This is a genomic window from Oryzomicrobium terrae, from assembly GCF_008274805.1.
Taxonomy (GTDB): domain Bacteria; phylum Pseudomonadota; class Gammaproteobacteria; order Burkholderiales; family Rhodocyclaceae; genus Oryzomicrobium; species Oryzomicrobium terrae.
Map to the genome: position 1 here is coordinate 339,017 of NZ_CP022579.1, position 56,485 is coordinate 395,501.

Genomic DNA, 56,485 nt, shown 5'->3' on the forward strand with positions numbered 1-56,485 from the left:
CCAAGAACATCCTGATGATCGGCCCCACCGGCGTGGGCAAGACCGAGATCGCCCGGCGCCTGGCCCGGCTGGCCAACGCACCGTTCATCAAGGTCGAGGCCACCAAGTTCACCGAGGTCGGCTACGTCGGCCGGGACGTGGATACCATCATCCGCGACCTGGTCGAGACCGCCATCAAGAACGGGCGTGAAGCGGCCATGAAGCAGGTGCGGGTGCGCGCCGAGGACGCCGCCGAGGAGCGGGTGCTCGACGCCTTGCTGCCGCCGGCCCGGGGGGTTGGTGGCGCTGGCTTCCTCTCCGGCGAAGCCGAGGCGGCCGCGCCCCAGGATTCGGCCACCCGGCAGAAATTCCGCAAGATGCTGCGCGAGGGCAGCCTGGACGACAAGGACATCGAGATCGAGGTAGCCCTGCCCGGCATGCAGGCGGAAATCTTCGCTCCGCCGGGGATGGAGGAGCTGACCAACCAGATCCAGGGCATGTTCCAGAACCTGGGCGGCGGCAAGAAGAAGGCCCGCAAGCTGAAGATTCCCGAGGCCCTCAAGCTGCTCACCGACGAGGAGGCGGCCAAGCTGGTCAACGACGAGGAGGTGAAGCTCGACGCCCTCAAGAACGTGGAGCAGAACGGCATCGTCTTTCTCGACGAGATCGACAAGATCGCCTCCCGGGCCGAGGCCCAGGGCGCCGACGTGTCGCGCCAGGGCGTGCAGCGCGACCTGCTGCCCCTGGTGGAGGGCACCACCGTCTCCACCAAGTACGGCATGGTCAAGACCGACCACATCCTGTTCATCGCCTCCGGCGCTTTCCACCTCGCCAAGCCGTCGGACCTGATCCCGGAACTGCAGGGCCGCCTGCCCATCCGGGTCGAGCTGAGCTCCCTGACCGTGGCCGACTTCGAGTGCATCCTGACCCAGACCGACGCCTGCCTGACCCGCCAGTACCAGGCCCTGCTCGCCACCGAGGGGGTGGAACTGGAATTCACTCCGGACGGCATCAAGCGCATGGCCGAGATCGCCTGCCAGGTGAACGAGAAGACTGAGAACATCGGCGCCCGCCGCCTGCACACGGTGATGGAGCGGCTGCTCGAGGACGTCAGCTTCGACGCCGGCAAGCCGGGCCTGACCAAGGTGGTGATCGACGCCGCCTTCGTCGAGGAGCGCTTGGGCAACCTGGCCGGCAACGAGGACCTGTCGCGCTACGTGCTGTAAGGCGGAACGGCCGGGGGCTTCTACGGCCGTTGGCCTAAAGCCTAGTATCCACGCCACTCTCCAGGCATGTGCCCCGGAGAGTGGCGTTTTTACTTGGTCTTGGCGATTGGTGCCTGAAGATCGGCTACTGGCGCGGGGTTTCAGCCGATGGGCTGAAACGTCCACCGCGATTCCTTAGCACGCTACCATTCGTCCCTGGCCCCGCCGGAACGCCGGTCGTCCGGAATAGCGGTGCGGCGCCGACAACAACGATAAAACGGAGACATCCCCCCATGCTGATGCGCATCGTCGCCATCGTCTTTCCCGTGTTCGCGGTGATCGCCGCCGGCTGGTGGTACGGCCGGCGCAAGAAGCCGGACATGACCTTCGCCAACCACCTCAACATGGACGTGTTCGTCCCGGCCCTGGTGTTCGCCGCCATGGCCGACAAGTCCTTCGACCTGGTGGCCAACTGGGGCCTGGCGGTGGGCGCCCTGGTGGGGGTGGCCGGCTCCGGGGCGGCGGCGCTGCTGATCGCCCGGGCCTCCGGCGTGGCGCCCAAGACCCTGGTGCCCACCTGGATGTTCAACAACTGCGGCAACCTGGGCCTGCCCCTGGCGGTGCTGGCCTTCGGCGACCAGGCCCTGGCCCCGGCGGTGGTGCTGTTCCTGGTTTCCAACCTGCTGCACTTTTCCTTCGGCGCCTGGTACCTGGACCACCACACCCGCCTCGCCACCCTGTGGAAGATCCCCACGGTGATCGCCAGCGTGGCCGGGGTGGCGGTCAGCCTGACCCACTTTCCGGTATGGGCGCCCCTCAAGATCGCCATCAAGATGCTCGGCGACGTGTCGATCCCGCTGCTGCTGTTCTCCCTCGGCGTGCGCCTGGCCAGCTCCAGCCTGTCGTCGATCCCCTTGGGCGTGGCCAGCGCCATGGGCCGGCCCCTGGTGGGCCTGGCCCTGGCCTTCGCCACCATCTGGGCCCTGGGGCTGGAAGGCCAGCAGCGGGCATTGCTGATCATGTTCGGCGCCCTGCCGCCGGCGGTGCTCAACTACGTGTTCGCCGAGCGCTATCACCAGGAGCCGGACAAGGTGGCCTCGATGGTGATGATCGGCAACCTGGCGGCCCTGGGCTTCATCCCCCTGGCCCTGACCCTGGCCTTGCCGGGTACGAGTTTCTAGGCGGGGCAGGAAAGGTACCCGGCGGCATCGTGCCCATCGGACCATGGCGTGTGCCGAGTGCGGTGCTCCGTCTCGCCCGGGGCGTGGGGCTCCGCTTCGGCTGGATTGTTGCGGAGTGCTTGTCCTGCGCCGGGAGTCGCCGCTGGCCGTCCGGCCCACCGCCTCAGCGGAAGCGGTCGATCTGGCGCCGGTCGCGCTTGGTGGGGCGGCCTTTCAGCCCCTCGCCGGGGGCCGGCGCGAGGCGGCGCAGTTCCGCCGCTGTCTGCCGTTTGGCCCGGGATTCCGGGCTTTCCTCATACAACGCCCGGGCGTCCGGCGCCGGCCGGCGCAGGGGATTCACCGCCCGCACCGTGACCGTGTAGCGCTGCTCCCCAGCCAGGATCTCCAACGCGTCGCCGGCCTTCACCTCCCGGGCGGCCTTGGCCGGTCCGCCGTTCCAGCGCACCTTGCCGCCGTCGATGGCGGTGGCGGCGGCGCTGCGGGTCTTGAAGAAGCGGGCCGCCCACAGCCACTTGTCGAGGCGCAGGCGCCCGGCCGGATCGGCCCCGGGCACCTGCTCCAGGGGCGTCACCGGCGGCTCGCCGTCGTGCTCTGCGGCGGCGGGATCGGTCATCGCTGCCTGTTCGCTCATTTGGCTAGCAGGGCCTTCAACTCGTCCTTCTCGGCGGCCAGCACCCGCTGCACCGCCGGGCGGGCCAGCATGCGCTGATGCCAGGCGGCCAGGCGCGGAAAGGCGGCCAGGTCGAGCTTCCAGCGCTGGGGCCAGTGCCAGAAGGGCAGGAAGTAGGCGTCCACCAGGGAGTAGTGGTCGCCGAGCAGCCAGGGGTTGTCGCCCAGGCGCTGCTCGGCCACGGCCAGGCCGGCCAGGTAGCGCGCGCTGCCGGCGGCCTTGATGTCGGCCTCCCGGGCCGGGTCGGCGAGGAACTTGGCCGGCTTCCACACCGGGCCGGAGGCGGCGTGCAGGCTGTAGCCGATGAAGCTCATCCATTCCGCTGCCCGGGCGCGGGCCAGCGGCAAGGTGGGCAGCAGGTCGGCGCCGGGATGGGTGTCGGCCAGCCAGGTGAGGATGGCGGCGGCTTCGCTCAGCAGCTGGCCGTCGGGCAGCACCAGGGCGGGAATCTGGCCGGCCGGATTGATGGCCTGGAACTCGGCGGATTGGGCTTCGCCGCGGATCAGATCCACGGCCACGCGGCGATGGGCCAGGCCCAGCTCTTCCAAGGCGACGAACACGGCCTGGGAGCAGGCGCCGGGGAAGTGGTAGAAGGTCAGCATCGGGTGGGGTCTCCGGTCGTTGTTGTAGGCAAAGACCGGAGTCTAGCAGCGCCGCGGGTGGGAAGGCCTGGCGCGGCGGTTTGCCCGCCTACTCGCGCACCGGGCGTTTGGCCAGTTTGCGCTGCAGGGTGCGGCGGTGCATTTTCAGGGCTCGGGCGGTAGCCGAGATGTTGCCGTCGTGGTCGGCCAGCACCTTCTGGATGTGCTCCCACTCCAGCCGGTCCACCGACAGGGGGTTGTCGGCCACCGGGATCGAGGCGTCGCCGTCGTTGCGCGCCAGGGCCGCCACCACGTCGTCGGCGTTGGCGGGCTTGGCCAGGTAGTGGGTGGCGCCGAGCTTGATCGCTTCCACCGCCGTGGCGATGCTGGCGTAGCCGGTGAGCACCACGATGCGGGTATCGGCCCCCAGGGCGTGGAGCTTTTCCACCAGGATCAGGCCGGAATCGCCGGGCAGCTTGAGGTCTACCACCGCATACTCCGGCGCCTCCTGGGCGGCCAGGGCATAGCCCGCTTCCGCATCCTCGGCACAGTTCACGGCAAAGCCACGCCGTTCCAGGGCGCGGCCCAGGGTGCGGCGGAACACCTCGTCGTCGTCCACCAGCAACAGAGTCGGGGCGTCGGGGGGGAGGGGGGCGGTGGTCATGGCTGGGTAGGGCTTCCGGTAGCGGGGGAAAGGCGGGCCAGGGGCAGTTCGATCCGGGTCAGGGTGCCTGGGCCGTCGTGGCGCGGTGTCAGGCTGACCTGGCCGCCGAGCCGTTCGACGGCGGCGTTGGCCAGGAAGTAGCCGATACCCAGGCCATCGCGCTTGCTCGAGGTCACCGGTTCGCCGAGGCCTTGGCGCTGCGCCGCACCGGGGCCGGGGCCCCGGTCGGCGATGACGATGCGCAGCTGCCCGGCGTCGAGCCGGCAGGACAGGTGCGGCGGCTCGGCACCGTCCGGGGTGGCATCGGCGGCGTTGTCGAGCAGGTTGAGCAGGGCGTGTTCCAGGGCCCGCTCCGGCGCCACCAAGACGGTAGCGGCGGCTGTGTTCGCCAGGTCGCAGGCCAGTCGGGCCCGGGGGCGGATCACCAGCCATTCGTCGGCCAGGGCGGCGAGCCAGTCCCGCACCGGCAACGGGGCGCGGGCCGGTTCGGCGGCGGCGGCGATTTCCTTGAGGATAGCCTTGCAGCGGCCCACCTGGCCTTCGAGCAGGCCCAGCTCCTCCTGGAGTTCGGCGTCGTCGGGCCGCTCGCGGCGCAGCTCGTGCAACGACACCGCCAGGGTGGATAGGGGGGTGCCCAGCTTGTGGGCGCTGCCGGCGGCCAGGGTGGCGATGCCGATCAGGTGCTCGTGGCGCAGCACCTGTTCCCGGGCCTCGGCCAGGGCCCGCTCCCGCTCGCGCAAGGCCCGGGCCAGACGGGTGACGAAGATGCCGATCACCGTGGCGCTGGCGACGAAGTTGAACCACATGCCCACCACATGCAGGCCGAAGCCGCTGTGCATGTGCTCGCTGCCGCCGGCCGGGGCGAACAGGGCATCCAGGGCCGACAGATCGAGGCGTGGCGCCGGCAGGGGCAGGTAGGCCACCATCAACAGCGAGTAGGCCCCCAGGGTCAGGGCGGCCATGGCCGCCACGTAGGGTGCGGACAGGGTTGCCGCCACCAGGGTGAGGGGCACCAGCAACATCGAGACGAAGGGGTTGGCGGAACCGCCGGCACAGTAGAGCAGCACCGCCAGTATCGCCACGTCGACGCTCAGTTGGCCCAGCACCAGGCCTTCGCCGATGTTGGCGCTGCCCGCGGCCTGGGCGCTCAGCTGGCGGCGCAGTACCAGGTTGGCCAGGGGTAGCAGGCCGATGGCCGTGAGCATGGCCGGCAAGGGCAGGGCCATGCCCAGCCCCAGGGTGGCGGCGAGCAGTACCGCCAGCTGGCTGGCGACTTCGAAGCGGCGTAGAGCGACCAGGCGGTGCAGCAGGGCGGCCGGCGTGCCGAGGGGAGCGGTGGATGGTGGAGCTAAGGGCACGGCGGCGGATGAAGGACCGGATGGAAGAGGAGAGCCTGATTTTAGCCGGGGATCTCCTGGCCCTGGGTGCCAGGGGCTGCGACATTCGGTCGCGTGGGGACGCGCCCGTGCCTCCCAATGAAAAACCGGCGCGACCCCTGTTGGGGCGGCGCCGGTTGTTTTTGCCCGAAAGCCGCTTACTTGGGCAGCAGGGCTTCGCCGGCGTAGAGCTCGGCTACGGTCTCGCGGCGGCGCACCAGGTGGACCAGGGCGCCGTCCACCATCACCTCGGCGGCCCGGGGGCGGGTGTTGTAGTTGGAGCTCATGGCCATGCCGTAGGCGCCGGCCGATTGCAGCGCCAGGCGATCCCCCGGGGCCAGGGCCAGTTGCCGGTCGTGGCCGAGGAAGTCTCCGGTCTCGCACACCGGGCCGACGATCTCGTAGGTGCGCGCCGGGGCGTCGCTGCGCTCGACCACCGGCACGATCTCGTGCCAGGCGTCGTAGAGGGCCGGGCGGGCCAGGTCGTTCATGGCCGCATCGACGATGGCGAAGCTCTTGGCGGCGTTGGGCTTGAGGAATTCCACGGTGGTCAGCAGCAGGCCGGCGTTGCCCACCAGGCGGCGGCCCGGCTCCATCACCACCGACAGGCCGCGGCCGGCCAGCTTGTCGAGCAGCGGGTTCAGGTAGTCGCGCACCTTGGGTTCCGCATCGTCGGCCTGGTAGCGGATGCCCAGGCCGCCGCCGATGTCCACGTGATGCAGGGCGATGCCTCGGGCGGCAAGCCGGTCCACCAGGCCGAGGATCTTGTCCAGGGCTTCGACGAAGGGCGAGGGATCGAGAATCTGGGAGCCTATGTGGCAGTCGATGCCGGTCACCGCGATGTGCGGCAGGGTGGCGGCCCGGGCGTAGAGGGCTTCGGCCTCGTCGAAGGCCACGCCGAACTTGTTTTCCTTGAGGCCGGTGGAAATGTAGGGGTGGGTCTTGGGGTCCACGTCCGGATTGACCCGCAGGCTGATCGGGGCGCGCTTGCCCAGCTCGCCGGCCACCGCGTTGAGGCGGTCCAACTCGGGGGCAGATTCGACGTTGAAGCAGCGGATGCCGGCCTCCAGGGCCTGGCGCATCTCGGCGGCTGTCTTGCCCACGCCGGAGAACACCACCTTGGCCGGGTCGCCGCCGGCAGCCAGCACCCGGGCCAGTTCGCCGCCGGAGACGATGTCGAAGCCGGCGCCCAGGCGGGCGAAGACGTTGAGGATGGCCAGGTTGGAGTTGGCCTTGACTGCGTAGCAGACCAGGGCGCCTTGGCCGGCAGGGTGGGCGGCCAGGGCGTCGGCGTATTCCCGGTAGGCTCGGGTCAGGGCGGCGCGGGAATAGACGTAGCAGGGGGTGCCGTACTGATCGGCCAGGGTGTCGAGGGCGACGCCTTCGAGGTGCAGGCGGCCGTCGATACGGGTGAGTTCGGGAGCGAGCAGGGTCATGGCTGGGAGGCAGGGGAAGCGGTGTTGGCGGGGGTGCCGGTTGCGGAGGGGGGGGTAGGGGCCGTGCTACCATCCGGCGTCGTGGCGCTGGCCGGGGCGTCCGGACGCGCCGCCGGTTTGGCGGCGGGGACGGGGCCGCCCGGCGGTACGATGCCGACGCCCACCACCGGAACGATCGGCGTATGGGCTGGCGTCAGGCCTTGCCCCGGCGGTAGCGTGAGCGGCCCCTTGGTGCCGCAACCCGTCAGGGCGAGTCCGAGCAGGGACAGCGCAAGGATCCCATTGGGACGCGGCCGTGAATTTTTGATCATGGGAATGGACGTAAGGGAGTGGCGGTGGGGGCAGGTGACGGACGGTCCGCGGCGGAGCCGGGACAAGTGTGCTCCTCCGCCTCCAAGCGCACCCGATGCGCCCGAAAAATCGACAAGGATGGTAGCACAGCATGAATGATGCCGAATTCAACGCCCTGGCCGACGCCACCCTGGCGCGCCTTGAGGCCGCCCTGGAAGCCGCAGCGGATGCCGGGGCCGAGTTGGACTATGAACTGGCCCCGGGCGGCGTCCTGGAGATCGAGTTCGACGATGGCACCAAAATGGTGGTGAACCGCCATAGCGTCGCCCGGGAAATCTGGGTGGCGGCCAAGGCCGGGGGATTCCATTTTCGCGCCGAGGACGGGGTTTGGAAGGACACCCGGGACGGTGTCGAACTGTTCGATCGGCTCGAAGCCCTGATGTCGGCTCAGGCCGGCCAGTCGATCAGCCTGCGCTGAAGCACTGATGCATCGTCCCGTCGACAGCGGGCAACGCTGCCGACGGGACTGTGAGTGAGCGCCGTGAGGCGGCGCAGCGCTCAATCCACCGGTTTCGTGCCGTCATCCTTGGGCTCGGGCGGAATCTGGGCCGGGACATTCTCATTGTAGAAGAACTCCTTCACCGTGCCGCCCTTGCGTTCGTTGACCACTTCGACTGCTGTGAGTCCTTCCGGCGCCGGCAGGGTTTCTTCCGGCGTGTCGCGCAGGGCCCGGGACATATAGGCGATCCACACCGGCAGGGCGGCGGCGCCGCCGGTTTCGCCGATGCGCTTGGGTTGGTCGTAGCCGATCCAGGTGCAGGCAGCGGTCGTCACTTGGTAGCCGCAGAACCAGGCATCCACATAATCGTTGGTGGTGCCGGTCTTGCCCGCCAGATCGCGCCGCTTGAGCTGGACGCTGGCCTTGGCGGCGGTACCGTAGATGGTCACGTCGCGCAGCATCGAATCCATCAGGTAGGCATTGCGTGCGTCGATGGCGCGGATGTTCTCGTCGCCGGCCTGCACCGGCTGGGCCTGGGCCAGCAACTGGCCGCGCTCATCGCGGATTTCCTTCACCACGTAGGGCTGGATGCGGTAGCCGCCGTTGGCGAAGATCGAGTAGGCCGAGACCATCTGCCAGGGGGTGACCGAGCCGGCGCCCAGGGCCATGGTCAGGTAGGGCGGGTGCTTGTCGCCATCGAAGCCGAAGCGGGTGATGTAATCCTGGGCGTAGTGGGTGCCGATGGCCTGGAGGATGCGGATCGACACCAGGTTCTTCGACTTGGCCAGAGCGGTGCGCATGCGCATCGGACCTTCGTACTTGCCGTCGTAGTTCTTCGGTTCCCAGGCGGTACTGCCGGTCTGGGAGGCCGGTATGGTGAGGGGCTCGTCGTTGATCACCGAGGCCGGGGTGAAGCCTTTCTCCAGCGCCGCCGAGTAGATGAACGGCTTGAAGCTGGAGCCGGGCTGGCGCCAGGCCTGGGTGACGTGGTTGTACTTGTTGCGGTTGAAATCGAAGCCGCCGATCAGCGCCTGGATGGCGCCATCCTTGGGCGAGACGGCGACGAAGGCGGTTTCCACCTCGGGCAGCTGGGCGATCTGCCAACCGCCCTTGTCGGCCTTGGACAGGCGCACCAGGGCACCGCGGCGCAGGCGCTTGGTGGGCGGGGCCTTGTCGTCGAGCATGCGCGCGGCAAACCTGATGGCATCGCCGCTTAGCGTGAGGATTTCCCCGCCGCGCTTGTAGACCTTGATCTGCTTGGTGTCGGCAGCCAGCACCACGGCCGCAGCCAGGTCGTCGGTATCCGGGTGATCGGCGAGGAATTCGTCGAAGGCCTCGTCGTTGTCGCCCTTGACGTCCTTCATGTCCATGAAGGCTTCGGCACCTCGGTAACCGTGGCGCCGGTCGTAATCGAGCACGCCACGGCGGGTGGCCGTGTAGGCGGCTTCCTGGTCGGCGGTGTTGAGGGTGGTGATGACCTTGTAGCCCCGGGTGTAAACGTCATCGGGGAAGCGCTCGGCCACCATCTGCCGGGCCATTTCGCTTACGTACTCGGCGTGCACGGCGAAGGCGTTGGCGTCGCGCTTGACCACCAGGGGCTGTTCCAGGGCTTCCTGCTGTTGCTTGTCGGTGATGAAGCCAAGCTCGTGCATGCGGCGCAGCACGTATTGCTGGCGCAGACGGGCCCGCTTCGGGTTGGCCACCGGGTTGTAGGCGGAAGGCGCCTTGGGCAGGCCCGCCAGCATGGCGGCCTCGGCCACGGTCAAGTCCTTGAGCTGCTTGCCGTAGTAGATCTGGGCGGCGGAGGCGAAGCCGTAGGCGCGCTGCCCCAGGTAGATCTGGTTGATGTACAGCTCGAGAATTTGATCCTTGCTCAGGCTGTGCTCGATCTTGAACGAGAGCAGGGCCTCGTAGAGCTTGCGCGTCAGGGTCTTTTCCGACGACAGGTAGAAGTTGCGTGCCACCTGCATCGTGATGGTCGAGGCGCCCTGGCGCTTGCCGCCGGAGGTTAGGTTGGCGAGAGCGGCACGGGCGATGCCCAGGGTGTCGATCCCGCCGTGCTGGTAGAAGCGCTCGTCCTCGGCGGACAGGATGGCCTGCTTCATGACGGGGGGCACGTCCTGGATGCGCACCACGGCACGCCGCTCTTCGCCGAATTCGCCGATCAGTTGGCCGTCGGCACTGTAGACGCGCAGCGGAATCTTTGGCCGGTAGTCGGTCAGCGCTTCCAGGGATGGCAGGTTGGGGTAGGCCATGGCGACCACGATGCCGACCAGGGCGGCGCCGACGACCAGCAAGCTGACGATGATGAGAAGGGGGTAAAGAATCCAGCGCGAGACGTTTGGCACGGTGAGGGGCTTCCAGTAAGGTCGGGCAATTATACGGAGCCTATCCCAACTCCCAAAAATCGCTTTACACCTCTATGGCTTGTTGCTAGCATTTAACGTAGATTATTTGTATCTGCTGCAACCTACTAATTTTTAAAGAAATTTTTTGAAATAGTTTCCTTGGAAACATTTCAGGGGGAATCGGTTTGCGGCTCGACCTTTCTCTATTCAGCCCCAAGGCTCAGCCCTTGATCGGTCTGGACATCAGCTCCTCCGCCGTGAAGATGGTGGAGCTCTCCGCCTTGGGCAAAGGGGACTTCCGCGTAGAACGCTATGCCATTGAACCGCTGCCGAAGGATGTGGTGGCGGATGGGAATATCGTTAACCTGGAAGCTGTTTCGGATACCGTCAAAAAGACCTGGCGGCGCCTCAATACGTCTGCGCGTAACGTAGCCATGGCGCTACCGGCTGCAGCCGTGATCACCAAAAAGATCATCGTGCCGGCGGGGCAGCGGGAAGAAGAGTTGGAGGTCTTGGTCGAGTCCGAGGCCAATCAATACATCCCGTTCGCCCTCGACGAGGTGAATCTCGACTTTCAGGTGATCGGCGAAGCGCCTTCGTCGCCGGACGAGGTTGAGGTGCTGATTGCCGCCTCGCGCAAGGAGAAGGTCGAAGACCGGGTGGCGGTGGCCGAAAGTGCCGGTCTGAAGCCGGTGGTGATGGATGTGGAGTCCTACGCCACCCTGGCGGCATTTTCCTTTGTCGAACACCAGCTGCCCGATGCCGGGCACAACCAAATCATTGCCTTGGTCGATGTCGGGGCCAATGTCACGAACCTGACGGTGCTGCGCAACGGTCAGCCGGTCTATACACGCGAGCAGGCGTTCGGTGGCAGCCAGTTGAGTCTGGATATTTCCCGTCACTACGGAATGCCTCTCGATGAAGCGGAAGCGGCCAAGCGTGCCGGTACGCTGCCTGACGATTACGAGAGTGAATTGCTACGTCCTTTCGTGGAAAACCTGGCGCTGGAAGTGTCTCGGGCGTTGCAGTTCTTCTTTACCTCGACCCAGTACAGCCAGGTTCACCAGATCATCCTGGCCGGGGGCTGTGCGGTGATTCCCGGAGTGGATGAAACGGTGGCGGCGCGGACCCAGGTCAGCACCCAGGTGGCCAATCCCTTTGCCGGGATGCCCGTCTCGGACAAGGTGCGGGCCAAGAACCTGGCCAACGATGCTCCGGCCTTGTTGGTGGCCTGCGGGCTGGCGATGCGGAGGTTTGACGCATGATCCGGATCAACCTACTCCCGCACCGCGAAGCCAAGCGCAAGGCCCGTCGGCAGCAGTTCTACAGCCTGCTGGGATTGTCGGCGGCGTTGGCAGCAGTGATTGTCGGTCTGGTGTATTCGGTGATTGCCGGCTACATCGCCGCTCAGGAAGAGGATAACGACTACCTCAAGAAGGAAATCGCGGTGCTCGACAAGCAGATCGAGCAGATCAAGCGGCTCAAGGAGCAGACCCAAGCGTTGCTGGCGCGCAAACAGGTGATCGAATCCCTGCAGTTGGACCGGGCAGAGCCGGTTCTGCTGCTGTCGGAACTGACCAAGCAAGTCCCGGACGGCATTTATCTGAAGTTGATGAAGCAGGAAGGACAGCGCGTCACCTTGGGCGGTTACGCTCAGTCCAATGCCCGGGTTTCCACCTTGATGCGCAACCTTGAGGCGTCGCCGTGGCTTGAGCGGCCGACGCTGATCGAGATCAAGGCGGCCGATGTGAACAAGCGACGCCTGGCCGAGTTCAGCATGATCGTCTTCATCACCCGACCCGACCCTAACGACCCGGCAGCAGGAAAACCGGCCGTGCCGAAGGACAAGCCATGAAAGCGCCCGCCCTTCCGCCCATCAACATGCAGGAGATTGCGGGGCAGTTCCGCAATCTCAATCCCAATGATCCGGGTGCGTGGCCACTGGCTCCGCGCATCGCCCTGCTGGTTGGCGTCTTCATCGCCCTACTGGTCGCTGGCTGGTGGTTTCTCTGGTCCGACCAGCTGACTGAACTCGATGGCAAGCGTGAGGAGTTGGAAAAACTCAAGACCCAGTTCATCGACAAGAAGAAGCAGGCGGTCAATCTCGATCTTTACACCCAGCAACTGGCGGAGATCGACCGTTCCTTCGGCACCTTGCTCAAGCAGTTGCCTAACAAGGCCGAGGTCGAGTCGCTTTTGGTTGAAGTCAACCAGGCGGGCTTGGGGCGGGGGCTGCAATTCGATCTCTTCAAGCCGGGCAGCGAGACGGTCAAGGATTTCTACGCAGAACTGCCCATTCAGCTGAAAATTGTCGGCAATTACCATGATTTCGGTGCTTTCGCCGCAGATATCGCCAAGTTGCCGCGTATCGTTACCCTGAGCAACATGTCGATTACCCCCCAGCCGAAGGACGGAAGCCTTGTTCTCGATACAACGGCCCGCACCTATCGCTATCTGGATGACAGCGAAGTGGCGTCGCAACGCCGTGCCGGGCAGGGGGGCAAGAAATGAGTGAAGCAATGATTCGTTTCGGTGCTGCTCCGTTGCTTCTGGCCGCGCTTTTGGCAGTAGCAGGTTGTGCCAACGACCACGAAGATTTGAAGGCGTGGATGGTGGAGAACAGCCAGAATCTGAAAGGGCGCATCCCCCCATTGCCTGCGGTCAAACCCTATGAGCCTGCGCAATACGATCCGGCGTCTCTGCCGGACCCGTTCCGGGTGGCAAAGCTTGAGCCCGAAGGGCGCAAGGGGGGAGGGCCAAGCAAGTTCGCCCCCGATTTCGAGGCGCGCGAGGCACGAAATAATGAACTCGAGCGCTATCCGCTGGAATCGTTGCGCCTGATTGGCTATTTGAAGATCGGCAAGACGCCCTATGGGGTCGTGCAAGCAGACCAGAAAATCAAGCAGGTCAAGATTGGTGACTATATCGGCCAGGATTTTGGCATTGTCACCGATATCAAGGAGAGTGAGCTTGCAGTGCGCGAGCTCGTCCAGGACTCCGCGGGGGACTGGGTGGAGCGTACCAATACGCTGATGCTGCAAGAATCAACGGAGGGGAAGAAATGATCCGCAAGTGGCTGAGCGCAATCGCTGCCGCTGTTGCCGTCCTGGCGATGTCGAGTGGTTCCGGGGGGGCGGCAGAGGAAAAGGCGGGGCAAAACCGTATCGAGGCGTTGAATGTCACCCAGCAGGGGGGTGAGATTCTGATGAAATTGACTTTTCGCGACCCCCTCGCCAGTCCGCCGGTCGGCTTCTCCATTGCGAATCCGGCGCGGATCGCGCTGGATTTTTCCGGAGTGGTGAATGGGTTGGGGCGCAATTCCCAGGTGCTCAATGAAGGCGATTTGTTGAGCGCCAACCTGGTTGAAACGCCGGCCAAGACCCGTCTGGTCCTGAATCTGGGTCGGAACATGACGTATCAGACCCGGGTGGATGGCAATAACCTCCTGGTTAGCCTGCAGGCCGTGCAGACGGGGGCGGGCGCCGTGACCCAGACCCGTTTTGCCGAGCCGCGTGCTGCCCAGGTGCGTCATGCCGTGCGTGATATCAATTTCCGCCGTGGTAAGGACGGTGAGGGGCGGGTTGTCGTCGATCTGTCTGATCCCGATGTGGGGATCGATATCCGCCAACAGGGGGCGGTGCTGTTGGTGGATATCCAAAAAGCCACCCTGCCTGACTCGCTGAAAACCCGCTTCGATGTCACCGATTTCGCCACGCCGATTACCAATGTCGCTGCCGTTCAGAAAGGCGACAACGTTCAGCTGACGATCACGCCCCGCGGGCTTTGGGAGCATAACGCCTATCAGGCGGAGAACCAGTTCGTTGTCGAGGTCAAGCAGATCGTTGAGAACCCGAACAAGCTGACCCAGGGCTCAAAGCTCGGTTATCAAGGCCCCAAGGTTTCCATCAGCTATCACAACGGCGATGTTCGGCAATTGCTGCGGGTGATGGCGGAGGAGTTGGGTCTCAATGCCGTGATCAGCGAGACGGTTGCTGGGAATACGACCCTGGTGCTCAAGGATGTCCCGGCCGATCAGGTCCTGGATATCATTTTCCAGCAGAAGGGGCTGGATATGCGGCGCAACGGGAACGTTATCCTGATCGCGCCGCGAGATGAGATTGCGACCCGGGAAAAGCTGGAGCTTGAGTCGAAGCAGCAAATCGGTGACTTGGAGGCGGTACGCCAGGAGAGCTATCAGCTCAACTATGCCAAGGCGCCGGACGTGGTCAAACTGCTGAACGATCATCTGTCGAAGAAGGGTAAAACTTCGTTCGATCCCCGAACCAACATCCTGTTTGTCAGCGATACACCGTCGCGCCAAGAGGATGTGCGCAAGTTGATTTCCACGGTGGACAAGCCGGTGCGCCAAGTGATGATTGAGGCCAAGATCGTCGAAGCTGAGGATACATTCCAGCGCAATCTGGGCATTCGGTTGGGTGTTGGCGGAGCTTTAGGCGGGAAAACAACGTCAACTGGCCGTTCGCAGCTTTATGTCGGTGGGACTGCCCAATCGGCGGCTTCTTTCTCGGGGCTGTCAACGGATATCGCGAAGATTCCGACCGATTTCAATATTAATCTTCCTGCGGGCAATATCGGTGGAGCTCAGTCTGGGGCGCTGTCCTTCGTTCTGTACAACTCAGGTGCAACCCGTTTCCTGGATTTGGAAGTGTCGGCGCTTGAGGCGGATGGCCGCGGTAAGGTCATCTCCAGTCCGCGGGTAGTCACTGCCGACCAAGTGGAGGCGCTGATCGAGCAAGGGGTGGAAATCCCCTATCAGCAGGCGACCAGTTCGGGGGCTACGGCGGTGAGTTTCCGCAAGGCCAACCTGTCGTTGAAGGTCAAGCCGCAAATTACGCCGGATGGAAAAATCACCCTATCGGTGGACGTCAATAAAGACACCCCGAATACCCAGCTAACCACCGGTACGGGTGTGGCGATCGACACCAAACACGTCAAGACCGAAGTGTTGGTGGAGAATGGAGGGACGGTGGTGATTGGCGGCATCTATCAGCAGACGCTGCGTGATACCCGCAACCAGATTCCGTTCTTGGGCGACTTGCCGATCATCGGCTTCCTGTTCCGTCAGACGACGAAAGTCGACAACAAAACCGAGTTGCTGGTCTTCATCACGCCCAAGGTAATCAGCGAATCGCTGAACCTGCGCTAACCGCCTACGGTGGCCAAACGCCCCGGACCGGCTTTGCCGCTCCGGGGCGTTTTTCATTCCTGCTAGAATCCCGGCCGTGAAGCCATTTCCTGAAAATATCTACTTGGTCGGCCTGATGGGGGCTGGCAAGACAACGGTGGGCCGCCTGCTTGCCCGACGCCTGCACAAGCGCTTTATCGATTCGGATCACGAGATAGAGGCGCGTACGGGCGTGGCCATTCCCGTGATTTTTGAAATCGAGGGGGAGGATGGCTTCCGCCGTCGTGAGTCCCAGACCATTGCCGATCTCACCCAGGAACGCTCTGTGGTCATGGCCACCGGCGGGGGGGTGGTGCTTAATCCCGAGAACCGGGCCTGTCTGCGACGTGGTGGTTTCGTCGTTTATCTGGCGGTATCCCCCGAATTGCTGTTCGAACGGACCCGGCACGACCGCAATCGACCGCTCTTGCAGGTGGCCGATCCCTTGGCGCGGCTAAAAGAACTACACGCCCAGCGCGATCCGCTATACCGCGAGGTTGCTGACTTGGTGGTCGAAAATCCGGGATCGAGTGCCCAGGCGGTTGCCCAGTATCTGCTGCGTGAGTTTTCGCGTAATTCTCCCGAACAAGAGGACTTTTCATGCAATCCCTGCGCGTAGCCCTCGGTGACCGTGCCTACGACATCCACATCGGGACCGGGCTGTTGAACGATGTCAACCTGATCCTGCCGTTTCTGAAGAAGGCTGGGGTGGCAATTGTTACCAATGAAACCGTCGCCCCGCTTTATTTGGAGCGTTTGGCTGGGGGGCTGCGCAACGCCGGTGTGGCGGTTACGGAAATTGTGCTGCCCGACGGTGAGGCCTATAAGGACTGGTCAACGCTGAACCGGGTGTTCGACGTGCTGCTGGAGCGGCACGCCGAGCGCTCTACCACCCTGATCGCTCTGGGCGGAGGGGTCATTGGTGATCTAACGGGCTTTGCCGCCGCGTGCTACCAGCGTGGTGTTCCCTTCATCCAGGTGCCGACCACGTTGCTTTCCCAGGTGGATTCCTCGGTGGGGGGCAAGACGGCGATCAATCATCCGCGCGGCAAGAACATGATCGGTGCTTTCTACCAGCCACGGCTGGTGTTGGCCGATCTCGATACCCTGGATACTCTGCCCGACCGGGAGTTGGCTGCGGGATTGGCCGAAGTGATCAAGTACGGCCTGATTCGTGATGCGGAGTTCCTGGCTTGGCTTGAAGCCAACATGACGCTGTTGCTAGCGCGGGATAAGACGGCACTGGCGTATGCGGTGCACCGTTCCTGCGAGCACAAGGCGGAGGTGGTTGCGGCTGACGAAAAGGAGGCTGGCGAACGGGCGCTGCTTAACCTGGGCCATACCTTCGGTCACGCTATCGAAACTGGTCTAGGCTATGGCGCCTGGTTGCATGGCGAAGCGGTTGCGGTTGGAACATTGATGGCCGCCGAGTTGTCGGCCCGGCTGGGCTGGTTGGATCGGGCTGCCGTTGAGCGGGTTGAAGCGCTGTTTCGGATTGCCGGATTGCCAGTGCGGGGGCCGGATTTGGGGGGCGACCGTTACCTGGAGTTGATGAGTCACGACAAGAAGGTGCAGGACGGGCGGCTGCGGTTGGTGTTGCTGGCCCAGTTGGGGCGGGCGGTACTGACCGACCAGGCGGCCGAGGCCGATATCCGGGCAGCCATTGCTGCTCGGGTGGGGTAAGCCAAACCCTGATAGCGCCTGGGTTTGCACTGGGTTCGATCGAATCAAAAAGAGCGATAAATTGCTGCGCCGCAACGCCTTGATCCACTAGGCTGAACGGCGTATAGTTTGCGGTTCGTCTGTAAAAACGACTGACCACTTTTCGTCGGGAAAGCGAGTTACAAAAGCCGGGAGCGTCTGAGCCCGGCTTTTTTGCCGCCCCTGATTTGCTGTCAACCTGCTCGCTCTCTCATACATTAGGGAGTGTTGGCGAGATGTTTGATGAAGGAAAAAGCGTGATGCAATCGGCTGTCCCTGCCGCGCAGGGTTTGTACGATCCGGTCAACGAGAAGGACGCCTGCGGCGTCGGCTTCGTGGCCCACATCAAGAACCAGAAGAGCCACGCGATCGTCGAGCAGGGTCTGCAGATCCTGAAGAACCTCGATCATCGCGGTGCCACTGGTTACGACCCGCTGCTGGGTGACGGCGCGGGCATCCTGATCCAGATGCCGGACGCTTTCCTGCGGGAAGAGGCCGGCAAGCAGGGTATTGCTCTTCCGCAAGCAGGCGATTACGCTTGCGGCATCGTTTTCCTCCCTCAGTCCGCCAATGGTCGCGCGGCCTGTGAGTCGGTGATGGCCCGGGTGATCTTTGAAGAAGGTCAGACCCTGCTCGGCTGGCGTGACGTGCCCCGCGACAATCGCGGTCTGGCGGAAGCCGCCCGTGCCATTGAGCCGGTGATGCGCCAGGCGTTCATCGCCAAGTCCGCCGACCTGGGCGACCAGGACGCTTTCGAGCGCAAGCTGTTCGTCATCCGCAAGCGGGTCGAGCACGAAGTACGCAAGCTCAAGCTGGACGACGGCAAGCAGTTCTACATCCCGTCCCTGTCCTCTCGCACCATCAACTACAAGGGCATGCTGCTGGCGCATCAGGTGGGCGAGTACTACCTGGATCTGCAGGATTCCCGCGTCGTTTCTGCCCTGGCCCTGGTGCACCAGCGCTTCTCCACCAATACCTTCCCGACTTGGGATCTGGCCCACCCCTTCCGCATGATTGCCCACAACGGTGAAATCAACACCGTGCGCGGCAATGTGAACTGGATGAAGGCCCGCCAGAAGGCCATGTCCTCCCAGTGGCTGAAGGAAGACCTGGACAAGCTGTGGCCGCTGATCGTGGACGGCCAGTCCGACTCCGCCTGTTTCGACAACGCCCTGGAACTGCTGGTGATGGGCGGTTACAGCCTGTCCCACGCCATGATGATGCTGATCCCCGAAGCCTGGGCCGGCAATCCCCTCATGGACGAAGAGCGTCGCGCCTTCTACGAATACCACGCCGCTCTGATGGAACCGTGGGACGGCCCCGCCGCCGTGGCCTTCACCGACGGTCGCCAGATCGGCGCCACCCTGGACCGCAACGGCCTGCGCCCGGCGCGTTACCTGGTGACCGACGACGGCCTGGTGATGATGGCCTCGGAAATGGGCGTGCTCACCTTCCCCCAGGAGTCGATCGCCAAGAAGTGGCGCCTGCAGCCGGGCAAGATGTTCCTCATCGATTTGGAGCAGGGCCGCATCATCGACGACGCCGAGGTGAAGCAGTCCCTGTCCTCGGCCAAGCCCTACCGCCAGTGGATCGAACAGTCCCGCTACTTCCTCGCCGACCTGCCCAAGGCCGATGCGCCGGCGCCCTCCGCCGTGCCTCTGCTCGACCTGCAGCAGGCCTTCGGCATGACCCAGGAAGACGTGAAGTTCATCCTGCAGCCGATGGCCGCCGCTGGCGAAGAAGCCACCGGTTCGATGGGTAACGACAGCCCGCTGACCGTGTTGTCGGGCAAGGACAAGCCGCTCTATCACTATTTCAAGCAGCTGTTCGCGCAGGTGACGAACCCGCCGATCGACCCGATCCGCGAAGAAATCGTCATGTCCCTGACCAGCTTCATCGGTCCCAAGCCGAACCTGCTCGGTGTCGACGAAACCAATCCGCCGTTGCGCCTCGAAGTGCACCAGCCGGTGCTGACCAACGACGACCTGGCCAAGCTGCGCGCCATCGACAAGGCGACCGACGGCCGCTACAAGTCCCTGGTGCTGGATATCACCTTTGCCGCTGCCGAAGGCGACCTGGGGTGCGACAAGGCCCTTCAGGCAGTCTGCGCCGCCGCCGAGCAGAGCGTGGCCAACGGCTACAACGTGCTGATCCTGTCCGATCGCAGCGTTTCTGCCGAACGGGCTGCCATTCCGGCTCTGCTCGCCTGTGCCGCCGTGCATCACCACCTGGTCAAGGCCGGCCTGCGCACTTCCACCGGCCTGGTGGTGGATACCGGCTCCGCCCGCGAAACCCACCACTTCGCCCTGTTGGCCGGCTACGGTGCCGAGGCCGTGTGCCCCTGGCTGACCATGGATACCCTGGCCGAGATCGCCAAGGGCCTGCCGGGCGATGTATCTGCCTACGACGCCCAGAAGCGCTTCATCAAGGCGGTCAACAAGGGGCTGAACAAGGTCATGTCCAAGATGGGCATCTCGACCTACCAGTCCTATTGCGGCGCCCAGATCTTCGAAGCCATTGGCCTGGCCTCCGACTTCGTCAAGCGCTACTTCCCCGGCACCGCCACCCAGGTGGAAGGGATCGGCCTCAAGGAAGTGGCCGAGGAGGCCCTGCGCGTGCACCGTGCTGCCTTCAGCAATGACCCGGTCCTGGCCGGCATGCTGGAAACCGGTGGCGAGTACGCCTACCGCATCCGTGGCGAAGAGCACATGTGGACGCCGGACGCCATCGCCAAGCTGCAGCATTCCACCCGCTCCGGCAAGTTCGATACCTACAAGGAATACGCCAAGATCATCAATGACCAGACCAAGCGGCACCTGACGCTGCGCGGTCTGTTCAAGATCAAGCAGGCCGGCGCTCCGGTGCCCCTGGAGGAAGTCGAATCCGCCAAGGACATCGTCAAGCGTTTTGCCACCGGCGCCATGTCCCTGGGCTCCATCTCCACCGAGGCCCACTCGACCCTGGCCATCGCCATGAACCGTATCGGCGGCAAGTCCAATACCGGTGAAGGTGGCGAGGATGCCAACCGCTTCAAGCCGGTCAAGGCCGGTCAGATGCTGTCCGAGATCGTCGGTGCCGGCCGTATTGCCCGGGATCTGGAGCTGCAGGAAGGCGACTCCCTGCGTTCGGCGATCAAGCAGGTCGCTTCCGGCCGGTTCGGTGTCACTGCTGAATACCTGGCCAACTCCGACCAGATCCAGATCAAGATGGCCCAGGGCGCCAAGCCCGGCGAAGGTGGCCAGCTGCCCGGCCACAAGGTCTCCGAGTACATCGGTGCCCTGCGTCACTCCGTGCCCGGCGTCGGCCTGATTTCGCCCCCGCCCCACCACGACATCTACTCGATCGAGGATCTGGCCCAGCTGATCCACGACCTGAAGAACGTCAAACCGTCGTCCAGCATCTCCGTGAAGCTGGTGTCGGAGGTGGGCGTGGGTACCGTGGCCGCCGGCGTCTCCAAGGCCAAGGCCGATCACCTGGTGATCGCCGGCCATGACGGTGGTACCGGTGCGTCTCCCCTGTCTTCCATCAAGCACGCCGGCACCCCCTGGGAACTCGGCCTGGCCGAAACCCAGCAGACCTTGGTGCTGAACCGCCTGCGCGGCCGCATCCGTGTCCAGGTGGACGGCCAGATGAAGACCGGCCGGGACGTGCTGATCGGTGCCCTGCTTGGTGCCGACGAGTTCGGCTTCGCCACCGCGCCGCTGGTGGTGGAAGGCTGCATCATGATGCGCAAGTGTCACCTCAACACTTGCCCGGTGGGCGTGGCCACCCAGGATCCGGTTCTGCGCGCCAAGTTCTCCGGCCAGCCCGAGCACGTGGTGAACTACTTCTTCTTCGTCGCCGAAGAGTTGCGCGAACTGATGGCCTGGATGGGGGTGCGCACCCTCGACGAGATCATCGGTCGTGCCGACCTGCTCGACATGAAGGAAGGTATCGAGCACTGGAAGGCTAAGGGTCTCGACTTCAGCAAGATCTTCCACATGCCGCCGGTGGGCGACGACGTGGCCCGCCTACATGCCGAGTCCCAGGACCACGGCCTGGCCAAGGCTCTCGACCACAGCCTGATCGAGCAGGCCAAGCCGGCCCTGGAAAAGGGCGAGAAGGTGGTGATCGAGTCCAAGATCATCAACGTCAACCGCTCCGCCGGCGCCATGCTGTCCGGTGAAGTGGCGAAGCGTTACGGCCATGCCGGCCTGCCCGACAACACCATCACCGTGAAACTGACCGGCACTGCCGGCCAGAGCTTCGGTGCCTTCCTTGCCCACGGTGTCACCTTCGAACTGACCGGTGAAGGCAACGACTACGTCGGCAAGGGCCTCTCCGGCGGCCGCATCATCATCAAGGCCCCGGCTGCGTTCCGCGGTAACACCGCCGAGAACATCATCGTCGGTAACACCGTTCTGTACGGCGCCATCGACGGCGAAGTGTTCTTCAACGGCGTCGGCGGCGAGCGCTTCTGCGTGCGCAACTCCGGCGCCACCGCAGTGGTGGAGGGGGTGGGCGACCACGGTTGCGAATACATGACCGGCGGTACCGTGGTGGTGCTCGGCCAGACCGGCCGCAACTTCGCCGCGGGCATGTCCGGCGGCGTTGCCTACGTCCTCGATCTGGAAGGTGACTTCGAGTCCCGCTGCAACCTGGCCCAGGTGGCCCTGGAGCCGGTACCCGAGGAAGAAGCCGCGGCCGATGCACTGGGCGAATTCGGCCCAGGGGGCGACCTGTCCGGTCACGGCAAGGTGGACATCCGCCACCTGGCCATGGCCGACGAGGCCCTGCTCAAGTCCCTGATCGAAAAGCACGCCGCAGCCACGGGCTCGAGCCGCGCCAAGGAGATCCTGGCCAGCTGGAGCGAGTACCGCTGCAAGTTCGTCAAAGTCATGCCCACCGAGTACGCCAAGGCCCTGGCGAAGCTCAAGGCGCAACGTCAGAATCAACTGGAGGCCGCGTAAATGGGTAAGCCGACTGGATTCATGGAGTTTGAGCGTCTCTCCGAGGCTTATCAGCCCGTCGAAGCGCGCCTCAAGCACTACAAGGAGTTTGTCGCCCGCCTGGACGACAAGGATGCGGCCACCCAGGGTGCCCGTTGCATGGACTGCGGTATTCCGTTCTGCAACAACGGTTGCCCGGTGAACAACATCATTCCCGACTGGAATGACCTGGTGTACCGCAACAAGTGGGAAGAGGCCATCGCTGTCCTGCACTCCACCAACAACTTCCCGGAGTTTACCGGCCGCATCTGCCCTGCGCCCTGCGAGGCAGCGTGCACCTTGGGGATCAATAACGACCCCGTGGGCATCAAGTCGATCGAGCACGCCATCATCGACAAGGCCTGGGAAAATGGCTGGGTCAAGCCTCTGGCCGCCGCTGTGAAGACCGGCAAGAAGGTGGCGGTGGTCGGCTCCGGCCCTGCCGGCCTGGCTGCTGCCCAGCAACTGGCCCGCGCCGGTCATGCCGTGACCGTGTTCGAGAAGAACGACCGGGTTGGCGGCCTGCTGCGCTACGGTATCCCCGATTTCAAGCTAGAAAAGAGCACCATCGACCGCCGCGTCGCCCAGCTTGAGGCCGAGGGCGTCACCTTCAAGACCAAGGTCTACGTCGGCAAGGACACGTCCGAGGTGCCCGCCGGCATCGTCAATGATGCCGCTGAAGTGGTGACTCCAGCCCAGCTCGCCAAGGATTTCGACGCCGTGCTGTTGGCCGGTGGTTCCGAAGTGCCCCGCGACCTGCCGGTACCGGGCCGGGAACTGAAGGGCGTGCATTTCGCCCTGGAGTTCCTGATCCCGCAGAACAAGGAAGTGGCCGGCGACGGCGCCAACCCCATCTCCGCCAAGGGCAAGCACGTGGTGGTGATCGGCGGTGGCGATACCGGTTCCGACTGCGTCGGTACCTCCAACCGCCATGGCGCCCTGTCGGTGACCCAGTTCGAACTGATGCCGCAACCGCCGCAGCAGGAGAACAAGGCCCTGACCTGGCCCTACTGGCCGATCAAGCTGCGGACCTCCTCCTCCCACGAGGAAGGCTGCTCCCGCGACTTCGCCGTGGCTACCAAGGAGTTCGTCTCCGACGGTAACGGCAACGTCAAGGCGCTCAAGGCGGTTCGCCTGGAGTGGAAGGACGGCAAGATGAGCGAAGTGCCGGGCTCCGAGTTCGAACTCAAGGCCGACCTGGTGCTGTTCGCCATGGGCTTCACCAACCCGGTGGCCGGCATGCTTGATGCCTTCGGCGTGCAGAAGGACGCCCGGGGCAATGCCCAGGCCAGCACCGACGGTGTCGGTTGCTACGCCACCAATGTGGCCAAGGTGTTCGCCGCTGGCGATGTGCGCCGTGGCCAGTCCCTGGTGGTGTGGGCCATTCGCGAAGGCCGTCAGGCCGCCCGTGAGGTGGACCAGTTCCTCATGGGGAGCACCACCCTGCCGCGCTGAGCGACCCCGCCCGGCTTGCGACCCCGCCACGGCCATCGGTCCTGGCGGGGTTTTTCATGGGGCGGACTGTGGCATAGTTATGCGCTGATCGTAAAAACTGCGCGACACAACAGCGCAAGGTGCCGGCTCGGGCAGAAGGCGGGCGTGGCCCGGGAATCTTTCAGGGGGATACATGGAACTGCAAACCTCGCTACAGGTGGCCCAGCCCACCGGGCTGAGCGACCCGCATCTGCTGGTCATCCTGCTCATCATCGTGGTTACGGGCATTCTCGGGGGGCTGGCCAACAGCTTTCTCGCCGACCGGGCCCAGGGTGCGGCGCCTGAACGCGGCAAATACGCCTTGCTCGGTGTGGTGGCCGCCCTCACTGTCCCCCTGTTCCTCAACATGATCTCGTCCAATCTGCTCGAATCGGCCCGGGCGAAAACCCTGGACCTGTTCGTCTTCGCCGGCTTTTCCGTGCTGTACGTGGTGGCGACTCGCCGCCTGGTGGAGAACGTGACCCAGCGGTTACTGACCCAGCTCGAACAAGTGCGCGGCGATGTGGGGGAGCTGCGCGACCGGGCCAGCCGTGCAGCGGAAGCGCCGGCGGGGGCTGAGGCCGCCGAGAGCGACGCTGCCAACTTGGCTTACCAGGATGTCGAGTTGCTGCGCGCGATCAGCGAAGAAAACTTCGTCTACGGCAACCTGGCCGGCCTGGCAGAAAAGACCAGCCTTTCCCGGGAACTGGTCAGCACCCGGCTGGCGGCGCTGAAAGCCCAGGGCCTGATCGAGGCGCGTATCAACGACAAGAGCGTCCTGCACTGGTACATCTCGGCGCGGGGCCGGCAGTTGCTCGAAGAAATTCTGGGTGGCCAGGACGAGCGCAAGTCGGCGTGATTCCGCGGCATACCGTCCGGCGTGCCGTCTTTCCTGGCGCCCCGGACAGCTCTGGGGGAAAATACGCCCCATACGATTCCTCCTACATCCGCCATTCCCGGCGTGCCCCAGTTTTGCATCAGGGCGGCGCCGGGTTGTTTTTTTGAGAGCAGACGTCCGTGTCTTCCGCCCATTCGCCCGTGGCATCCCTGCCTGAATTGAATGTCGTCGTCCTGGCTGCCGGTCAGGGCAAGCGCATGCATTCCAATCTGCCCAAGGTATTGCATCCCCTGGCCGGCAAAGCGCTGGCCGCCCGGGTGCTCGATACGGCCCGGGCCCTGTCGCCCCGTGCGATCACCGTGGTCCATGGCCACGGCGGCGAAGTGGTGCAGTCAGCCCTGAACGCGCCGGATCTGGCCTGGGCGTTGCAGTCACCGCAATTGGGCACCGGCCATGCCGTCGCCCAGGCCGTGCCCAGCCTGTCGGCAGCGCCGGTGACCCTGGTGCTCTACGGAGACGTCCCCCTGATCCAGCGTGAAACCCTGCAGCGCCTAGTGCATGCTGCGGGTAGCGGGCTGGCGATCCTCACCGTGCATCTGGCCGATCCCACCGGTTACGGCCGCATTCTGCGCGACGGCACCGGCCGAGTGACCCGCATTGTCGAGGAAAAGGACGCCAGTGCGGCGGAAAAGGCCGTGACCGAGGTCAATACCGGCATCCTGGCCCTACCTACGGCCAAGCTAGGCGACTGGCTGGGGCGCCTGTCCAACGACAACGCCCAGGGCGAGTACTACCTGACCGATGTGATCAGCCTGGCGGTGGCCGAAGGCGTGGCGGTGAATACGGCCCACCCGGCTGCCGAATGGGAGGTGCTCGGCGTCAATAGCAAGGTTCAACTGGCCGAGCTGGAGCGTTCCTGGCAGCGGCACCTGGCCCAGGGCCTGCTTGAAGCCGGGGTGCGCCTCGCCGATCCGGCCCGCCTCGACATTCGCGGCGAACTGCGCTGCGGCCGGGATGTGGCCATCGATGTCGGCGCCGTGTTCGAAGGTAAGGTGGTGCTTGAGGAAGCAGTGGATATCGGTCCCTACTGTGTGCTCAAGAACGTTACCGTCCAGGCGGGGGCGCGCATCGCCGCCTTCTGCCACCTGGAGGACTGCGTGGTCGGGCCCGATGCCATCGTGGGGCCCTACGCCCGGCTGCGCCCGGGTACCCGGCTCGGGCCGGAGTCCCATGTCGGCAACTTCGTCGAGGTCAAGAACAGCGTTATCGGCGCCGGCTCCAAGGCCAACCACCTGGCCTATGTGGGCGATGCCGACGTGGGCGAGCGGGTCAATATCGGCGCCGGCACCATCACCTGCAACTACGACGGTGCCAACAAGCACCGCACAGTGATCGAGGACGATGCCTTCATCGGCTCCGATACCCAACTGGTCGCCCCGGTACGGGTCGGCAAGGGCGCAACCCTGGGGGCCGGTACGACCCTGACCCGGGACGCTCCGGCGGGGCAACTGACGGTTTCCCGGGCTAGGCAAACCTCCCTGGCCAACTGGACCCGCCCAGTCCAGGCCGGCAAAAAGGGCTGAGCTCCGCCCCTCCTGATTCATTTTTTGCTGCGAAAGTCATCCTTCCCATGGATATCTGGTTCACCCTGTTCGTCCTGTTCGTCGCCGTGTCGGTGGCTTCCGGACTGGTGTTGGTGCTGGTCGGCTACACCGACAGCCTGGTCACCTCCTTCGCCTACGGTTGGAAGTGGCGTCTCTTTATTCTGGCTCCCCTGCTCTTGGCGATTGCCGCCATGGTCTATGGCTGGCGCGAGGGGGCGGCCGTCTTCATCGTTTCCCTGGCCGGCGCCGTAACGTTCTGCCTGAAGCGCTGGAACGAGAACACCAAGCCGGGCAAGCAACTGTTGTTTGGGCTGGCCCTGGCCGCCTTGGGCGTCGGACTGTTGTACGGTTCGGGGCCGTCCTTTGCCAAACGCGTCATCGACGAAGCCGCCCAGGGCAACCTGCCCGCCGGCATGGTCGAGCCCGCTTCCACCGGCTCGGCCCCTGCGCCGGCCGCTGCCAAGTAAGCAGGAGAATTCCCCATGTGTGGCATCGTCGCCGCTGCGGCCACTGGTCGCAACATCGTTCCCGTCCTTCTCGAAGGGCTGCGCAAACTCGAATACCGGGGCTACGACTCCGCCGGTTTGGCCGTGATCAAGGGCGGCCGCCTCGAACGGCTCCGCGCCGTCGGCCGGGTGGCCGAACTGGCCGCCCTGGCGGCTCCGGCCGGAACCGAACCCCTCGGTGCTGAAACCGGCATCGCCCACACCCGCTGGGCCACCCACGGCGTTCCCTGCGAGCGCAATGCTCACCCGCATATTTCCGGTGGGCTGGCGGTGGTGCACAACGGCATCATCGAGAATTTCGAAGCGCTCAAGGCTGAACTGCAGGGCCAGGGCTACGTGTTCACCTCGGACACCGATACCGAGGTGATCGCCCACTTGGTACAGCGCGAGCTCAAGGGTAGCGCCGATCTGCTCGACGCCGTCTGCGCTGCCGTACGCCAGCTGAAGGGCGCCTACGCCATCGCCGTGGTGCGCGAGGAAGACCCGCAGCGGGTGATCGTCGCCCGGGAAGGTTCGCCGCTGCTGCTCGGCCTGGCCGACGACGGCAATTACGCCGCCTCCGATGCCTCGGCCCTGCTCCAGGTGACCCGGCGCATGGTGTATCTGGAAAACGGCGACGTGGCCGAACTGACCCCCGGCGGCCACCGCGTTCTGCGTGCCGACGGCACTCCCGTGGAGCGGACGTCGGTACTGTCCCAGCTGTCCGCCGATGCTGTCGAACTGGGCCGCTTCCGCCACTACATGCAGAAGGAAATCTTCGAGCAGCCCGACGCCCTGGCCAACACCCTGGAACTGGTGGGCGCTGCCAAGTCCGTTCAACCCGGCCTGTTCGGTGCCGAGGCCGAGACGGTGCTGCGCGACATCGACAGCGTGCTGATCCTGGCCTGCGGTACCAGCTACCACTCGGGCCTGGCCGCCCGTTACTGGCTGGAAGAAGTGGCCGGTGTGCCGTGCACCGTCGAGATCGCCAGCGAATACCGCTACCGTACCTCGGTGCCCAATCCGCGCCAGTTGGTGGTAGCCATCTCCCAGTCCGGCGAGACCGCCGATACCCTGGCCGCCCTCAAGCATGCCAAGGGCCTGGGTCAGCCCCACACCCTGGCCCTGTGCAACGTGCCCGAATCGGCCATCGTGCGCGAATGTGCGCTGCGCTTCATCACCCGGGCCGGTCCGGAAATCGGCGTGGCCTCCACCAAGGCCTTCACTACCCAGCTCGCCGCCCTGTATCTGCTCACCCTGGCCGTGGCCAAGCTGAAGGGCCGCCTCTCGGCGGAAGACGAGGCCCGGGAAATCGACGCCCTGCGCCACCTGCCCGCCGCCGTGTCCGCCGTGCTCGAGCAGGAGCCGGCCATCCAGGCTTGGGCCGAGCACTTCGCCGACAAGCGCCATGCCCTGTTCCTCGGCCGCGGTATTCACTACCCGATCGCCCTGGAAGGCGCCTTGAAGCTCAAGGAAATCTCCTACATTCACGCCGAAGCCTATCCAGCCGGCGAACTCAAGCACGGCCCTCTGGCCCTGGTGGATCGGGAGATGCCGGTGATCGCCGTGGCTCCCAACGATGCCCTGCTGGAAAAGCTGAAGAGCAATCTCCAGGAAGTGCGCGCCCGGGGGGGGGAACTGTATGTGTTCGCCGATGCCAAGGTGGATCTGGGTACCGGCGACGCCGACGGTGTGCACCTGATCCAGCTGCCCGAGCACTACGGCAAGCTGTCGCCGGTGCTGCACGTGGTGCCGCTGCAATTGCTCGCCTACCACGCCGCTCTGGTCAAGGGCACCGATGTGGACAAGCCGCGTAACTTGGCCAAATCTGTGACGGTGGAATAACCCGCCGCCCGGCGTGATCGTGGCCCCAATGACAAAAGCCCAGCTCCGCTGGGCTTTTGTCATTGGGGTGGGGCAAGCGCGTACGAGCCTTGGCCGCCCCTAGTGCCCTGTAGCGACTCAGGACGTTGCCAGGCGTTCCACCAGGGCTGCCAGGCGGCGGATGGCCTGATCCAACTCGCGGGACCAGGGCGAGCCGCAACTCAGTCGCAGGTAGTGGTCGAAGCGCCCCGAGTTGGCGAACATCACCCCGGGGGAAACCCGGATGCAGTCCTCCAGGGCGGCGTCGAACACCCGCTCGGACGAGAGTTTGCCGGGCAGCTCGATCCACAGCCCGAAGCCTCCGGGCGGGACGTTGAGACGGGTGCCGGCGGGGAAGTAGGCGGCCACCGCCTCGCCCATCCGCTCGCGTTGCTCGCGCAACTGGGCGCGCAATCGACGGAGGTGACGCTCGAAACCGCCGGAGGTCATGAATTCGGCCACCGCCAACTGCGACAAGGCCTCGTTGGGGCGTGACTGGGCGTACTTGAGCATCTCCACCCGGGGCCGCCACTTGCCCGGGGCGATCCAGCCCAGGCGCATGCCCGGGGCCAGGGTCTTGTGCAGGGAGGCGCAGTGGATGACGTTGCCGCTGGTATCGAACGCCTTCAGCGCCGGTAGTGGCGTGTCGTCGTTGCCCAGGGCAGCGTAGGTGTCGTCCTCGATCAGGGCGATGCTCCGGGCCTCGGCCCAGGCCGCCAGCCGCGCCTTGTGGGCGTCGGGCATGATCGCCCCGAGGGGGTTCTGCAGGTTGGGGACTACCACCACCGCCTTGATGTTGGCGTAGGCGTCCGCCGCCAGGTCCAGGGCCTCCAGGGAAATGCCGGTCTGGGGGCTGGTGGGGATTTCCAGGGCGCGTAGCCCCAGGTTCTCCAGGATCTGCAGCAGGCCGTAGAAGGTCGGCGATTCCACCGCCACTACGTCGCCGGGCTGGGCCACAGCGCGCAGCGCCAGGTTGAGGGCCTCGACGCAGCCGTGGGTGACGATGATGTCGTCGGCCCCCAGGGTCATGCGTGCTGCCAGGGCCTGCTGGGCCAGGGCGGCGCGAAAGGCCGGCGTACCGTTGAAAGGCACCGGGCGGCCGAACAGCTCGGGCTGGTGGCGCAGCACCCGCATCGCCGCCTGTTGCAAGGCAGCCGCCGGGTAAAGGGATGGCGCGCCGCAGGCCACCGCCAGATTGAGGGCGTCAGGCCGGGCTTGGCCCCGGGCGAGGATCGCCGAGACGCGCTGGTGGATGCCGATGTATTGGGCCGGGTCGGGCAGGCTGGGATGGGGCTCTTCCACCGGCGCCAGGGTGGCGCGCCGCGGCGGGCGGACGAAGTAGCCGGAGCGGGGACGGGCCTCCAGCAGCCCCTGGCTTTCCAGGTGGCGGCAGGTCTGCAGGGCGGTGGACAGACTCACCCCGTGGCGCGCCATGAGGGCGCGCACCGAGGGCATGCGGTCACCGGGGGCCAGGGCCCCGGCGGCGATGGCCTGTCGGTAATGCGTGGCCAGCTGGCGGTAGAGAGGGGCGGCGTCCATGGACCGGATTATGGCCCGGGGCGGCGGGGCGATACAGAACAGATCGACGCTGTTTGTTGCGTAACAGCAGCGAGCAATCCCCCCTGTTGCGCTTCATTCTCCCCAGGCGTGTGCCTGTTGGCCCGGGGCCGGGGTGACTACGCTGGAGCCTTCTGTTTATCGGAGGTTCTGCCATGCCTGCCCGTCCCGCTCTTACCCTGGTTGCCCGCTCCCGGCCCCCGGCAGCATCGGAGGAGGGGGCGCTGCAGACCCTTCCACCGGCAGCACCGGTTCCAGTCATCCAGCGGCTTGCCGCCGGCCAGTCGCTGCGCTTCTACGCCGAGGCGGGCACCGTCCTGCACGTCCAGTCCGGCCGGGGGGCCTGGATCGGGGCGCCGCAATGGCAGGCCGAACAGTACTGCCGGGTGCGCCACTCGCTCAGCCCGGGAATGGTGCGGGTGGTGAGCTATGCCGGCTGGCAGACGCTAGCCGCCGATGCGGGAGGGCGCCTGGTCGTGAGCGTGCGCCTTGCCGAAGCGGTCAGCCTGACCCGCCAAGGCTCCGTGGGGCTGGCCCGCCTGGGTGCCTGGCTGCGGCGTTGCCTGGGGCGCCACGATCCGGCTGTGGTGCCCGTGCCGCCCCAAGGCATCACGCCCCGCTAGGCGGGGCAGGTGGAACGTGGCGCTGGGGCCGCTCAGCCGTGCCCGGCGGCTTCCGCCAGGCCTGCGGCCAGCTGCTCCACTGCTGCCGGCAGGATCGCCGTGTCGGTGTTGCCGTAGCCAAGCACCAGACCGTTGCCACCGGGCGGTACGCTGCCCGGCAGGCAATAGGCGCTTACCGGGCGTGGATCGAGGCTACGCCGGCGCAACGCCGCTACCGCCGTCCGGTCGGCCAGGTGGGGCGGCAGGGCCAGGGTCAGGTGCAACCCAGCGGCGCCACCGGTGACCGCGGCGGGGATGCTGGCCACCGCCGGCAGGCGCTCGCCGAGAAGGCGGCGCAAAGCCTCCTGGCGCGCCGCATAGAGGCGGCGCATGCGTTGCAGGTGGGCGGCGAAGCGGCCCTTGGCGATGAAGGTGGCCAGGGCCTGTTGTTCCACCCCCTGGCCGGGGCGCAGCAGGTCGGTGACGGCCCGGGCCAGATCGGGGGCGATGGCCTCGGGGGCCACCACGTAGGCCAGGCGTAGGCCGGGCAGAAGGGTCTTGCTGAAGGTGCCCAGGTAGATCACCGGCGCGTCGGCAGTGAGCCCTTGCAGGGCCGGCAGGGGGCGGCTCTCGTAGCGGAACTCGGCGTCGTAGTCGTCTTCGAGCAGCCAGGTGCCGTGGCGGCGTGCCTGGGTGAGCAGGTCGAGGCGTCGCTCCAGGCTCAGCACCGTGCCCAGGGGGTACTGGTGGGCCGGGGTAAGGTAGATCAGGCGGGGCGGCGCTTCGGCCCAGTCGGCCGCCGTCGGGGCCAGCCCCTGGCCGTCCACGGCAATGCCGCGTACGTTCAGGCCGGCCCAGGCAAAGGCGCTGCGGGCGCCGGGGTAGCCCGGGTTCTCCAGCCAGGCGGTGGCGCCGGCCTCGGCCAGCAGCCAGGCGCACACGGCGATGGCCCCCTGGATACCCGGGGTGACGATCACCTGCCGGGGCGTGCAACGCACCCCGCGGGATACCGCCAGGTGGTGGGCGATGGCCTCGCGCAGCAAGGGATCGCCGCCGGGGGGGCTGTAGTGCAACTGGCTCGGGGTGGCCTCGCGCCAGGCCGCATCCAGGCAGGTGCGCCAGGCGGCGAAGGGAAAACGGCCCAGGTCCGGCACCCCGGGGGAGAACGGCCGGGGCGGCCCTTCCTGGCCGTGGCGCCGGGCGTTGATCCGGGCGGCCCGGGGTGCCAGGCCGGGCAGCGGCGCAGGGGGACCGGCGGGCGCGCTATCGGGGGCGTCGGGCACGGACGGTTCGGCACGGGGGGCATCGCCCAGGGGCAGGGCGGCGACCCGGGTGGCGCGCCGGTCGGCGACCAAGTAGCCCTCGGTGAGCAACTGTTCATAGGCGTGGATCACCGTGTTGCGCGCCACCACCAGCTCCGCCGCCAGGGTGCGGGAGGCGGGCAGATGGGTGCCGGCGGGCAGGCGGCCGTCGAGTACCGCCTGGCGCAGGGCGGCGTAGAGCCCCTGGCGGCGCGGGGTGCCGGGGGCGGTGGCGGGACGCAGCAGGTCGAGCAGATGGGCGTAGTCCATGATTCTGGTTCTATTAATATAGCCTCATATGGTTCTCGATATGGTGCCACGGGGCCGGTAGGCTCGGGGCTCTTGTTCTACTTTTTCTTCTGGAGCACCGCCATGTCCGATCCGCTTGAATCCTCCGCCGCCGCGACCGGCACGCCGCCTTCCGCCCGTACCAAGGTGCGCCGCCACCCGGAACGGGCCGCCTACGATCGGGCGGCGGTAGTGGCCATCGTCGATGCGGCCCTGCTTTGCCACGTGGCCTTCGTTCTCGACGGTGTGCCCCATTGCATTCCCACCGCCTGCTGGCGCGAGGGCGACCACCTGTACATCCACAGTGTCCGGGCCTCGCGGCTGGTGGCGGCGCTGACCGGCGGCACCGCCTGTGTCACCGTCAGCCTGGTGGATGGCCTGGTGCTCGCCCGCTCGGCCCTGCGCCACTCGATGAACTACCGCTCGGTGGTGCTCTACGGCACTTTCGAGGACGTCACCGATCCCGCCGCCAAGGCTGCCTCCATGGCCACCTTTCTCGACCACGTGGTGCCCGGGCGGGCAGCCCTGGTGCGGCCGCCGGATGCCAAGGAGCTGGCCGGCACCGCCTTGCTGCGGGTGTCCCTGGCCGAAGCCTCGGCCAAGGTCCGTTCCGGTCCGCCCAAGGATTTGTTGGGCGACCTGGCGTGGCCGGTGTGGGCCGGGGTGGTGCCCCTTGCCCTGGAGAGCGGCGCCCCACTGCCCGAGCCCGGCTGCGCCGCCCTGCCGTTGCCGCCGGTGCCTGCTCGTTACGCCTGAGGCATGACGGAGCGCAAGGAAAGACGGGCATCTTCACGGTATCCACTTGGAGATGCCCGTGTTTAAAGGCGTTTAGAAGGCCATGCCTGGAGATGCCCGACTGGCGCGGGGTTTGCGCGACCGCCTTGGCGATATTCCTGTTTTGGCTGGCGTGCCGGGAACGGCGACGCCAGATCGGCGCAACTTCCTGGCGTCGATGCGGGTCTGATCCCAGGCAACCCTCAATCCTGCCGGGAGGTGCTTCATGAACAAGGTCATCTGGGTGCTGTGGCCGTCCTTTGTTGCTGCGGTGATCGCCGAATTCGTCTTCTTCTGGGTGATCAACCCGCAGCAGCTGTACTTCCTCGGCGAGCCGGTGGAAATGTCGTCCTACGCCACCTACTCGGTCGGTTTCCTGCTGTTCTGGCTGGTCTGCGCCGGCTCCAGCCTGCTCACCTGGTTCATGCTGCCGCAGCGGCCCCAGGCGGATCACCATCACGAACCGGACGGGCGCACCGCGCCGCACCACGGCTCAGGCCTGACCTCGGCGCACTGACCGTTCCGCGCCGTCCGCGGCTGCCTGGATGGAGCCCGACGGTTGCCGGGGCGGAGCAAGTTGACGTTGACGTCAACGTTAGCTAAGGTGCCACCACTCCCCGGCCTCGATCGGACCCGTCGGGCCGGCCCCGCCCGCCTTGCGGCGCCCGGGCCGGCCCAGCCTTCCTGCCCTGCTTGCTTTCCGGAACCTCGCCCATGACCGACCTTTCCGTTGCCCACAAGCTCGTCCCCTACAAGCCCCGCCACAAGGTGCGCTTCGTCACCGCCGCCGCCCTGTTCGACGGCCACGACGCCTCGATCAACATCATGCGCCGCATCCTGCAATCCACCGGCGCCGAGGTGATCCACCTGGGGCACAACCGGTCCGTGGGCGACATTGTCAACGCCGCGTTGCAGGAAGACGTGCAGGGCATCGCCATTACCTCCTACCAGGGCGGCCACGTCGAGTACTTCAAGTACATGATCGACCTGCTGCGCCAGCACGGCGGCGAGAACATCAAGGTGTTCGGCGGCGGTGGCGGGGTGATTGTGCCCTCCGAAATCGCCGAGCTGCACGACTACGGCGTGACCCGCATCTATTCCCCCGGCGACGGCCAGTCCCTGGGCCTGCAAGGCATGATCAACGAGGTGGTGGAAACCTCCGACTACGACCTGACCACCGCCGCGCCCCAGGGCGTCGAGGCCGTGCTCGCCGGGCTGCGCTCCGGCGACCGGCGCACCCTGGCCAAGGTCATCACCGCCCTGGAGAACGGCGCCTACGGCGACGACGTCAAGACTGCCCTGCGTGAGGCTGCCGCCCAGACCGCCACGCCGACCCTGGGTATCACCGGCACCGGCGGCGCCGGTAAATCGTCGCTCACCGACGAGCTGGTGCGCCGCTTCCGCCTCGACCAGGACGACCGGCTCAAGCTCGGCATCGTCTCCATCGACCCGTCGCGCAAGCGCACCGGCGGCGCCCTGCTGGGCGACCGCATCCGCATGAACGCCATCGAGGGTGCCAACATCTACATGCGCTCCCTGGCCACCCGGGATACCGGCAGCGAGATTTCCGCCGCCCTGCCCGAGGTGATCGCCGCCTGCAAGGTGTCCGGCTTCGACCTGCTCATCGTCGAGACCTCGGGCATCGGCCAGGGCGACGCGGCCATCGTCCCCCACGTGGACGCCTCCCTGTACGTGATGACCCCCGAGTTCGGTGCCGCCAGCCAGCTGGAGAAGATCGACATGCTCGACTTCGCCGACTTCGTGGCCATCAACAAGTTCGACCGCAAGGGCGCCGAGGATGCCCTGCGCGACGTGCGCAAGCAGTACCAGCGCAACCGGGAGCGCTTCGCCGAGCCCACCGACGCCATGCCCGTGTTCGGCACCATGGCCGCCCACTTCAACGACGACGGCGTCACCGCCCTCTACCAGGCGCTCATCGAGCGCCTGGCCGAACTGGGCCTGACCCTCCAGCCGGGCAAGCTGCCCAAGGCGGCGGCCAAGCAGTCCTCCTACCAGCAGGCCATCGTGCCGCCCAAGCGGGTGCGCTACCTGGCCGAGATTTCCGAGGCGGTGCGCGGCTACCACGCCCACACCGACGAGCAGGTCAAACTGGCCCGGGAACGCCAGTCCCTGCGCATCTCCCGCGACCTGCTCAAGGGCTGCGACAAGCCGGTGGACGACGTGGACGAGGTGCTGACCTGGAAGGACGGCCAGCTCGATCCCAAGGCCAAGAAGCTGCTGGAGCAGTGGCCCGAGATGCAACAGGCCTATTCCGGCGACGAATACGTGGTGAAGATTCGCGACAAGGAAATCCGCACCAAGCTGGTGTCCGAGTCCCTGTCCGGCACCAAGATCAAGAAGGTGGTGCTGCCCAAGTTCGGCGACGACGGCGAGGTGCTGCGCTTCCTGATGCGCGAGAACGTGCCCGGCTCCTTCCCCTACACCGCCGGCGTGTTCGCCTTCAAGCGCGAGGGCGAGGACCCGACCCGCATGTTCGCCGGCGAGGGCGACGCCTTCCGCACCAACCGCCGCTTCAAGCGCGTCTCCGAGGGCATGCCGGCCCACCGCCTGTCCACCGCCTTCGACTCGGTCACCCTGTACGGCTGCGACCCGGACGAGCGTCCCGACATCTACGGCAAGATCGGCAACTCCGGCGTGTCGATCGCCACCCTGGACGACATGAAGGTGCTCTACGACGGCTTCGACCTGTGCGCGCCGACCACCTCGGTGTCGATGACCATCAACGGCCCGGCGCCGATCATCCTGGCGATGTTCTTCAACACCGCCATCGCCCAGCAGCTCGACAAGTTCAAGGCCGACAACGGCCGCGCCCCCACCGAAGACGAGGCCGAGAAGGTTCGCGAGTGGGTGCTGTCCTCGGTGCGCGGTACCGTCCAGGCCGACATCCTCAAGGAAGACCAGGGCCAGAACACCTGTATCTTCTCCACCGAGTTCGCCCTGAAGATGATGGGCGACATCCAGGAGTTCTTCGTGCACAACAAGGTGCAGAACTTCTACTCGGTGTCGATCTCCGGCTACCACATCGCCGAAGCCGGGGCGAACCCCATCTCCCAGCTGGCCTTCACCCTGGCCAACGGCTTCACCTACGTGGAGTCCTATCTGGCCCGGGGCATGCACATCGACGACTTCGCGCCCAACCTGTCCTTCTTCTTCTCCAACGGCATGGACCCGGAATACTCGGTGATCGGCCGGGTGGCCCGCCGCATCTGGGCCGTGGCCATGAAGAACAAGTACGGCGCCAACGAGCGCAGCCAGAAGCTGAAGTACCACATCCAGACCTCGGGCCGTTCCCTGCACGCCCAGGAGATGGACTTCAACGACATCCGCACCACGCTGCAGGCGCTGATCGCCATCTACGACAACTGCAACAGCTTGCACACCAACGCCTACGACGAGGCCATCACCACCCCGACCGAGGAGTCCGTGCGCCGCGCCATGGCCATCCAGCTCATCATCAACCGGGAATGGGGCGTGGCCAAGAACGAGAACCCCAATCAGGGCGCCTTCATCATGGACGAGCTGACCGACCTGGTGGAAGAGGCGGTGCTCAAGGAGTTCGAGGCCATCGCCGCCCGCGGCGGGGTGCTCGGCGCCATGGAAACCGGCTACCAGCGCGGCAAGATCCAGGAGGAGTCGCTGCACTACGAGCACAAAAAGCACGACGGCTCCCTGCCCATCATCGGGGTGAACACCTTCCTCAACCCGAAGGGTTCCGCCCAGGTGGAAATCGAGCTGGCCCGTTCCACCGAGGAGGAGAAGCAGTCCCAGATCCAGCGCCTGCGCGACTTCCAGTCCCGCCATCGGGCCGAATCTGGCCCGATGCTGGAGCGCCTGCAGCAAACCGCCATCGCCAACGGCAACCTGTTCGAGGTGCTGATGGATGCGGTCCAGGTTTGTTCCCTGGGGCAGATCACCACCGCCCTCTACGACGTGGGCGGCCAGTACCGGCGCAACATGTAAGCCGGTTTCCGGCGTGTCGGTGACGATCCGGAAACGGCATAACCCTTAGTAGTGTCCCTCGGCAGTAGCTTCGGCCACGGCGGCGTCAGCCCCCGTGGCCGTTTCTTTTATGCGGCGTCTGGGTGGGGCCTGGTTGCAGGTGTTGGGTTGGCCCGACAGGGAAAAGCGTGCAAAAACAACGCATAGGCCACAGGCATTGGTTTTGCGTCGGGCCTGCCCGACGGTTTGTGCGGCGAACGTCGGCGAACGAGTGGCGAAGAAGGTGCTAATCGGCTGAAAATCAACGGCTTGGCCGAGGTGGCATGGGGTTTGCCAATGTGGGGGCTGGCGTTGCGGCACGGGCCGCGACGGTTCTTCCGTCCATCCCCTCATCCAAGGATCTTCCATGCTCAACAAGCAAAGCTTTTTCGGTAAACGTGATGACGCTCCGGCGCCCCGCAACGATGCCCTGGCCCCCCGGGATACCCGCCTGGAGAACCGGGGGACGACGCCTCCCGGGCTGGCGCCGTTGGGTGCCCCGACCCGCACGCCGGCTGGTCCGGCCACCGCCAGTGTGCAGGTAAACGCGGCGGATGCGGGCAAGGCCGCCGCCAAGCCGGCCATGGCCGACGCGGTGGGCGGCAACCGCCTGATCGTCGGTCCCGACGTGAAGCTGAAGGGGGCGGAAATTCTCGACTGCGACACCCTGGTGGTGGAAGGGCGGGTCGAGGCCACCATGGATAGCCGGGTCATGCACATCGCCGAAAAGGGCGTGTTCAGCGGCAAGGTGAGCATCGACGTGGCCGAGGTGTACGGTACCTTCGAGGGGGAGCTGACCGCCCGCCAGCAACTGGTGATCCACGAAACCGGCCGGGTCAGCGGCACCATCCGTTACGGCAAGATCCTGATCGACGAGGGCGGCGAATTGTCCGGCGACATCAAGTCCCTGGATGCGGATATTCCGGCGCTGACCCGAGTCGTGTCGGCCGCGTCCTTCACCGCCTCCACCGCCTCGTCCGCCCCGGCCGGCAGCCCGGCCAAGGTGGGCGCCGATGCGTGAAGGCCGGTCTGCCCCCGTCGCCCGGCCTGGGCGGCGGTTGGCTCAGTGCAGGGTCTGGCCGGCGGCGCCGGCCTCCCCGGCGGCGGCGCGGCTGGCCTCCTGCCAGCCCAGCACGGCCTGGGTGGCCTGGGCCATGATCTGCTCCCACTGGGGTTTCGGCAGTTCCCGGCCGAGTGCGCCAAACAGTGCCTGGGTAGTCTCCAGGCCCAGTCCATCGCTGGCCAGCTGGTGGGCCAGGCAGCGGATCTGGATGTGGGCCAGGGCGTCGGCCACCAAGCGCCAGCCGACCTCGGGCATGGTCCGGGTCAAGGCCACCATCATGCCGCCCAGCTGGCTGAGGATGGCAAACGCCTCATCCCGTTCCTCGCTGGCGATCATGGCGTGCCAGATGGCCAGGTGCAGGTCGCGGCGCAGCCCGACCTTGAAGTCGATGCCGTCGCCTTCGTTGTCCTGCAAGGCGGAAAACGCCGCCTGACAGCGCCCTTCGGCCCCGGGCGACAGGGCGTCGCGCAGCAGGCCGACCAACTCGGTCAGCCCGGCCATGGCCGAGGGGCCAAAGATCTGGGCATAGGCCAGGCCCCACTGGTCGAGGCCGGCGAGCAGCAGGGCGCGGCGCAGGATGCCGGCCTCGCCCTCGCTGCCGCCGTCGGCGGCGCCGATCCATTCTTCGATACGGGCGGCGATTTCCTTGGCCCCGGCGCGCCGGTCGGCCTCGCTGCCTTCCAGCGACAGGCGGAACAGGCGGGCGAAGGCGTCCTGGACGAGGCGGGCGGCGTAGGTTTGCAGCTCCCGGGAGGCCAGGGGGGCGAAGGTGTCGGCGGGCAGGGTCATGGCGCAATCACAAAAGACGGGCGGCACCCACGGCGCCGCGAGGGCAGGATTGTGCCCAATGCGCCGGGGGAGGGCAAAGGGCACGGCCGGGGTGTGCCTGGCGATGGTGCGCGGTGGCAGTGCCCGAGGGGCCGTCGGGCCGTGGCGTGGCGGCGTCGGTGGCTTGCCCGTCCCTTCGATGCATCCTGGGGGGCTACCCGGAACGCCGCGCCAGTGCTTGATCTTGGCGATGCCACTCTGGAAAGGCGCGCCATTCCTCGAGCTTGGCGATGCCACCGCGGAGAAGCCCGTCCGGCCTAGGGTTCCGCCTGGTGGTGTTGGGGGCGCGGTATCGGTGCGCGCACCGCGCGGGGCCGCCCGGGGCGTGCCGGGGTGAATCCCCCGCCGCTTTCCTCCATAATCCCCGCCTTTCACGCATCAACCGGAAATCCGCAATGGCCCAATACGTGATGTCGATGCTCCGCGTGAGCAAGGTCGTGCCGCCCAAGCGGCAAATCATCAAGGACATTTCCCTGTCCTTCTTCCCTGGCGCCAAGATCGGCCTGCTCGGCCTCAACGGCGCCGGCAAATCCACGGTGCTGCGCATCATGGCCGGCGTGGACAAGGAATACGAGGGCGAGGTGCAGCACTTGGCCGGCGTGCGCATCGGCTACCTGCCCCAGGAGCCCCAGCTCGACCCGACCAAGACGGTCAAGGAAGAAGTCGAATCCGGCCTGGGCGAGCTGCTCGAAGCGCGCCAGAAGCTCGAAGAGATCTACGCCGCCTACGCCGAGCCCGACGCCGACTTCGACAAGCTGGCCGAGGAGCAGGCCCGCTACGAGGCGATCATCGCCACCGCCGGCAGCGACGTGGAAAACCAGATGGAAATCGCCGCCGACGCCCTGCGCCTGCCGCCCTGGGATGCCACCATCGGGCACCTGTCCGGCGGCGAGAAGCGTCGCGTCGCCCTGTGCAAGCTGCTGCTGTCCAAGCCGGACATGCTGCTGCTCGACGAACCGACCAACCACCTGGACGCCGAGTCGGTGGAATGGCTGGAACAGTTCCTCACCCGCTTCCCCGGCACCGTGGTGGCGGTGACCCACGACCGCTACTTCCTCGACAACGCCGCCGAGTGGATCCTCGAACTCGACCGGGGTCACGGCATCCCCTGGAAGGGTAACTACTCCAGTTGGCTGGAGCAGAAGGAGGCTCGCCTGGAGCAGGAGCAGAAGCAGGTGGACGCCCACATGAAGGCGATGAAGCAGGAACTGGAGTGGGTGCGCTCCAACCCCAAGGCCCGCCAGGCCAAGAGCAAGGCCCGTCTGTCGCGCTTCGAGGAGCTGTCCTCGGTGGAGCACCAGAAGCGCAACGAGACCCAGGAAATCTTCATCCCCGTGGCCGAGCGCCTGGGCGACAAGGTGATCGAGTTCAACGGCGTCACCAAGGCCTTCGGCGACAAGCTGCTGATGGACAACCTGAGCTTTGCCATCCCGCCCGGAGCCATCGTCGGCATCATCGGCCCCAACGGTGCCGGTAAATCGACCCTGTTCAAGATGATCACCGGCCAGCAGCAGCCCGATTCCGGCGAAGTGGTGGTGGGGCCCACCGTGCAGATGGCCTACGTGGACCAGAGCCGGGACTGCCTCGACGGCAGCAAGACCGTCTTCGACGAACTGGCCGAAGGCCGCGACATCCTGCAGATCGGCAAGTTCGAGATGCCCAGCCGGGCCTACATCGGTCGCTTCAACTTCAAGGGCGGCGACCAGCAGAAGCTGGTGGGCAACCTCTCCGGCGGCGAACGGGGCCGGCTGCACCTGGCCAAGACCCTGATGGCCGGCGGCAACGTGCTGCTGCTCGACGAACCCTCCAACGACCTGGACGTGGAAACCCTGCGCGCCCTGGAGGACGCCCTGCTCGAATTCGCCGGCTGCGCCCTGGTGATCTCCCACGACCGCTGGTTCCTCGACCGCATCTGCACCCACATTCTGGCGGCCGAGGGCGATTCGCAATGGACCTTCTTCCCGGGCAACTACCAGGAATACGAAGAGGACAAGCGCAAGCGCCTGGGCGAAGAGGGCGCCAAGCCCAAGCGCATCCGCTACAAGCCGATCAGCCGCTGATCGCGCCAGTACGCAGACGTTGCAACAAAAAACCCGCCAGTTGGCGGGTTTTTTGTTTGGGTCTGTTTGAGTTGGAACAAGGTCTATGGTCGGTAGCGGGCCAGCCGGTCGGCGCAGGCGCGCAGCGACAGCAGGCCGGCCACACCGCCCAGGGCGATGCCGGCCAGCATGTCCACCGCCACGTGCTGCTTGGTCGCCAGGGTTGAGTAGGCGATGGCCAGGCACCACAACCAGTTGGCGGCGTTGAGCCAGGCCGGGGCGGCGATGCGGCGCAGCAGGGCTTGCAGCCAGCAGGCGGAGAACACGGCGGTGGCCACGTGCAGGGACGGACAGGCATTGCCGGCGGCGTCCATGCCCTTCATGAAGGCGAAGCCCGGGTATTGGCCCCAGTCGATGTTGGCCGGGGGCACGGCGGTGGGCCAGAGGTAGAAGCAGGCCAGGCCGGACAGGCAGAGCAGGGCGGCGGCGAGGCCGAAGCTGGCCAGCTCGGCTACGGTGAACAACAACAGGGTGGGCAGGGAGACGTACACCCACAGGGAGACATACACCGGCAGGGCCAGGGTGTGCACGCCGACGGCCTGGTCCAGCCACAGCAGGGGCATTTCGGTGACGGCGCCGCTGGGGTTCTTCAGCAGATGCACGTAGGCGGTGAAGAACAGGGTGATGAACACGGTGGTCCCGGATGCCTTCAGCCACCATAGGCGAAACATGGCGTACAGCAGCGGCCGGCCGCGCAGGCCGGCCAGGGGGGCGGCCTGGGGCGCAAGGAAAGGGGCGTCGCGACGCATCATGCCGCCGGTGCGGTGCCGAGGGTGGTGCGCAGACGGGCGGCGTAGTCTTCCAGGGTGGCCCGGGGCGGGTCTTTGCGCGGCCAGCTGAGTTCGATGCCGTCGTCGCCGTGGCGAGGCAGGACGTGGATGTGGAAATGGAATACGGTCTGGTTACCTTCGACCCCGTTGGCCTGGAACAGGCTTAGGCCCGGCGGGTCGAAGGTGTCGCGGATGGCGTGGGCGACGCGTTGGGCGGTGCGCATGGCGGCGGCCGCCTCGTCGGGCGTCAGGTCGAACAGGGTGGCGGCGTGGCGCTTGATCGCCACCAGCACGTGACCCGGGTTAACCTGGCCGATGTCGAGGAAGGCGATGGTCTGGTCGTCTTCATAGACCGTGGAAGCGGGAATCTCGCCGGCCACCAGGCGGCAGAAAATGCACTGCCCCGGGGGGGAGGTGTCGACGAACATCGGCATGGAGTCTCTCCTGTGCGTGCTGGGCCGTGGGCCAAAGACGCGAGCATAAAGGAGAGTGGCGCTCTGCGGCTATGGTTGCGCCGGGGCATGAGGTGCCTGCTCAAGCGCAAAGGCCCGCCAAAGGGCGGGCCTGATGCCGTGTTGGCGGCGGACCGGGGCGGCGGGTGGTGCCCGCCGCGGCGGCGCAGCTTAGTGTTCGGCCTTGAGGCTGGCGGCGAAGACGGCTTCGCTGCGCTCGGGGAATTCGTAGGCGGCGAAGGTGCGGTGGATTTCCGCGCTGTTCACGCCGTTGCCCTGATCCTGGAAGCGGATGCCGATCTGGCGGCCGTTGGAGGCCAGGGTGGTGAAGGCATAGCGCCAACGTTGGGCTTCGGCCAGCCGTTCACGCAGTTCCTGTTCGTTGCTGATGACGACACCGGCGCGTTTCAGGGAATCCAGAAAGTCGTCGAAGGATTCGTTGCTAAGGCTGCCCATTGCTATCTCCGTTGGATGTGCGGTGATCATTCACCATGCCGCCAATAACGCGGCAATGACGTAGGAAGTTGACTGAAAATTTACGTTGACCGATCCGACAGTCGGTCGCGCATGGTCGAGATGGCGGCAAATAACAGCCGGTTCGCTGCCCAATGCCTGGACTTCGCTGTCAGATGTCTGCATAATTCCGCGCCAAAACAATGTGTTGCAAAACGTAAATGGCGTTTTCAGGCCCTGCCGGGACGGCGCATCATTCGTCCTGTGGATTGATCGCCATGTTTTCACTGCGCTCCCGTTCCATTCCCGAATTCAAGACTTTCCCCGCCGCGAGGCCGCTGGCGGGCCGTTGCCGTTTTTTCTCCCCATGAACGCCGCAAATGTTTCTTCCTCCGGAGGCCCCGTGAGTCCCTCCCCCCGGCGGATGCCCTTGATCGATGCCTTCAAGGCCATCGCGTCCCAGTTGATCGTCCTGCATCACCTGTCCAGCTACGGTCCCCTGTCCGAATCGGCCCGGGAACTGGCGCCCCAGCTGCTCGACTGGATGTACGACTACGCCCGGGTGGCGGTGCAGGTGTTTCTCGTCATCGGCGGCTTCCTGGCCGCCAAGGGGCTGGCGCCCCAGGGCGAATCGGTGGTGCAACAGCCTCTAGCGCTGATCTGGAAGCGCTATCGCCGCCTGGTGCTGCCCTACTTGGCGGCCCTGGGGGTGGGCATCACCTGTGCCGCCCTGGTGCGCCTGTGGCTGTGGGACGGCTGGGTGCCTTCGGCGCCGACCCTGCCGCAACTGGCGGCCCACGCTCTGCTGCTGCATAGCGTGCTCGACCAGGAGGCCTTGTCGGCCGGGGTCTGGTACGTCGCCATCGATTTCCAGCTGTTCGCCCTGATGGTCCTGACCCTGTGGCTGTCCGGCAAGGCCGGGGCTCTGGCCGGCCAGGTGCGCCGCCTGACTCCGGTGCTGGTGGGTGTGCTGGCGGTAGCCTCCCTGTTCCACTTCAACCGCAACGAAGTGTGGGACGAGTGGGCCATTTACTTCTTTGGCTCCTACGCCATGGGCGCCTTGGCCTACTGGGCTGCCGACGACGACCGTTCGCCCCTATGGTTGGGGGTGCTGGCGGCCATCGTGATCGGCGCCCTGGTGATCGATTTCCGCCTGCGCATCGCCGTCGCCCTGGCGGTGGCCCTGGCCCTCGGCGTGGGGCGGCGCACCGGTGCCCTGGAAGCCTGGCTGGACGTGCGTCCCCTGGCCTACCTGGGCAAGATTTCCTACTCGGTGTTCCTCTTCCATTTCCCGGTGGTGATGGTCATGAACGCCGTGATTCCCCACCTGGTGCCGCGCAACCCCACCGCCAGCGCCATCGGCCTGGTTCTGGCCTGGGGCGTCAGCGTCGCCGCCGGCGCCTTCTTCTTCCGTTTGGTGGAAAGCCGGGTGCGCTGATTACCGCCTCCCCCGGCCCACTGCGTGCCGTGCGGGCCTAGTCCTAGGCTGGTACCCTGTCGGCCGGTCCCTCATGGACCGGCCGTTTTCCATTTGTCGCCCTGTCCCGGCCCGGGCCCTGCCCGCCCGGGGGTTTTGCCCCGATTGCTCCCGATGTCCGCCATGTCCGCTCCTTTCTCCGCCCCGGCCGCCGCACCGCGCCGCCACCTCGAACTGCTCGCCCCGGCCAAGAACGCCGATTTCGGCATCGAAGCCATCAACCACGGGGCGGACGCGGTGTACATCGGCGGTCCCGCCTTCGGTGCCCGCTCGAATGCCGGCAACAGCGTGGCCGACATCGCCCGGCTGGCCGCCCACGCCCACCGCTACAACGCCCGGGTGCTGGTGGCGCTCAACACCATCCTGCGCGACGATGAGCTGGAGCCGGCCCGGCGCCTGGCCTGGCAGATGTACGAGGCCGGTGCCGACGCCCTCATCCTCCAGGACATGGGGTTGCTGGAACTGGACCTGCCGCCGATCCAGCTGCACGCCAGCACCCAGACCGACATCCGCAGCGTGGACAAGGCCCGCTTCCTTCAGGACGTGGGTTTTTCCCAGATCGTTCTGGCCCGAGAGCTGACCCTCAAGCAGATAGAGAAGATCACCGCCGGCACCGACGTGGCCCTGGAATTTTTCGTGCACGGCGCCCTGTGCGTCGCCTACAGCGGCCAGTGCTACATCAGCCACGCCCACACCGGCCGTTCCGCCAACCGGGGCGACTGCTCCCAGGCCTGCCGCCTGCCCTACGATCTGGAAGGGGCCGACGGCCAGCTGATCGCCCAGGATAAGCACCTGCTGTCGATGAAGGACAACGACCAGTCGGCCAACCTGCGCGCCCTGGCCGATGCCGGCATCTCCTCGTTCAAGATCGAGGGGCGGCTCAAGGACCTGTCCTACGTCAAGAACATCACCGCCCACTACCGCACCCTGCTCGACGGCATCATGGAAGAAGCGCCTCAGTACCGGCGCAGTTCCGCCGGCCGTTGCACCTTCTTCTTCACCCCCCAGCCGGACAAGACCTTCAACCGGGGTTCCACCGACTATTTCGTGAACGACCGCCAGCACGGCATCGGCGCCTTCGATACCCCCAAGTTCTCCGGTACCCGCATCGGCACCGTTGGCGAAGTCGGCCTGGGCTGGTTCGTCGCCGAGGTCGATGCGGGAATCGAGCCGCTGCACAACGGCGACGGCCTGTCGTTCTTCGACAGCGAGCAGGAATTGGTCGGGGTGCGCATCAACCGGGCCGAGCCGCTGGCCAGCGGCCAGTCGTCTTCCCGGTTGTATCGCCTCTTCGTCAGCGAGGTGCCCGAGGCTCTGCAAACCGGGCAAGTCCTTTACCGCAACCGGGATCAGGCCTTCGAACGGGCCCTGGAAAAGAAATCCGCCGAGCGGCGGGTGGCGGTGCGCATGCACTTCACCGAGACCGCCGACGGCTTCGCCCTGGTGCTGGCCGACGAGGACGGCGTCACCACCACTGCCCGGGTGGTCCATGCCCACGAACCCGCCCAGAACGGTGAACGCGCCCTGGCCAGCATCCGCGAGCACCTGGGCAAGCTGGGCACGACCTTGTACGCGGCAGCCGAGGCGGACATCGCCCTGGACCTGGCCCAACCCTGGTTCATCCCTGCTGGGGTGTTAAACGGCCTGCGCCGGGATGCCGTGGCGGCCCTCGACGCGGCCCGCGCTGCTGCCTACCGGCGTCCGCCCCGGGCGGCGGCGGTGGAGCCGCCGGTGCCCTACCCGGACGACGAGCTCACTTACCTGGGCAACGTGTACAACGACCAGGCCCGGGCCTTCTACGCCAAGCATGGCGTGCGGCTGATCGAATCGGCCTACGAGGCCAACGAGGAAACCGGGGCGGTGTCGCTGATGATCACCAAGCACTGCCTGCGCCACGACTTCAACCTGTGCCCGAAGGAAGTGAAGGGCATCAAGGCCGATCCCCTGACCCTGATCAACAACAACGAGCGGCTGACCCTGCGCTTCGACTGCGTCAAATGCGAGATGCACGTGGTCGGCAAGCTGCGCAAGAACCGGGTGATCTCCCTGGTCGCCCGCTGAGGGTGGGGGCGTGGTGGGGCGCTGCCGGCACGCGGCCGGTCTGATGGCCTGACGATCTGAGGAAGGGGCTGCCGGCGGCGGCGCCGGACCCGGCCCTCCACCAATCAATAGTGGGGCGGGATCTCGTCGCGCAGGTTACGCCCCTCGCCGGGGCCAGCGGCCTGGACCTGCTGGTGCAGTTCGCGCAGCTGGCGTTGCAGCAGCTCGATCTGTTCTTGCTGGCGGAACACGGTCAGGTTGAGGGTTTCCAGCAGATCTTCGGCGTAGGCGAGCTTGATTTCCAGTTCGTTCAGGCGGGTGTGGTCGGCATCCATGGCAGCTCCGGGTGTTCTTGCGGCGGGCTGGGATTGTAGCGCCTGAGCGGGGGCGGTACGGCCCTAGCGTGCTTGGCAGTGCTCGGGATTGTCGCGTCAGGAGAGGATGCCGCCTGAGGACACCACCCCGTGGCGGCAATTCTTGCCGCCGCCCCGGGCGATGAGCACCAGGGCTGGCCCCGTGGCCGGAGGCGAGCTTAGGCGAGCAGGCCGGTGGCCGACTTGTAATCGTTGGGCAGGCGGGCGTTGAACGCCTGGAGCTTGTCGTAGATTTCGGCCGGCGGGGTGCCCTTGGCCCGTTCGGTTTCATAGAGCGCGATGCGCTGTTGCCGCACCGCCGAAATCTGGCTGTCCATGGACACCTGATAGGACGTATCGGTGACCGGAGTTCCGTTGGCAAAGCGGGTGTTGGCCCAGTTGTTCTTGTCGGTGCGCACCGCCAGGGCCTCCTGGCCGTAGGCCAGTTGCTGGGCCAGTTGGCTGGCCAGGACCGGGTCGTTTTGCGCTGCCGTGCGCAGCTTTTCCTTGTCCTGCTCCAGGTCCTTGACCCGTTGCAGGGCCGCCTTGGCGTCGGCGCTGATGGAAATACGCGCCGACGGGGTGGCGCTGTCGCCGCTGACGCTGTCGGCCACCGCGCCAACCGCCGAGGCGATGCCGGATACCACCGAGGACACGGCGCGCACGCCGACGCCGGCCAAGAGACTCGCAGTGCTGAACATGACGGAACCCCGAAAATAATCGGGAACTGTTCAGCAACGTCCGTGCCAGAGTAAAGGAATACGCCTTCGGCATAGCAATTCGCGCCGCGCCAACGGGGTTTTCTCCCAGGTGCTACCTGGAAATCCGCGCCATTGCTTGCTCTGCGAGGAGCCACCTTGGAGACCCGCGTCGATACTGGTTCTCCAAAGGGGCAGCCACGGGATCGAGGCGGGGCGCGGCGTTGCGCCAAGGTGGCAAAAACTGCCGGGTTTCCGGTGACTACGGGATAACATTTGACCAAAAATCGGCGATGATGCCGGCACAACAACAGGCTGCGACCCGAATGCCACGGGAGCGGCCACTCGCTTTCGAGTCCCCCCGACAATGCCGCTCCCAAGGTTGAATAGCCTCCTCGCCCATGGCGCCAGCATGGCCCGCGCCGTGGCCGTGCTGGCCGCCCTGGCGCTCCTGCCGTTCGCCCCGCCGGCGGCCGCCCAGACCAAGGAAACCCTGCGGGTCCTGGCGTGGCCGGGCTATGCCGATACCGACTTGGTCCGGGTGTTCGAGCGGCGCTACGGCGTGCACGTCGAGATCACCCTGGTGGACTCGGACGATGCCCTGTGGGACCGGTTGCGTGCCAATCGGGGCGCGGATTTCGACGTGTTCGCCGCCAATACCGCCGAACTGCGCCGCATCATCGACGAAGGCCTGGCCCAGCCCCTGGACCTGGCCCTGATCAGCAACGTCAGCCGGCAACTGCCCCGCTTCCGCGACCTGTCGTCCCTGCCCGGGGTGGTGCGGCGCGGCCAGGTCTATGCCATTCCCTACACCTATGGGGAAATGGGCCTGATCTACGACCGCAAGCTGGTGCCCGAGGCGCCGACGTCCCTGACCGCCCTGTGGGACCCGCGCTTCCAGGGGCGTGTGCTCGCCTACAACGGCAGCAGCCACAACTTCTCCCTGGCCGCCATGTCCCTGGGCAGCAAGACGCCGTTCCGCATTGCCCCGGCCGAGACCCGCAAGATGATCGAACGCCTGGTGGCCCTGCGCCGCAACGTCCGTACCTTCTACACCTCGCCGGAAGAGTCCGTGGAGCTGTTCCGGGAAAACCGGGTAGCCCTGATGTTCGCCAACTATGGCGTGCAGCAGCTGCAACTGCTGCAAAAAGCCGGGCTGGATGTGGGTTACGTCATTCCCCGCGAAGGGGCGCTGGCCTGGCTGGATTGCTGGGCCATCACCCGGGGGGCGCGTAACCGGCGCCTGGCCGAGCAATGGATCAACTACACCCTGGAAGAGCCGGTCAGCACGGCCTTGACCGAGCGCCAGGGGTTGGCCAACACGCTGCACGAACCGGCCCACCTGGCCGAGGGCGCCCGTCTGTTCTGGCTGGAGCCGGTGGAGGACGCGGAGCGTCGGGCGGCCCTGTGGCGGCGGATCATCGCCGGCGATCCGCCGGAGCGCTTTTGATGCCCTGGCCCGCCCTGCGCCTGCCGCGTATCGGCATCGGCCTCAAGCTGGGCCTGTTGCTGGCCAGCTTCGCCATTCTGGCGGCCGGCCTGACCGGCTACTACTCCTACAGCCAGAGCCGTGCCCTGCTGGTGAGCGCGGCCGAACGGGAGCTGATGACTGCCACCCAGGTGTTGGGGCGGCGCCTGGTGGTGAGCCTGGCCCGCGTCGCGGACGACGTGCGTCTGCTGACCCAGGAACCGGCCACCCGGCGCATCGTTTCAGGCGGCCGGGGTGAGACCGGCGCCGCCCAGGACAGCCTGGCGGAGACGTTTGCCGCCATGCTGCGGGTCCATCCCGAGTATTTCCAGGTGCGGCTGATCGGTGCCGCCCAGCACGGCCGCGAGGTGGTCCGGGTGGATCGGGACGATGCCCGGCTGGTACGGGTGACGGGGGAACTGCTCCAGGAAAAGGGCTACTACCCCTACGTCTTTCGCACCCTGGAGCTGCCCGGGGGCCAGGTGTACCTGTCGCCCATCGTCATCAACCACGAACAAGGTGCCCATTCCGGACTGAACAAACCGTCGCTGCAGGTGGCTTCGCCGGTGCTCGGCCGCGACGGCAAAGTGTGGGGGCTGGTGGTCATCAACATTGACGTCAATGGCCTGTTCGAGCTGCTCAAGACCGATCTGCCCGACGATTTCTGGCTGTACCTGACCAACGAACGGGGCGATTTCCTGATCCATCCCCAGGCCGACCTGGCCTTCGGCTTCGACCGGGGGCGGCGGGTTCTGGTCCAGGACACCTATCCGGCGGTGCAGGCCCTGCTCGACCACCGGGCCAAGAGCCTCGTCACCCGCGCCGAGCAGACCGTCGGCCCCGTACCGACGGATGCGGTGGCCGCCTTCGTTCGCCTCTCCGTGGGCGATCCTGCCGAGGGACGCTTCCTCGTGCTCGGCCTGTCCCAGCCCCTCGGCAACATCCTGCACGATGTCCAGCAGCTCGGGCGCACCACCTGGCAACTGGTGCTCGGTTTCAGCCTGCTCGCCTTGCTGATGGCCGGGCCCGTGTCCCGGGCGGTGATCCGGCCGGTGAACATGCTGGTGGCGGCCGCCCAGCGCTTTTCCCGGGAGCACGTCATGGGCGAGTTGCCGGTGGCGCGCCGTGACGAGTTCGGCCTGCTGGCGCGCAGCTTCCAGGAGATGCAGACCCAAATCGGCGCCCACCTCGACGAGCTGTACGCCAGCCGCAGCCAGCTCGACCACCTGGCCCGTCACGACCCCCTCACCGGCCTGCCCAACCGGCGCCTGTTCGCCGAGCGGCTGGAACACGCCGTGGCCGCGGCGCGACGCAAGAACGAAGCCCTGGCGGTACTGTTCATCGACCTGGACCGTTTCAAGGAAATCAACGATACCCTGGGCCACGCGGTAGGCGACCTGGTGCTCAAGGAAACGGCCCAGTTGCTGCGCTCGGCGGTACGGGAGGTGGATACGGTAGCGCGCTTGGGCGGCGACGAATTCGTCATCCTGTTCGACGTGGTGGACGATCCGCGTCATGTGGCCGGGGTGGCGGAAAAGCTGCTGCAGCGGTTCCAGTCGCCGCTCCACGTGGCCGGGCGGGACCTGACCGTCCACGCCAGCATGGGCATCAGCCTCTACCCGGAGGACGGCAACGACGCCAACGCCCTGATCCATTCCGCCGACATCGCCATGTACCGGGCCAAGCACCAGGGGCGCAACACCTTCCGCTTCCATGAGACCCTGCGCTCCCACGCCGCGGACACCCCGGGTCCGAGCGACGTCACGCCGGAACCGGCCCAGCCGACCCCTGCCGTAGAATAGCGCCGGCTCCGCCACCGGGTCGGGCCCGTGCCCGTTACCCGAGCCTTCCCTCCGCCTCCGGCCCGTCTTTCCCCATGCCTACCGCCGCAACCCAACCCGTCGTCCGCCATACCCTGCTCGAGGATGTCCAGGCGCTCCTCATCGGTCCCCTGTTCGTCGCCCTTTCGGTGGTCCTGTTCCGCCACGCCGGGCTGCTCACTGGCGGCACCGCCGGTCTGGCCTTTCTCGCCCACTACGCCACCGGCCTGGCCTTCGGCCCCCTGTTCTTCCTCATCAACCTGCCGTTCTATTTCTTCGCCGTGCGTGCCCTGGGCTGGGTGTTCACCATCAAGACCTTCATCGCCGTGGCGCTGCTCTCCCTGTACAGCGAACTGCTCCCCAGCCTGATCCATTTCGACGTCCTGAACCCCCTCTTCGCCGGGGTGATGGGGGGCTTTCTCACCGGCATCGGCCTGCTCATCCTGGTGCGCCACAAGGCCAGCCTGGGCGGTCTCGGCGTACTCGCCATCTACCTGCAGGAGACCCGCGGCTGGCGTGCCGGCAAGGTGCAGATGGCGGCCGACCTGGCGATCGTCGGCACCGCATTCCTGGTGCGTTCCCCCGACCTGGTGGCGATCTCGGTGCTTGGCGCCGTGGCACTCAATCTGGTCATTGCGGTCAATCACAAACCGGGGCGCTACGTCGGCATGTGAGATGGGGACGGAGCCGCCTTTGTTATGATGAATGGGTTGTTGTAGTGGCTCCGGCCCCGCAGCGGGTGCCGGTCCGATGGTCCCACCGGTGAGACGCGGCCATGCAGCAGACAGAACAGACCCTGCTGGAACAGATGCATATCAGCGAACTCGACATCGAGTATCGCAAGCAGTTGTTGAATTTCACCGCCGAGCATGCCGCCGCCCTGGCGGCCTGCCTGCCGCTCATCTCTGAGCGTATCGACGCCCTGGTCGATGCCTTCTACCAAGCCCAGACCAGCGTCGACGAGATCGCCCTGCTGATCGGCGACGCCGACACTCTGGGTCGGCTGCGCACCGCCCAGCGGCGCTACATCCTCGACCTGTTCAGCGGGGCCTACGACGTCGATTATGTGAACAACCGCCTGCGCATCGGCATGGTGCACAAACGCATCGGTGTCGAGCCACGCCTCTACCTGGCCGGCATCCACGAGTTGAAGGGGCTGCTGGTGGGGGCACTGCGCCGGGGGCTGGGCGATGGCCCGCAGTGCGCCGCCGTCCTCGACGCTTTGGACAAGCTGGTGATCTTCGATGTCACCCTGGTGTTCGAGACCTACATCCGCAGCCTGGTGGCGGAAATCGAGACGGCCAAGAACAAGTCGGACCGCTACGCCCGCAGTCTGGAAGAAAAGGTCAGCCAGCGAACCCAGCAACTCGAACAGTTGAGCCGCATCGATCCCCTCACCGGCGTCTACAACCGGCGCTATCTGGCCGAGTCCCTGGCCGCCACCCTGCGCGCGGCGCAGCGCCGCGGCGAACCGGTGACCCTGGTCTACCTGGATGTGGATGACTTCAAGGGGATCAACGACAAGTTCGGCCACCCCCGGGGCGACGAGGTGCTGCGCGGCGTCGGCGAAATCCTGCGCAGCATCTGCCGTACCGAGGATCTGAGCTACCGTTACGGCGGGGACGAATTCTGCGTGGTGCTGCCCAATTGCACCGTCGCCGCTGCCGAGGCCGCCTTCTGCCGCCGCCTGGTCCAGCTCATGGCCGAGCAGCTGCCGGGCGTGAGTTTGAGCATCGGTGTGGACCAGACCGGCCCGGAGGACTACGACTTGCCGGAAACCCTGATCAGCCGTGCCGATGCCCGCATGTATCAAGCCAAGCACGCCGCCCGGCAGCAGGCGCCGGACGCGGAGGAATCGGGGGGCGGCGCGGCCGCCGGCCGTCCCGCCGTCGAAGGGGCGCCCTAGGTGCCAGCATCGGCGCGTAGCACAGCCCTGACGGACGCCTCAGTCCGGCGTGAATCCCAGGGCTGCCGCGATCTGGGCGTGGGCGGTACGGGCCAGGGTGCGCCGGTCGGCGTAAGGCGAATCTGCCCCGGTGCTCAGCGGCGGCAGGATCTGCACCCGGGCTATCAGGGTACGTCGTGTCAGGATCGCTGCCAGACACTGACCCATGGTGGTGTCACCGGCATAGGCCGGGGCCAGGCTGGGGCGGCCGTCGGCTTCATGGTAGGAGATCGCCACGGGGATCACCGGCTGCCCCGATTCCACGGCCGGCTGCAATAACGCGCCGTGAAAATGCAGCAGGTGGGTGCCATCGGTCGTGGTGCCTTCCGGAAAGAGGGCCACGTGGGTGCCGGTGCTCATTGTCGCGTCGATTTCCCCGTTAACCACCTTGGCGTGACCCCGGCTGCCGCGGCGCAGAAAGATGGTGTCGGTGTGGGCGGCCAGCCAGCCGATTACCGGCCATTGGCGCACCTCAGCCTTGGAGACGAAGGCGACCGGAGTGGTGGCGTTGAGGGCGTAAATGTCGATCCACGATACATGGTTGGCGACGATCAGCCCGCTAGGCGGCAATACCGCGCCCTCGGCCAGGCGTACGTCCAGGACAAACCCGAGCATGGCCAGCAGCTGCTTGGCCCAGCGCTGCTTGAGCGCCCGGCGGCGGCGCGGCAGGCTCCACGGGTAGACGATGAGCAGGGTCAGCACGCCCTGGAGCAGATGCAGCGCCAGGCGGATGAGCCGAAACAAGCGCACCACCCGGAGGGTGGCGCGCAGGCCGCTGGGCTGGGTGCCGGAGCGCGCAGCGGAATCGGCAGGATGGAGTGGTGGGGCAGGGGCGTTCAGCGGTGGGCTCGCAAAGGCAAAGGTGCTGGGTAAAGCGTTGGGCACGACAGGGACTGCCGCCAGGCGGGGCGTCGAGGCGCCACCGGGACTACCGTTCATGCCCCGCTCTTGAGGAAGTGCTTGGCGTAGCGGGCATCGACCCGGGACATGGGCAGCAGCACCGGCAGGTCGGCGGTGTTGAAGTCCGGATCCCAGGCCGGCTCGCCGCACACCCAGGCGCCGGCGCGCAGGTAGCCTTTGACCAGGGGCGGCACCAGCGCTTCGCTACTGGCGGCGGCTTCGCGGCTCAGGGCGTCCAGGGGCAGGGGAACCCGGGGGAAGACCCGGTATTCCAGGGGTGACATGTGCTCGGTCAGGCGATGATACAACGCCGCGGCGGCGAAGCCCCCGTCGGCCATGGACACCGAAGCGCAGCCGATCAGGTAGTCGTAGCCGTTCTCCAGCATGAAGCGGGACAGGCCGGACCACAGCAGGGTGATGGTGGCGCCGCTGCGGTAGTCGGGATGGACGCAGGAGCGGCCCACTTCCACCAGCTTGGGGCGCAGGTGTTGCAGGCGGGTCAGGTCGAACTCGCCCTCGGTGTAGTAGTTGCCGATCTTGCGCGCGGCCTCGGGGGACAGGATGCGGTAGGTGCCCACCACCTCGCCGCTGTCCTCGTCGCGCACCACCAGGTGCTCGCAATGGGCGTCGAACATGTCCTGGTCAACGCCCGGGGTGCGGCATTGCAGGTTGGCGCCCATTTCCTGGGCGAACACCCGGTAGCGCAGGCGCTGGGCTTCCTCGATCTCGCGGGGGCTGCGGGTCAGGCCGACGCTCAGGTGGCGGCGCTGCCGGGCCGCGTGGCCGGCTTGCTCCAGGGGTGTGGCATCGGCGCCGTGCAACGGGCTGGGGGACGGATTGGCAGGGGTGGTCATGGAGTGCTCCCTCTCGTTTGAGTGGAAGCTACTCTACGGCGCGTCCATGACAGAAGGGTTGCAGCCGCATTAACCGTCGATGACCGAGGCCGTGGCGGTTAACGCAACAAGGGCCCCATAGGGCCCCTGTTGCAGCGCCTGCCCCGTGCGGGGCAGGGCGTGGCAGTTAGTGCGACACCCGGGTGGCGCCGCCGCCGGACAGCACCCGCACCCGGTCGCCCGGAGCGAACTGCTGATCGGCTTCCTGGACCACCGAGATCAGGGAGCCGTTGTCCAGACGCACGGTGATCTCCAGGCCCTGCTTGCGGGTCAGCCCCTCTTCGGCGGCCGCACCGGCCAAGCCCCCGGCCACGGCACCGATGATGCCGCCGATGATCTGGCCCTTGCCGCCGCCGACGTTGCTGCCGGCTACGCCGCCCACCGCGGCGCCGGCCAGACCACCCACCGGGGTCTTGGTGCCTTCGATCTGCACCGGCTTGACGGCCTCGACCACGCCCATGCGCACCACCTGCTCCTGGCGCGCCTGGTCACGGGTGTACACCTCGCCGGAACGGCTCGAGGCGCAGCCGGCGGAAATCAGGGTCAGGCCGCTTACCAGGGCGAGCAGGGCGACGCGGGAAGCGGGAAGGTTGGCAGGGCGTTGCATGGTGGGCTCCTTGGGCGTCCTTGCGCGGAACGGAAAAGAATAGGTCACGCGATTCAGGTTACCAAGGGCGGTAGCCGAATTCCGTGACAAATCGTTGCGCGATGTAATCCCGGGTGAAGTGGTGGTTCTGCGGACCGGCCTGGGCGATCTTGATCGCGCCGAGCAGGGAGGCGAGCCGCCCGGTGGTTTCCCAGTCGAAGCCCGCGGCGATGCCATAGAGCAAGCCGGCCCGGTAGGCATCGCCGCAGCCGGTGGGGTCCACCACTGCCTCGGCCTTGACGCAGGGGATGCTCAGTACCTGGCCGCCGACGTAGATGTCCGAGCCTTCGGCGCCCTTGGTGACGATCAGGGCGGTGACCTTCTGCGCCAGGGCTTCCAGGGGCTGGCCGGTGCGGTCCATCAGCAGCTGGGCCTCGTAGTCGTTGAAGGCGGCGTAGGTGGCCTGGTCGAGGAAGGCGAGCAGGTCGGCGCCGTCGAACATGGGCATGCCCTGGCCCGGGTCGAAAATGAAGGGGGTGCCGGCTTCGGCGAACTGGCGGGCATGCGCGATCATGCCGTCGCGGCCATCCGGGGCGACGATGCCGAGTACCACATCCTTGGCATCGCTCACCCGGTTCTCGTGGGAGAAGCTCATGGCGCCGGGGTGGAAAGCGGTGATCTGGTTATCCGACAGGTCGGTGGTGATGAAGCATTGGGCGGTGTAGCTGCCCGGCACCTGGCGTACGTGGTCCTGAGCCAGGCCCAGGTCGCTGAGGCGCTGCTGGTAAGGGGCGGCGTCGTCGCCCACGGTGGCCATGATCAGGGGCTCGCCGCCGAGCAGCTTGAGGCTGTAGGCGATGTTGCCGGCACAGCCGCCGAATTCCCGGCGCAGCTGGGGCACCAGAAACGACACGTTCAGCATGTGAATCTTGTCGGGCAGGATGTGGTTCTTGAAATGGTCGGGAAAGACCATGATGTTGTCGTAGGCGATGGAGCCGCAGATCAGGGTACGCATAGCGGAAACCGGAGGTGGATTGAATGGTGGATGGGGCGCCAGGCAAGGCCGCCGGAGGCGGCGAAGCGGCGCAAGCCCGCCAGTGTAGCGCGAAAAAAACGGCCCGCCGTTGCCGGCGGGCCGAAGGGTATTCCCGAGAGACTTGCGCTGCGCACTATGCCCGGCGCAAATGACCGGCGGATGACGCCCCGCTCAGGGGTAGAACACCACCAGCCGGTAGCCCGCGGCTTCCAGGGGCTTGATGTCGAGCCAGACCTTGAGGGCCAGGTCGCTGCCCGGGGCAAAGGCCGGGGCGGCACCTTCGGGCAGGTAGTCGGCCGGTGCCAGGGTGCGGCGCAGCACCACGCTGTCGCCCACGTCGGTGAGGGCCAGGTCCAGGGACGGGTAGGCCTGGGCGAAGGCGGCCCGGTTGCGCAGGGTCGCTTGCAGCACCAGCAGGCCGCGGTTGGCGTCGGACTGGAGGTCCGAGGCTTCCAGGCTGACCTTTTCGGTGACGCGCGGCAGGGGCACGTTTACGCCGAGGGCGGCGAATACGCCGCGCAGGAAAGGGGCGGCGGTGCTCAGCTCTGTGCGCCAGTACAGGGCCGCCTGGCCGGCCAGGACCAGGGCCAGGATGGTGGCGGCCAGGATGAACAGCCAGGTCGGCCGGTGCGCGCCGGCACCGATGCCGCCCGTGCCGATGCCACCGGCCAAGGGGGCCTGGGCCCACTTGCTGTAGCCGGGGATTTCAGTGTGGTCCCGGGCCAGAATGGGATCAT

General features: G+C 66.4%; 48 protein-coding genes (2 of these 48 cut by a window edge). 28 read left to right on the top strand and 20 right to left on the bottom strand.

The features are described 5' to 3' along the window. Both hslU and OTERR_RS01565 read left to right on the top strand, forming a co-directional pair. Positions 1–1,205, top strand: the 3' portion of a protein-coding gene (hslU, locus tag OTERR_RS01560; RefSeq protein ID WP_054619619.1) for an ATP-dependent protease ATPase subunit HslU. 148 nt of this gene lie to the left of the window's left edge; only the last 1,205 of its 1,353 coding nucleotides appear in the window; the start codon falls outside the window, past its left edge; it ends in the stop codon at positions 1,203–1,205. Positions 1,206–1,477: 272 nt separating this feature from the next. Continuing rightward, on the top strand, positions 1,478–2,365 hold the full coding sequence (locus OTERR_RS01565; protein WP_149424643.1) for an AEC family transporter: 888 nt from the start codon (positions 1,478–1,480) through the stop codon (positions 2,363–2,365). A 163-nt stretch (positions 2,366–2,528) separates the two neighbouring features. Here OTERR_RS01565 and OTERR_RS01570 read toward each other — a convergent pair whose 3' ends face one another. The 6 genes from OTERR_RS01570 to lptM all read right to left on the bottom strand — a co-directional run bounded on the left by OTERR_RS01570 (position 2,529) and on the right by lptM (position 7,403). Then, complete coding sequence (locus OTERR_RS01570; RefSeq protein ID WP_246154260.1) at positions 2,529–2,996, bottom strand: RNA-binding S4 domain-containing protein; 468 nt, start codon at positions 2,994–2,996, stop codon at positions 2,529–2,531. Further along, complete coding sequence (locus OTERR_RS01575; RefSeq protein WP_149424644.1) at positions 2,993–3,637, bottom strand: glutathione S-transferase family protein; 645 nt, start codon at positions 3,635–3,637, stop codon at positions 2,993–2,995. The genes OTERR_RS01570 and OTERR_RS01575 overlap by 4 nt, the downstream gene beginning before the upstream one ends. An 88-nt stretch (positions 3,638–3,725) precedes the next feature. Continuing rightward, the gene (locus tag OTERR_RS01580) at positions 3,726–4,280 is read right to left on the bottom strand and encodes a response regulator transcription factor (RefSeq protein WP_054619616.1); all 555 of its coding nucleotides are present in this window, start codon (positions 4,278–4,280) and stop codon (positions 3,726–3,728) included. Beyond that, positions 4,277–5,638, bottom strand: coding sequence for a sensor histidine kinase (locus tag OTERR_RS01585; RefSeq protein ID WP_149424645.1), 1,362 nt, complete (start codon positions 5,636–5,638; stop codon positions 4,277–4,279). The genes OTERR_RS01580 and OTERR_RS01585 overlap by 4 nt, the downstream gene beginning before the upstream one ends. Positions 5,639–5,814: 176 nt before the next feature. Continuing rightward, positions 5,815–7,092, bottom strand: a complete 1,278-nt coding sequence (lysA, locus tag OTERR_RS01590) for a diaminopimelate decarboxylase (RefSeq protein WP_149424646.1) — start codon at positions 7,090–7,092, stop codon at positions 5,815–5,817. After that, the gene (lptM, locus tag OTERR_RS16675) at positions 7,089–7,403 is read right to left on the bottom strand and encodes an LPS translocon maturation chaperone LptM (protein WP_223115981.1); all 315 of its coding nucleotides are present in this window, start codon (positions 7,401–7,403) and stop codon (positions 7,089–7,091) included. The genes lysA and lptM overlap by 4 nt, the downstream gene beginning before the upstream one ends. Positions 7,404–7,534: 131 nt before the next feature. On the opposite strand from lptM, the gene cyaY reads away from it, so the two are divergent. Further along, a complete protein-coding gene (gene cyaY / locus OTERR_RS01595) occupies positions 7,535–7,861 on the top strand; it encodes an iron donor protein CyaY (RefSeq protein ID WP_149424647.1) in 327 nt (108 codons plus the stop codon). An 80-nt stretch (positions 7,862–7,941) separates the two neighbouring features. Here cyaY and OTERR_RS01600 read toward each other — a convergent pair whose 3' ends face one another. Beyond that, entirely contained in the window at positions 7,942–10,230 is a 2,289-nt protein-coding gene (locus OTERR_RS01600; protein WP_149424648.1) for a penicillin-binding protein 1A, read from the bottom strand. Between the two features lie 227 nt (positions 10,231–10,457). Here OTERR_RS01600 and OTERR_RS01605 point away from each other — a divergent pair, with 227 nt between their 5' ends. The 13 genes from OTERR_RS01605 to glmS all read left to right on the top strand — a co-directional run bounded on the left by OTERR_RS01605 (position 10,458) and on the right by glmS (position 28,328). After that, complete coding sequence (locus OTERR_RS01605; protein WP_425466020.1) at positions 10,458–11,495, top strand: pilus assembly protein PilM; 1,038 nt, start codon at positions 10,458–10,460, stop codon at positions 11,493–11,495. Continuing rightward, entirely contained in the window at positions 11,492–12,085 is a 594-nt protein-coding gene (locus tag OTERR_RS01610; RefSeq protein ID WP_054619611.1) for a PilN domain-containing protein, read from the top strand. The genes OTERR_RS01605 and OTERR_RS01610 overlap by 4 nt, the downstream gene beginning before the upstream one ends. Then, on the top strand, positions 12,082–12,741 hold the full coding sequence (locus OTERR_RS01615; protein ID WP_054619610.1) for a type IV pilus inner membrane component PilO: 660 nt from the start codon (positions 12,082–12,084) through the stop codon (positions 12,739–12,741). The genes OTERR_RS01610 and OTERR_RS01615 overlap by 4 nt, the downstream gene beginning before the upstream one ends. After that, a complete protein-coding gene (locus OTERR_RS01620; protein WP_149424649.1) occupies positions 12,738–13,295 on the top strand; it encodes a pilus assembly protein PilP in 558 nt (185 codons plus the stop codon). Before OTERR_RS01615 ends, OTERR_RS01620 begins: the two co-directional genes overlap by 4 nt. Continuing rightward, entirely contained in the window at positions 13,292–15,397 is a 2,106-nt protein-coding gene (locus OTERR_RS01625; RefSeq protein WP_149424650.1) for a type IV pilus secretin PilQ, read from the top strand. Before OTERR_RS01620 ends, OTERR_RS01625 begins: the two co-directional genes overlap by 4 nt. Before the next feature lie 115 nt (positions 15,398–15,512). Continuing rightward, on the top strand, positions 15,513–16,034 hold the full coding sequence (locus tag OTERR_RS01630) for a shikimate kinase (RefSeq protein WP_054619938.1): 522 nt from the start codon (positions 15,513–15,515) through the stop codon (positions 16,032–16,034). Further along, positions 16,016–17,098, top strand: coding sequence for a 3-dehydroquinate synthase (gene aroB / locus OTERR_RS01635; protein ID WP_149424652.1), 1,083 nt, complete (start codon positions 16,016–16,018; stop codon positions 17,096–17,098). Before OTERR_RS01630 ends, aroB begins: the two co-directional genes overlap by 19 nt. Before the next feature lie 278 nt (positions 17,099–17,376). After that, positions 17,377–22,065, top strand: a complete 4,689-nt coding sequence (locus OTERR_RS01640) for a glutamate synthase-related protein (protein WP_223115982.1) — start codon at positions 17,377–17,379, stop codon at positions 22,063–22,065. Then, entirely contained in the window at positions 22,066–23,538 is a 1,473-nt protein-coding gene (locus tag OTERR_RS01645; protein ID WP_149424654.1) for a glutamate synthase subunit beta, read from the top strand. Positions 23,539–23,710: 172 nt separating this feature from the next. After that, positions 23,711–24,415, top strand: a complete 705-nt coding sequence (locus OTERR_RS01650; RefSeq protein WP_054619604.1) for a YEATS-associated helix-containing protein — start codon at positions 23,711–23,713, stop codon at positions 24,413–24,415. Positions 24,416–24,612: 197 nt separating this feature from the next. Further along, the gene (gene glmU / locus OTERR_RS01655) at positions 24,613–25,977 is read left to right on the top strand and encodes a bifunctional UDP-N-acetylglucosamine diphosphorylase/glucosamine-1-phosphate N-acetyltransferase GlmU (RefSeq protein ID WP_149426394.1); all 1,365 of its coding nucleotides are present in this window, start codon (positions 24,613–24,615) and stop codon (positions 25,975–25,977) included. Positions 25,978–26,024: 47 nt separating this feature from the next. After that, positions 26,025–26,465 carry a hypothetical protein gene (locus tag OTERR_RS01660; RefSeq protein WP_054619603.1) on the top strand — a complete coding sequence of 147 codons (441 nt, stop codon included), beginning with the start codon at positions 26,025–26,027 and terminating at the stop codon, positions 26,463–26,465. Positions 26,466–26,480: 15 nt separating this feature from the next. Beyond that, the gene (glmS, locus tag OTERR_RS01665) at positions 26,481–28,328 is read left to right on the top strand and encodes a glutamine--fructose-6-phosphate transaminase (isomerizing) (RefSeq protein ID WP_149424655.1); all 1,848 of its coding nucleotides are present in this window, start codon (positions 26,481–26,483) and stop codon (positions 28,326–28,328) included. A 117-nt stretch (positions 28,329–28,445) separates the two neighbouring features. Here glmS and OTERR_RS01670 read toward each other — a convergent pair whose 3' ends face one another. Beyond that, on the bottom strand, positions 28,446–29,885 hold the full coding sequence (locus OTERR_RS01670; RefSeq protein WP_149424656.1) for an aminotransferase-like domain-containing protein: 1,440 nt from the start codon (positions 29,883–29,885) through the stop codon (positions 28,446–28,448). Between the two features lie 173 nt (positions 29,886–30,058). Here OTERR_RS01670 and OTERR_RS01675 point away from each other — a divergent pair, with 173 nt between their 5' ends. Next, on the top strand, positions 30,059–30,526 hold the full coding sequence (locus OTERR_RS01675) for a hypothetical protein (protein ID WP_149424657.1): 468 nt from the start codon (positions 30,059–30,061) through the stop codon (positions 30,524–30,526). A gap of 32 nt (positions 30,527–30,558) precedes the next feature. Here the strand turns inward: OTERR_RS01675 and pdxR are convergent, their stop codons facing one another. Then, positions 30,559–32,076: a MocR-like pyridoxine biosynthesis transcription factor PdxR gene (gene pdxR, locus OTERR_RS01680; RefSeq protein ID WP_149424658.1), complete on the bottom strand. Its 1,518-nt coding sequence runs from the start codon at positions 32,074–32,076 to the stop codon at positions 30,559–30,561. Positions 32,077–32,178: 102 nt separating this feature from the next. On the opposite strand from pdxR, the gene OTERR_RS01685 reads away from it, so the two are divergent. The 4 genes from OTERR_RS01685 to OTERR_RS01700 all read left to right on the top strand — a co-directional run bounded on the left by OTERR_RS01685 (position 32,179) and on the right by OTERR_RS01700 (position 37,888). Next, positions 32,179–32,850: a pyridoxamine 5'-phosphate oxidase family protein gene (locus tag OTERR_RS01685; RefSeq protein WP_149424659.1), complete on the top strand. Its 672-nt coding sequence runs from the start codon at positions 32,179–32,181 to the stop codon at positions 32,848–32,850. Positions 32,851–33,094: 244 nt separating this feature from the next. Continuing rightward, positions 33,095–33,385, top strand: coding sequence for a hypothetical protein (locus OTERR_RS01690; protein ID WP_054619597.1), 291 nt, complete (start codon positions 33,095–33,097; stop codon positions 33,383–33,385). Between the two features lie 197 nt (positions 33,386–33,582). Next, positions 33,583–36,849, top strand: coding sequence for a fused isobutyryl-CoA mutase/GTPase IcmF (icmF, locus tag OTERR_RS01695; RefSeq protein WP_149424660.1), 3,267 nt, complete (start codon positions 33,583–33,585; stop codon positions 36,847–36,849). A gap of 385 nt (positions 36,850–37,234) precedes the next feature. Further along, positions 37,235–37,888, top strand: coding sequence for a bactofilin family protein (locus OTERR_RS01700; protein ID WP_149424661.1), 654 nt, complete (start codon positions 37,235–37,237; stop codon positions 37,886–37,888). Between the two features lie 42 nt (positions 37,889–37,930). Here the strand turns inward: OTERR_RS01700 and OTERR_RS01705 are convergent, their stop codons facing one another. Continuing rightward, positions 37,931–38,719, bottom strand: coding sequence for a hypothetical protein (locus OTERR_RS01705; protein ID WP_054619594.1), 789 nt, complete (start codon positions 38,717–38,719; stop codon positions 37,931–37,933). 434 nt (positions 38,720–39,153) lie between these two features. On the opposite strand from OTERR_RS01705, the gene ettA reads away from it, so the two are divergent. Then, positions 39,154–40,818, top strand: coding sequence for an energy-dependent translational throttle protein EttA (gene ettA / locus OTERR_RS01710; RefSeq protein WP_149424662.1), 1,665 nt, complete (start codon positions 39,154–39,156; stop codon positions 40,816–40,818). 83 nt (positions 40,819–40,901) lie between these two features. Here the strand turns inward: ettA and OTERR_RS01715 are convergent, their stop codons facing one another. The 3 genes from OTERR_RS01715 to OTERR_RS01725 all read right to left on the bottom strand — a co-directional run bounded on the left by OTERR_RS01715 (position 40,902) and on the right by OTERR_RS01725 (position 42,535). Further along, positions 40,902–41,609 (bottom strand): phosphatase PAP2 family protein, encoded by a 708-nt coding sequence (locus tag OTERR_RS01715; RefSeq protein ID WP_246154263.1) that lies wholly within the window; start codon positions 41,607–41,609, stop codon positions 40,902–40,904. After that, positions 41,606–42,061 carry an HIT family protein gene (locus tag OTERR_RS01720; protein WP_149424663.1) on the bottom strand — a complete coding sequence of 152 codons (456 nt, stop codon included), beginning with the start codon at positions 42,059–42,061 and terminating at the stop codon, positions 41,606–41,608. The genes OTERR_RS01715 and OTERR_RS01720 overlap by 4 nt, the downstream gene beginning before the upstream one ends. Before the next feature lie 189 nt (positions 42,062–42,250). Next, positions 42,251–42,535, bottom strand: coding sequence for a hypothetical protein (locus OTERR_RS01725; RefSeq protein ID WP_054619591.1), 285 nt, complete (start codon positions 42,533–42,535; stop codon positions 42,251–42,253). Between the two features lie 400 nt (positions 42,536–42,935). Here OTERR_RS01725 and OTERR_RS01730 point away from each other — a divergent pair, with 400 nt between their 5' ends. After that, positions 42,936–43,970 (top strand): acyltransferase family protein, encoded by a 1,035-nt coding sequence (locus tag OTERR_RS01730; protein WP_223115983.1) that lies wholly within the window; start codon positions 42,936–42,938, stop codon positions 43,968–43,970. Positions 43,971–44,132: 162 nt separating this feature from the next. Next, positions 44,133–46,070, top strand: a complete 1,938-nt coding sequence (locus tag OTERR_RS01735; RefSeq protein ID WP_149424664.1) for a peptidase U32 family protein — start codon at positions 44,133–44,135, stop codon at positions 46,068–46,070. 104 nt (positions 46,071–46,174) lie between these two features. On the opposite strand, the gene OTERR_RS01740 is transcribed toward OTERR_RS01735, so the two are convergent. Together OTERR_RS01740 and OTERR_RS01745 are read right to left on the bottom strand one after the other, a co-directional pair. After that, a complete protein-coding gene (locus OTERR_RS01740; RefSeq protein WP_054619589.1) occupies positions 46,175–46,384 on the bottom strand; it encodes a SlyX family protein in 210 nt (69 codons plus the stop codon). Positions 46,385–46,581: 197 nt separating this feature from the next. Next, the gene (locus tag OTERR_RS01745; protein ID WP_149424665.1) at positions 46,582–47,103 is read right to left on the bottom strand and encodes a hypothetical protein; all 522 of its coding nucleotides are present in this window, start codon (positions 47,101–47,103) and stop codon (positions 46,582–46,584) included. Between the two features lie 409 nt (positions 47,104–47,512). Between OTERR_RS01745 and OTERR_RS01750 the strand changes: the two genes are divergently transcribed. The 4 genes from OTERR_RS01750 (at position 47,513) to OTERR_RS01765 (ending at position 52,294) form a co-directional block, all read left to right on the top strand. Next, positions 47,513–48,550: an extracellular solute-binding protein gene (locus tag OTERR_RS01750; RefSeq protein ID WP_149424666.1), complete on the top strand. Its 1,038-nt coding sequence runs from the start codon at positions 47,513–47,515 to the stop codon at positions 48,548–48,550. Continuing rightward, the gene (locus OTERR_RS01755) at positions 48,550–50,370 is read left to right on the top strand and encodes a GGDEF domain-containing protein (protein ID WP_149424667.1); all 1,821 of its coding nucleotides are present in this window, start codon (positions 48,550–48,552) and stop codon (positions 50,368–50,370) included. The genes OTERR_RS01750 and OTERR_RS01755 overlap by 1 nt, the downstream gene beginning before the upstream one ends. 74 nt (positions 50,371–50,444) lie before the next feature. Next, positions 50,445–51,062 carry a YitT family protein gene (locus OTERR_RS01760; protein ID WP_149424668.1) on the top strand — a complete coding sequence of 206 codons (618 nt, stop codon included), beginning with the start codon at positions 50,445–50,447 and terminating at the stop codon, positions 51,060–51,062. Between the two features lie 101 nt (positions 51,063–51,163). Continuing rightward, complete coding sequence (locus OTERR_RS01765; RefSeq protein WP_149424669.1) at positions 51,164–52,294, top strand: GGDEF domain-containing protein; 1,131 nt, start codon at positions 51,164–51,166, stop codon at positions 52,292–52,294. A 39-nt stretch (positions 52,295–52,333) separates the two neighbouring features. Here OTERR_RS01765 and OTERR_RS01770 read toward each other — a convergent pair whose 3' ends face one another. From OTERR_RS01770 to OTERR_RS01790, 5 genes are all read right to left on the bottom strand, one after another. Next, the gene (locus OTERR_RS01770; RefSeq protein ID WP_149424670.1) at positions 52,334–53,272 is read right to left on the bottom strand and encodes a lysophospholipid acyltransferase family protein; all 939 of its coding nucleotides are present in this window, start codon (positions 53,270–53,272) and stop codon (positions 52,334–52,336) included. After that, positions 53,269–54,087: a GNAT family N-acetyltransferase gene (locus OTERR_RS01775; RefSeq protein ID WP_082396588.1), complete on the bottom strand. Its 819-nt coding sequence runs from the start codon at positions 54,085–54,087 to the stop codon at positions 53,269–53,271. Before OTERR_RS01775 ends, OTERR_RS01770 begins: the two co-directional genes overlap by 4 nt. Before the next feature lie 166 nt (positions 54,088–54,253). Next, a complete protein-coding gene (locus tag OTERR_RS01780) occupies positions 54,254–54,733 on the bottom strand; it encodes an outer membrane lipoprotein (RefSeq protein ID WP_054620271.1) in 480 nt (159 codons plus the stop codon). 58 nt (positions 54,734–54,791) lie between these two features. Further along, positions 54,792–55,727, bottom strand: coding sequence for a carbohydrate kinase family protein (locus OTERR_RS01785; RefSeq protein ID WP_149424671.1), 936 nt, complete (start codon positions 55,725–55,727; stop codon positions 54,792–54,794). 192 nt (positions 55,728–55,919) lie between these two features. Next, positions 55,920–56,485: the end of a DUF3426 domain-containing protein gene (locus OTERR_RS01790; protein WP_149424672.1), read on the bottom strand. It continues 742 nt past the right edge of the window; the window shows 566 of its 1,308 coding nt (coding positions 743–1,308); its start codon lies off the right edge, out of view; the stop codon is at positions 55,920–55,922.

What these genes read in the sequence shown, in the direction of transcription:
- OTERR_RS01565 (WP_149424643.1), top strand. Translation starts at nt 1,478, where the DNA reads ATGCTGATGCGCATCGTCGCCATCGTCTTTCCCGTGTTCGCGGTGATC.
- OTERR_RS01570 (WP_246154260.1), bottom strand. Translation starts at nt 2,996, where the DNA reads ATGAGCGAACAGGCAGCGATGACCGATCCCGCCGCCGCAGAGCACGAC.
- OTERR_RS01575 (WP_149424644.1), bottom strand. Translation starts at nt 3,637, where the DNA reads ATGCTGACCTTCTACCACTTCCCCGGCGCCTGCTCCCAGGCCGTGTTC.
- OTERR_RS01580 (WP_054619616.1), bottom strand. Translation starts at nt 4,280, where the DNA reads ATGACCACCGCCCCCCTCCCCCCCGACGCCCCGACTCTGTTGCTGGTG.
- lysA (WP_149424646.1), bottom strand. Translation starts at nt 7,092, where the DNA reads ATGACCCTGCTCGCTCCCGAACTCACCCGTATCGACGGCCGCCTGCAC.
- lptM (WP_223115981.1), bottom strand. Translation starts at nt 7,403, where the DNA reads ATGATCAAAAATTCACGGCCGCGTCCCAATGGGATCCTTGCGCTGTCC.
- cyaY (WP_149424647.1), top strand. Translation starts at nt 7,535, where the DNA reads ATGAATGATGCCGAATTCAACGCCCTGGCCGACGCCACCCTGGCGCGC.
- OTERR_RS01610 (WP_054619611.1), top strand. Translation starts at nt 11,492, where the DNA reads ATGATCCGGATCAACCTACTCCCGCACCGCGAAGCCAAGCGCAAGGCC.
- OTERR_RS01615 (WP_054619610.1), top strand. Translation starts at nt 12,082, where the DNA reads ATGAAAGCGCCCGCCCTTCCGCCCATCAACATGCAGGAGATTGCGGGG.
- OTERR_RS01620 (WP_149424649.1), top strand. Translation starts at nt 12,738, where the DNA reads ATGAGTGAAGCAATGATTCGTTTCGGTGCTGCTCCGTTGCTTCTGGCC.
- OTERR_RS01625 (WP_149424650.1), top strand. Translation starts at nt 13,292, where the DNA reads ATGATCCGCAAGTGGCTGAGCGCAATCGCTGCCGCTGTTGCCGTCCTG.
- OTERR_RS01630 (WP_054619938.1), top strand. Translation starts at nt 15,513, where the DNA reads ATGGGGGCTGGCAAGACAACGGTGGGCCGCCTGCTTGCCCGACGCCTG.
- aroB (WP_149424652.1), top strand. Translation starts at nt 16,016, where the DNA reads ATGCAATCCCTGCGCGTAGCCCTCGGTGACCGTGCCTACGACATCCAC.
- OTERR_RS01640 (WP_223115982.1), top strand. Translation starts at nt 17,377, where the DNA reads ATGCAATCGGCTGTCCCTGCCGCGCAGGGTTTGTACGATCCGGTCAAC.
- OTERR_RS01645 (WP_149424654.1), top strand. Translation starts at nt 22,066, where the DNA reads ATGGGTAAGCCGACTGGATTCATGGAGTTTGAGCGTCTCTCCGAGGCT.
- OTERR_RS01650 (WP_054619604.1), top strand. Translation starts at nt 23,711, where the DNA reads ATGGAACTGCAAACCTCGCTACAGGTGGCCCAGCCCACCGGGCTGAGC.
- OTERR_RS01660 (WP_054619603.1), top strand. Translation starts at nt 26,025, where the DNA reads ATGGATATCTGGTTCACCCTGTTCGTCCTGTTCGTCGCCGTGTCGGTG.
- glmS (WP_149424655.1), top strand. Translation starts at nt 26,481, where the DNA reads ATGTGTGGCATCGTCGCCGCTGCGGCCACTGGTCGCAACATCGTTCCC.
- OTERR_RS01670 (WP_149424656.1), bottom strand. Translation starts at nt 29,885, where the DNA reads ATGGACGCCGCCCCTCTCTACCGCCAGCTGGCCACGCATTACCGACAG.
- OTERR_RS01675 (WP_149424657.1), top strand. Translation starts at nt 30,059, where the DNA reads ATGCCTGCCCGTCCCGCTCTTACCCTGGTTGCCCGCTCCCGGCCCCCG.
- pdxR (WP_149424658.1), bottom strand. Translation starts at nt 32,076, where the DNA reads ATGGACTACGCCCATCTGCTCGACCTGCTGCGTCCCGCCACCGCCCCC.
- OTERR_RS01685 (WP_149424659.1), top strand. Translation starts at nt 32,179, where the DNA reads ATGTCCGATCCGCTTGAATCCTCCGCCGCCGCGACCGGCACGCCGCCT.
- OTERR_RS01690 (WP_054619597.1), top strand. Translation starts at nt 33,095, where the DNA reads ATGAACAAGGTCATCTGGGTGCTGTGGCCGTCCTTTGTTGCTGCGGTG.
- icmF (WP_149424660.1), top strand. Translation starts at nt 33,583, where the DNA reads ATGACCGACCTTTCCGTTGCCCACAAGCTCGTCCCCTACAAGCCCCGC.
- OTERR_RS01700 (WP_149424661.1), top strand. Translation starts at nt 37,235, where the DNA reads ATGCTCAACAAGCAAAGCTTTTTCGGTAAACGTGATGACGCTCCGGCG.
- OTERR_RS01705 (WP_054619594.1), bottom strand. Translation starts at nt 38,719, where the DNA reads ATGACCCTGCCCGCCGACACCTTCGCCCCCCTGGCCTCCCGGGAGCTG.
- ettA (WP_149424662.1), top strand. Translation starts at nt 39,154, where the DNA reads ATGGCCCAATACGTGATGTCGATGCTCCGCGTGAGCAAGGTCGTGCCG.
- OTERR_RS01715 (WP_246154263.1), bottom strand. Translation starts at nt 41,609, where the DNA reads ATGATGCGTCGCGACGCCCCTTTCCTTGCGCCCCAGGCCGCCCCCCTG.
- OTERR_RS01720 (WP_149424663.1), bottom strand. Translation starts at nt 42,061, where the DNA reads ATGCCGATGTTCGTCGACACCTCCCCCCCGGGGCAGTGCATTTTCTGC.
- OTERR_RS01725 (WP_054619591.1), bottom strand. Translation starts at nt 42,535, where the DNA reads ATGGGCAGCCTTAGCAACGAATCCTTCGACGACTTTCTGGATTCCCTG.
- OTERR_RS01735 (WP_149424664.1), top strand. Translation starts at nt 44,133, where the DNA reads ATGTCCGCTCCTTTCTCCGCCCCGGCCGCCGCACCGCGCCGCCACCTC.
- OTERR_RS01740 (WP_054619589.1), bottom strand. Translation starts at nt 46,384, where the DNA reads ATGGATGCCGACCACACCCGCCTGAACGAACTGGAAATCAAGCTCGCC.
- OTERR_RS01745 (WP_149424665.1), bottom strand. Translation starts at nt 47,103, where the DNA reads ATGTTCAGCACTGCGAGTCTCTTGGCCGGCGTCGGCGTGCGCGCCGTG.
- OTERR_RS01750 (WP_149424666.1), top strand. Translation starts at nt 47,513, where the DNA reads ATGGCCCGCGCCGTGGCCGTGCTGGCCGCCCTGGCGCTCCTGCCGTTC.
- OTERR_RS01755 (WP_149424667.1), top strand. Translation starts at nt 48,550, where the DNA reads ATGCCCTGGCCCGCCCTGCGCCTGCCGCGTATCGGCATCGGCCTCAAG.
- OTERR_RS01760 (WP_149424668.1), top strand. Translation starts at nt 50,445, where the DNA reads ATGCCTACCGCCGCAACCCAACCCGTCGTCCGCCATACCCTGCTCGAG.
- OTERR_RS01765 (WP_149424669.1), top strand. Translation starts at nt 51,164, where the DNA reads ATGCAGCAGACAGAACAGACCCTGCTGGAACAGATGCATATCAGCGAA.
- OTERR_RS01770 (WP_149424670.1), bottom strand. Translation starts at nt 53,272, where the DNA reads ATGAACGGTAGTCCCGGTGGCGCCTCGACGCCCCGCCTGGCGGCAGTC.
- OTERR_RS01775 (WP_082396588.1), bottom strand. Translation starts at nt 54,087, where the DNA reads ATGACCACCCCTGCCAATCCGTCCCCCAGCCCGTTGCACGGCGCCGAT.
- OTERR_RS01780 (WP_054620271.1), bottom strand. Translation starts at nt 54,733, where the DNA reads ATGCAACGCCCTGCCAACCTTCCCGCTTCCCGCGTCGCCCTGCTCGCC.
- OTERR_RS01785 (WP_149424671.1), bottom strand. Translation starts at nt 55,727, where the DNA reads ATGCGTACCCTGATCTGCGGCTCCATCGCCTACGACAACATCATGGTC.